Below are 57,671 nucleotides of genomic sequence, written 5' to 3'. Positions count from 1 at the left end.
GGCAGTGGAAAACCACATGCCAGAAGTCATTGTCATTGATGAAATTGGCACGGAACTGGAAGCTTTAGCGGCTCGGACTATTGCTGAACGGGGCGTACAGTTGGTAGGTACTGCCCACGGTAATCAGATCGAAAATCTGATTAAAAACCCTACCTTGGCTGATTTAGTTGGGGGTATCCAAGCGGTGACACTGGGAGACGATGAAGCCAGACGGCGAGGCTCTCAAAAGACTGTTTTGGAGCGGAAAGCCCCTCCTACCTTTGAAATTGCTGTGGAAATGTTGGAACGCCAACGCTGGGTAGTACACGAAAGCGTTGCTGACACAGTAGATAATCTGCTGCGAGGTCGTCAGGCTACCCCACAAACGAGAACCGTTGATGACCAGGGCAAAGTTGCGGTTTCAAGGCAGTTAGCTGTTGTCAACGGTCGCGGTGGACAATTAGGGACAGTGGAAGAATCTTTCCCACCGGCGCGACAGGCTAATGGCTGGCGTTCTTCGGGACAAATGGTTGCACTGCCGCAATTGCCTGTAGAACGGGTGACTGGACGTAGTGAGTTTGATCGATTGCTGGATGAATCCTTCAATTATTCTGAGAGCATTGATTTAGATGCTGCTACAAGAGTGCCAGGGCCAAATGGTGAAGATTTGCCACTGCACGTTTACCCTTATGGCGTTAGCCGCCATCAACTAGAACAGGTAATTAGCGTGCTAACTTTACCCGTGGTGTTGACAAAAGATATAGATAGTGCTGATGCGATTTTAGCACTGCGATCGCACGTCAAGAACCACGCCAAATTACGCCAAATGGCGAAAGCCCGTCATGTCCCCATCCACATGATTAAATCCAGCACCATTCCGCAAATTACCCGTGGCTTGCGGCGGTTGCTGAACATGGATGACCCAGAAATGACCGATGATCTTGAACTGCAACTGTTTTTGCACAGTGGTAGCGATGATGAGATGGATGCCTTGGAAGAAGCTAGACTTGCTGTTGAGCAAATTGTGATTCCGAAAGGACAGCCAGTGGAGTTATTACCGCGTTCTCCGCAAGTTCGCAAAATGCAACATGAGTTGGTAGAACATTATCGCCTCAAGTCGCATAGTTTTGGCGAAGAACCAAATAGAAGATTGCGGATTTATCCGGCGTAACTTCACCCCCAACCCCTCTTCGCACTGGGAAGAGGGGTAAAGGAACGAACCGCATTCGCGTTAGCGTCTCCCCTTGGGAGAAGGACGCAAAGAGCGCATACCCCTCCGGGGAAGCAAGCTACGCGCAGCGTCTCGCAGAGAAGGAAGAAGGAAAAGAGAGAAATAAAATATCTGTGTTACCAAGCATTGTTGGCTTGATGGAGTATTAGGAGACACTTGATGTCCTATAGAGAGTTTTCTTTAAGAAAAGTAAAACAAGACTTTAATCTCACCTTAGTAGAAGGTGGGCGATTTTTACCTCCTATAGAACCAATTTCACCTAGTCCCCTATTAGCTGAATTTTTAGCAGAAAGTATCCAGCTAGCAATTGCAATGGGTTCTGAGAAAGCTAGATCAGAATTGATTATCAGCCCAATCTTGTTTGAAGTCAGGAAAATTCTCAACAGACAAATCAGTTTCTTTTCGGGAGAAGAATTTAATGTTGAACCAGAAGTTGGACTGGCTGGATTCTGCGACTTTATGATTAGCATTTCCCCAGAACAATTATTTATTGAAGCTCCAGCAGTAGTAATTGTAGAAGCTAAAAAGGAAAATCTTAAAGGTGGTTTGGGGCAGTGTATCGCAGAAATGATCGCCGCCCAAAGGTTTAATACCAAATACGAAAAACCTATTGCTACTATCTACGGTAGTGTTACTAGTGGCAATCTGTGGACATTCATCAAGCTGGAGGACAGCACAGTTACTATTGATTTAACTGAATATTTAATTCCGCCAGTAGAGCAAATATTAGGTATCTTGGTGTGGATGATTCGGTCACAGCCACCTTCTGAGTGTTGTTAATTTATCTAGTACAAAGTCATAACCAATGAGCTTTTTAATTAGCATATCCTGAAAGCGATCGCATTACTGATATTCTGACAAGTAAGAGGTGATTCTTGTTTATCCTCATTATCCGATTTGGTAGAGGTTAAGATATATTTAATTCGGAAACCGGGGCTTTTTCTGCTGAAGCTTCTTGATCCTAGAACGCATTTCTTTAACTTTATCTTTTACTCCTTGTTTTTTGTATAGAGTCTCTGCCTTTTGATAATCTTTAATTGCTTGTTGTTTATTTGGTAAGTTCTTATCATAAACAAAACCACGATTATTATAGGCATCAGCTAAGTCAGGAGAAAGGCGAATAGCTGTGGTATAGTCGTCAATTGCTGCCTGGTATTTTTGTATATAATATTGAGCATAACCACGTTGTATATATGCGTTAACATTTTTAGGCGCAATTTCAATAGCTTGGGTATAATCCTTAATTGCTGCCTGATAATTTTTTTGCGAATAGTGGCCATTACCACGTTTTATATAATCAATATTTTTAGCAGCAATCTTAAGCTTATTTTGTCCTTGATTTTCTAAATTAGTTAGTTGTGTCTCTGGAGAAGATTTACAAAATCCTAAAAGCGCAGCAACTACAACAATCACAATAGCAGTAATAACGACGCTTGGATTAGCTTGATTATCATAGCCTATAAGTCGCCGAAAAGGTTGAAGAGAAATATTTTCAGTAACTTCATTCTCGATTCTAGTTACAACTTCATCTTTAAGACTTAAGTCATTTTGTAGAGTTTTCAATCTATCACGATCTTGCTCACTGAGACTATTACCTCGCCGAATTCTCTGAAAAAATTCTTGTTTATACCGTTGTAATTTTTGATTGTGTTCTTGCTTTACTTGGGTAGTTATTTCTTGCTCTATTAATTCTATATCTTTATTTTTTAATTCCCAATTTTGCTTGAATTTGATTAAGGAATTTAGTGTTTGAGTACTAAGAGGATACTCATCCTGAATTGCAGTATAAAAAATCTGCCTATATTCCTGTAAATTTTGATGGTATTGTTTAATTTTTTCGATTATTTCTTCCAGACCTTTAGCTATATTAGCAAAAGCTCCATCAGTGTCTGATGATTTCTTTACGGCTATTCTAGATTTCGGCAATGGATTTAAATCACCGAATACTTTCTCCCAGCCATGAACTTCGCGGATGAGCAAAGGTACAACAATAATTTCTTCCTGTTTACCTCGCTGTAATATATGCTGAATTTCAGTAGAAAATGAAGTTGTATTTTGAATTAGAGAAATCAATTGTGGGTTAACAAGTAATGCAACCACATCAGATGTGTTTAAAATATTAAAATTACGATTGTTTGTGTCATGAGAAAAATGTGATACGTCAACAGGGTATTTACACCATTCTATAAACACACCTGAGTCTTTCAATGTACTCAGGTGCTTCTTTAACTCTTGTCGAAGGTTTTCATCTTGACGACCAGATGATGAGTATATAAAGACTATTTGAATATTTTTGGTAGAGCCTGGAGACAAAGACATAAGTGTCAGTAAATAAAAATTGTTATCTTATGTTTTTTCTACTATTTTTGTCTTTACTTTTTCAAGACGTTCAGCAACAACATAAAAAGCATCATTGTTAGTTTTCCACACTCTCCTATCAGTGATGAATTTGTCTTTTTGAGGTAAAGGCTCAAGATCACCAAGCTTAAAATTAGCAAAAGTAAATCGCTCCCAACCAAAAATCTTGGTGAGAAGTACAGGAATAACAGTAGCTTGTATGGCTTTTTCTCTAGCTTTCGCTAGGTTTATCTCAAATTTATTATTATAGTCTTTGAGATAATTAGGACTAATCAATAGCAGAATTATATGAGATGAATTCAGGTGTTTCTCAATCTCAACTTTATTGTCTTGTCCTCCTATAGTTTTACCTTCATGCCAAATTTTAATCTCCTCCAAATTATTGAGATGTTTATCTACTAACTCTTTTAACAATTTTTCATCATCTTTTTGATAAGATATAAAAACTTCGATAATTCCAGTGTTTGATAGGAGTTCAGGAGTTTGATGTACTTTTACCTTGGATATAGTATTTGGGATTATTGTTGTATGAGAAAGCAATTGCAATTGTGCTTCAATATCATTTAACTGCCGAGCGATATCGTTCAGTTTAGCCTCTTCATCTTGAATCTGTTTTTCTAATTGAAATTTTACTGCGCTACCTGCCTCAATAGCGCAATCTATTCGCAACCGCTTTAATTTTTCACTTCGCTGTTCCCACTCAGCCTGAAGTATCTGCGTCCGTTGCTGTAATCGCTGCTGTTCAGTACTTAAGCTTTTAGCCATTTTGAATATTATATTGTAGATTATGTATAGATTTAGACTTAAAAATATAGCAGTATAAATACTGCCCTAAATAATTATATAAAATTACTTGCAAAGTTATAAGGTGAATTTGAGTAATAAAAGCAGACATCTACATTTGATCACTAATGTCTGCTATTAGCTTGATATCAGTACGTAAGCGTAGCCCATCGTAGGCATCGCTCCCTACTGATTGAAACTGAGATCACAACGTCGGTCTGAGAACTTTGCTATTATTTGCTACTTTAAAATATATGCAAATAATTGAAATTTCTCCATTCCAAGCATTTCGCCGGAGTGTGACGACGGTGATGCAAGTAGTTCCAAAGGAGCTACGATATGTGGCAATTTTGACATTACTGGGTGGTGCAGGCCCAGCGATCGCTATTTGGCTCAACAAGACGATCATTGATGAAATAACCCGCTTATTGAGTACGGGAACAACGCAGAATGCGATCGCCTTGATACTTTCCCAACCTCTGCTACTCTCTAGTCTTGCAGGTTCATTGCTGGTGAATTTGGTAAGTGATGCGATCGCTAACATCAATAGCTTTGTATATACTTCCCTGCGCGATCGGATTACAGGCTTTATCCAAGGGCAAGTGATTGAGAAGGTTGCCATTTTTGAAGATATTGCCCTGTTTGAAACACCTGATTTGCTCAATTTGTTGCAATTGACCGAAAAGGGAATGCAACGACTTCCAGAGCTTTGTGTCAGGCTGGTGATGATGTTGGAGGGAATTTTTATCTTCATTCCAGCCATACTACTTTCGGTGTCCCTTGCTTGGTGGATACCCCTAATTTTGTTTAGCTGCGTTACTCCTGCTATGTATGTAGAAAGGAAATATCGTAAGCAAGTTTGGAGGGTAGAAAAAACCCAAGCGAGTGTTCTTCGGGAAATGAACTTATATAAAACGGTTTTAACTGGGGAAATATACGCCAAAGAAATACGCTTGTTTAGCTTGCAACCCTTACTACTAGAACGTTGGCACGGACTTTACCGCACCATTTTTAGAGCAATGGAACAGATTCGCCGTCGGGGGACAACGGCGGTTATTAGTTGGTCTTTACTCAGTGGCTTAGGTTTTGCCTTACCTTATCTGTACGTAGTTCAGGGAGTGCTAGGTGGAACCCATACTTTAGGAGATTTGGCGCTTTACACTGGGGTAATTTTAGAAGTGCGTCGAAGTTTGGATAATTTGATGTCTGGTGGGTCAGAGCTATATGATATTGCACTGGCAACAACGCCCATTTTCCAACTTTTGGAATTAGAACCGCAATTATCCGGTTCTCAGTCAAAGGCATGGGGAAAAGTCAAGGAATCGGCTGTTAACAATCAGAACTTTCAAAAAAATGGGAATCGGCAAGCTTTATCAAGTGAAGCATTGCAGACAGGTATTTGCATTGAAAATCTATCCTTTACCTATCCCAATAGCAATCACCCCATCCTAAAAAATATCAATCTGAAAATTCACCCCAACGAGATGATTGTATTGGTAGGTGAAAATGGTGCTGGTAAGACCACTTTAGCCAAGCTATTGTGTCGCCTTTATGACCCTAGCCAAGGTGCGATTATTTGGAATGGACAAGATTTGCGATCGCTCCCGTTAGAAGATTTGCGATCGCGGATTGATGTAGTTATGCAAGATTACGCTCGTTTTCCGACTACCGTGCGGGAAAATGTTGCCTTTGGGAATTTACCTAAAATGCAGGATGATGAGGCGATTAAGGAAGCGATCGCTGAAGCTGGTTTAACTAGAGTAATGGAGAAGCTAGATCAAGGTTTGGAAACCCTATTAGGCAAACAGCTAGAGGGTGGTATTGATTTATCAGGAGGACAATGGCAGAGATTAGCGATCGCTCGTGCTTTGTTGCGACTGTCTCCAGCCGAACTACTAATACTTGATGAGCCAACAGCAAATCTTGACCCTAAAACAGAACATGAGATTTACAATCTTTTGCGTACCTTAGCGAAGGGGAGAATAGCCGTTGTAGTCAGCCATCGCCTTGCCTTAGCAAAACTAGCAGACCGAGTGGTAGTACTAGAACATGGTCAAATTATCGAGGTAGGTACTCATGATGAACTCATGGAACTAGGCGGACAGTATCACCTAATGTTTACTCGTCAAGCCAGTAGTTATAACTAAGTGGGGAATGGGAAATGGGGAATAAGCAATGCCCAATTTCCAATTCCCAATTCCCAATTTTTATTCTGGTAACTTATATTGATCAACAATACGCTTGGCAAACTCTGGAACGTGCGCCTCTAATTTCTCTGGATGATTTCGCTTTACATATAAATAATTCCGAGTAAAGTGAGAATCAATCGAAAACCGCGCATATTCCAAACCCTTAGGGCCGATTTTTTCGATGACTACACCCATAAGTTTCGCCGCCCACATCGGGAGAGTCACGCCTTTATCGTAAGCAGGAATACTTTGCTGTACAGCTTCCTTGCGATCGCCTTTAGACGTAACTGGTTGGGTGTCTAACTGGTCTTGCACCAAATCCAGCATTTCCTTACCAGTGTCATTTCTAACTACAATCCATTGCCAACCGAAGGGTGCGCCCATGTAGCCAACAACTAAATCGGCTAGGGAATTGACGTAATCAAAGCAACTCATGCAGGATGGGGCAAAGACATCTTTGAGTTTGTTGGTCTTCAAGCCAAAGAAAGGCACTGTTTCTGATGAGCCATCCTCATGTTTGAAGTGAACCCGGAAGTCTTGCATGAATTCGTAATGTACAACTGTATCTGGCGATCGGCTAGTTGTTTCTAAGAACTTTTGCAGTCCGGCGCGGTTAACATTATCTACGCAGGGTGTACCCAAAACATACAGCTTTTCTAAGCCCAGTTGTTTTTCTACGGCTCGTAGCGCCTGGATTTGGCAACCAACACCAATTACCAATAGCCGCTTCATCCCCGATTTTTCTATCTGTTCCAATACGGAAAGGTTAGGGGAAAGCGTTGGTTTATTTACTCGCGCTGCTAGTATTTCTTCTGGAGTTCGGGCGATGATGGGCATGGGTTGAAAGCGGTCTTCTTTGGTGTTTTGCACACAGACGACACCTTCAACTAAGCCACGATTGAGCATTTCAATCGCAATGCTGCTAACAATACCCGTCCATTGTGCGCCTTCGATGGGCTGCTGTTTTCGCGCCGCCATCATGTCTTGGTGGACACCAAAGTATAGCTCATCAGGGTTGTCGAGATGGCGCGATCGCATGTGTGTTTCTGCTTCAAGTTCACCTATTTGCTGATTAATAAAAGCGCAGGCTTCCTTGACATAGTGAATATAGTATGTATCGCATAGTCCGCACTCGCTACAAAGTTCTTTAGCAGGGCGGCGGCTGGTAGGTTTTAAGGCTTTGGCTTTTTTGTGAGGAGAAACTGAGGTCATATAAATTTTTTGTTTTATCCAGTAATCGCTTTTATTACAATACCTTTACTGGCTATGAATTCTTTCAACTCTCCTCCTCAAAAAGAAAGCACTCAGAAAGGGAAGAACTGAAGCAAGACTGAGCCAAGGCTTCCCAAAAAGTCAACGAAACTGGGTTTACCAGGGCTTACCTTATCATTTACAGGTGTTTGCAGTTCTTTAATAAAGGCTTGGGCTGTTTGTGTTCCAGGGCCATTATTTTGGGATGTAAACAATTTTTCAGCAACTTGGGCATCTTGGAATGCACCTTGTCTATCTAGTATTTGGTAACGGGCGACACCACGAGCTAAATAAGCACCAGCATATTCTGGTTTAATAGCGATCGCTTGATTAAAATAACTGATTGCTTGCTGTTGATTGCCTTTTTGACCTTCCGCTAAACCCAAAGCATAAAATTCTTCTGGTGAAGCAATTTGTGATGGTATACCAACTGCACCTTGGAAGTTAGCACCATTCAAGTAAGCACCCTTCATTTCTGCATTTGTTAGATAAGTATTTCTCAAATCAGCACCCGCCAAATTTGCCCCACTAAATTTAGCTTCGCTCAGGTTAACACCAAATAAACTAGCGCCACTCAAGTTTGCACCCCGCAAATCTGCGCCGCTCAAGTTTGCACGGCTAAGGTTAGCACCTGTGAGATTAGCCCCGCTCAAATTAGCTCCAGATAAGTCAGCCATTACTAAACCTGCATTAGTCAAATCACAGTTTTGACATTGCTTGGTTGCCAATAATTGGCTAATATGTTCAGAATTTGCTGCTTGTACGCTTGTTGTCAAACTAATCGTGGTTAAAAATGCGGCTACACCTAGAATTCGGTTCTTCATATTCGCGTAATATTTCTTACTCAATATTTAACCTTGACTGAGATGGATTTATACCTCAGCATTATGATATGAGCAATCTTTACAATTTGACCTCTGTAGTTACCTATATCACTTGTAAATTTGGGTATAAGGGTTATAAGTTAGGTTTAATACACCGTGTTTGCCGGGGTATACCTTCTGTTGCGTTTGGCATCCGATCGCATTTCTCTATTTTATAAATAAGCGATCGCATTGTAGAAAAATAATCAAGCTATGACTATCAAGCAAAATGATGTACCTTCACAATAGTCAAAAATGAGGTAACAACCCTAAACTCAGTGCAAAACATCTCTTTAAATCAAGCATCTGTGACATCCAAATAGTTAGGATTTTCTTCAAGAAAGTCAATCAGTGGAGGCGTATACAAGTCAAGGTGCAAAAAGAAAGATTTGCTTTTGTATTCCCCGATTTTAAATAAATATGAGACTATAGAAACATTAAAGCAGTCAGAAAAACGTGAGTCAGCAAGACAAACTCTTAGACAAAATTCTCTCTGGGACTTCTGATACAGACATCCCTTTTGCCCAACTGTGGCAACTCTTATATACACTAGGCTTTGAAGAACGTATTCGTGGCGATAATCGTATTTTTGTCAAAGCCGATGTTGAAGAAATATTGAACCTGCAACAGAAAAAAGGCAAAGCTAAAAGCTATCAAATTAAACAAGTTCGGGCAGTGATTGTCAAGTATAAGCTAGGAAGTAAAAATGATGTTTCGGTATGAAATTATTCTCTACTGGAGTGAATTAGATCAAGCCTTTATTGCTGAAGTACCAGAATTATCAGGCTGTGCTGCTGACGGTAATACTTATCAAGAAGCCCTACATAATGTAGAATTAGTTATGCAGCAATGGATAGAAACGGCTAAAGAGTTAGGGCGTTCAGTTCCTCAACCTAGACCACGTTTAATGTATATTTAATTGATACAAAAACCAAGTCAAACTGATTTTTTAGTGTCATCAGAAATATTTGACTCCATCTACCATAATTAATGAAAATTTAGATCCCCCACTTCTTCGAGAAGTCGGGGATCTAGACACCGCTAAGTGTAATTGAAAAAGTTAGTTACTGACAACCTTACAAATTACCATGATATGTGATTTGTATTTGTCAGTACTATATTGAATAAGTTGCAGTCCAGAACGTTCTAATTCTTGCAAAAGCTTAGGCATTTCATGTTTATGATGTCGCCAAATAGTAATTTCTTCCCCTTCAGAAATTTTAATATTTTTATCTATCCCCATCCGGCTGAAATTTATAGTGTAATCATGATTAAATTTCATATTAGCAACTATACTATCGGTTTTTAAATCATACTTTCTCACTAATTCGCAATCTTCAGATTCAATCCCAAACTTATTTTTAACCCATCCATATATTTCTTCTACATGATACTTACAGCCACCTCTGACGTTTCCATCCCATTTTGAGTTAGAGCCAATTTCATTAGTGAACACTAAGAAATCATTTTTGCCCATGCTCTCTCTAAAATTTTTGAATACATCATCTCTATTTTGATGGTTTCCAATAGTAACACCTAAGTGTAAAAATATTTTTGCTGTATTGTCAATTTCAAGATCATCTTTATTTTTAAATAAGGTTTTTGGTACACAATTATTTTCTATGTCAATTGTAGAACTGATAAATTCAACCTTGGGAAACCATTTTTTAAAATTATTCTTTGATAAATTCAGTAATTCTTCACTAATATCTAAGGCAACATATTTATTGACTTTATCTAATTTATTAAGTCTTTGAACAAAGTTTTTAACTGGATAGGAATTTCCTGCACCAACATCTACTATATTGATTTTATTGCCACTTTTAATATTGTCATTAAAATATTTAAAATTATTTTTTAAAAGTTCAATTTCTACATTAGATGTTCGATACCATCTAGGAATGATATATTTTTGATAAAAATCATCCCAAATTTTTGCACCTCTCCCTTTATAAGAATACTTTAATGGGATTTCTCGTCTGATTTCTAAAGCAAAAATGATTCCTAAAATTTCTTCTTCCGAAAAAATAGAGTAGAACTCAGAACTTGGCTTTGCTGTGCGACTGATAGCAGTTGACATCTCTGAGGAAACTTGGGAATTGTCATGAAAATTTTGAGCCATTATTCTTGTTCTTTGGTTTTCTTCGGTATTTGCTTGCCAAAGATGTATCTTCCCATGCCGTTGTCCCCAAATTTGAACCGAAATTTAAACTTTTCATCATAAATAGATCCCATATTTCCCATTGACCAGTTGTTTTTTTACAATCAAAGTGCGAGATAATTTTCCAAAGATAGAGGGGTGAATTCTAGTGGTTCAGCAACCAAAACTCCAGGAAACTTCGTCGATACAACCAATGCAGCGTGTGCTTAAAAGTTTAAGCACTTACCGATGGACTTCGTTAGGAGCATTGATCAGCCTGTTGCTATTGACGATCGCAAATGCCGTTACCCCACAACTATTTAGATGGGGAATCGATCAGGGTATTATCCAAAAAAACCTCCAAGTTGTACTATACAGCGCCGCCTGGATGGTACTCGCCGCGATCGCTCGTGGTGTATTTAACTTTGGGCAAAGCTATTTAGCAGAAGCCGCGTCTCAGGGTGTAGCTTATGACCTGCGGAACAAGATTTTCAGCAAAATTCAAAATCTCAGTTTCAGCTATCATGACCAGGCACAGACTTCCCAACTCTTAACCCGTGTCACCAGCGATATTGAGCAGATTCGTACCTTTGTTGGTACTAGCTTAATTCAGGTCATTGGTGGAATTGTCACACTGGTAACTATTGCAGTAATTTTGCTGGTGATGAACTGGGAACTAGCACTGATTACCCTAACAGCAGTGCCCATATCAGCATGGTTGATGGCAAGATTTGTTGGTCGGAATAACAAACTTTTTCGACAAGTACAAGAGCAATTAAGCAACCTCAATGCTGTATTGCAAGAGAACTTGCTAGGAATACGGGTAGTGAAAGCCTTTGTCCGGGAATCAGCCGAAAGGTCGCGTTACACAACCCTAAATGATGGTCTAGTGAAGGCAAATATGAAGACCATTAGTGCCATCCATAATACCTTCCCCTTTATCTTTTTGTTGAGTAACTTTGTCACACTGGCAGTTTTCGGCTACGGGGGAGCGCAGGTAATTGGGCGTAGATTTTCCATTGGCGAACTGGTGGCGTTTAACTCCTACCTGGCGTTGATTCTTCAACCAATTTTGTTGATTGGATTTGCTGCACCTGCGATCGCTCAATCAGCCGCTTCTGCTGAACGAGTCTATGAAGTTGTCGATGCAGAAGTAGAAATCCGCGATCGCCCCGGTGCTGTTCCATTCGACACCTGCGTTGGTAGAATCACCTTTGAAAATGTTTCCTTTCGCTATCCGGGAGCCACCACTGAAACTCTCAAAGAAGTTTCCTTTGAAACAAGACCCAAAGAGCTAATCGCCGTTCTCGGAATGACTGGTTCCGGGAAAAGCACAATTATGAACCTGCTTGCCCGTTTTTATGATGTCACAGGGGGAGCAGTTCGCATTGACGGACGAGATGTCAAAGATTTCACACTTAAAAGCCTGCGATCGCGAATTGGCATTGTATTTCAAGAAACCACCCTTTTCTCTGGCACAATCCGCGAAAATATTGCCTACGCTAAACCCGATGCAACCCTAGAGCAAGTGATTGAGGTTGCAAAAACCGCACAGATGCACGATTTTATTATCAGTTTACCCGATGGCTACGAGACGATTGTGGGTGAACGGGGCGTAGGCTTATCTGGTGGACAAAAACAAAGAATTGCGATCGCTAGAACCTTACTAACCGATTACAGTATTCTGATTTTGGATGATAGTACCTCAGCCGTGGATGCCGCCACTGCTGCCCATATTCAAGCCGAACTAGATGGCTTAATGCGCCAAAAAGCTTGTACAACTTTTGTTGTAGCTCAACGTATTAGCACCGTTAAGAATGCCGATCGCATTTTTCTCATGGATAAAGGTCGATTAGTCGCCCAAGGCACTCACGAAGAACTGATGGAAACCAGCCCCCTCTACGGTGCAATTTTGGAATCTCAGGTAAAGGCAAAAGAAAAAAATGATCCAAAACTAACATAAATAACTAATCCACTTCAGTTAAGTATTTCTTCCTTCTTTTACTTAGCGTCCTTTGCGGTTCGTTAAAAAAATTGACTTTGACAAAGAGTTAAGCCTTAACTGAACCGTATTAATAAATAGTCTTGTTCGAGACTTTTATAACAACTAATTGAAAGCAAAGACCTTGTAATCCAAAATCGTTCGACTGAGCGAAGTCGAAGTCCAAAATCTAAAATCTAAAATTGCTATGAGAGGCACTATTCCCGTTGTTGCATCTGAGCAGGCGAGTAAGCAACTTTCTACCCTGCGGCGTTTTTTGCAATACCTGCTACTTTATCGCAAAGAAATTCCCATCGCCCTGACATTAGTATTTATTGGTGCTGTAACCCAGGCAATTGGGCCGTTTTTCCTGGGTTGGTCAATCGATCGCTTAATTGCCCAAGGTAATTTACAGGGACTCCTACTGTTATTAGGTCTACTAGCCCTAAACTACGGACTTGGCATTTTAGCAATCCGGGGTCAAATTATTCGAGTCGGCTGGATTATGCAGCGATTGCTGGCTCAACTGAGGCAAGATATTTTTCTCAAAATCCAAAGTCTCCCCCTCAGCTTTTTTGATCGCAGCGAAGCGGGCGATTTAATGAGCCGTCTGCTGAATGATGTCAATACTGTGAATCAGGCATTTGGATTGACGATCGCCCAAATGCTGGGCAACATTTTCAGTTTGGTCGGTATAGTCATTGCTATGCTCTCAATCAACCTGCAACTCGGCTTATTGAGCAACCTGGTTGTGCCACTGATGATTTTGACCACAAGTTTGTTTGCACGTTGGGCAAGAGCCAGGTTTCGTGTTACTCGACAAACCATCGGGGAGCTTTCCGCCAAGTTGGAAGAAGATATTGGCAGTGTCAGAGAAGCACAGGCATTTAATCGGGTACAGACAAACATCGCCCAATTTGACGTTCTTAACGCTGCCAATCGTGATGCCAACGTCGAAGCTGTAGCAATTACTTCGGCCTTTTTGCCCTCCATCGATTTTCTCAACACACTCGCAACCGCGGGTGTGCTGGCTTATGGTGGCTATCTTGCCGTCACTGGGGCTGTAACAGTGGGTGTGGTGACATCCTTTTTACTTTACGTCCAGCAGTTCTTCCGCCCTATCCAGATTCTCAGCCAGTTTTACACCCAAGCTCAATCTGCCTTCGCCGGATTAGAACGAATCTTTCTATTACTAGATGAACCGTCAGAACTCAAAGATGCACCTGATGCGACAGAAATGCCGCCCATTCAGGGGGAAGTGAGATTTGAGAATGTCAAGTTTGGCTATAACCCAGATCAATTGGTTCTCAAAGGGGTGAATTTGCACGCCTATCCAGGGCAGATGATTGCATTAGTCGGGCCGACCGGTTCGGGTAAAAGTACAATTATTAACTTGATTTTGCGCTTCTACGATGTATCAGGTGGTGCAGTAAAAATTGATGACATTGATGTGCGTAGTGTTACTCAAGCAAGTCTGCGCCGTCAAATTGGCATCGTTTTACAAGATAATATTCTGTTCACTGGTACTGTCGCCGAAAACATTGCTTTTGGCGCTCCTCATACTACCCAAGCTGACATCGAAGCGGCTGCACAACTAGCAAATGTACATGAGTTCATTACCTCACTACCACAAGGCTATACAACCCAATTGGGCGAACGAGGAGCGCCCCTGAGCCAGGGACAAAGACAACTGATCAGTATTGCTCGTGCGGTATTAATTAACCCGCGTATTCTGATTCTTGATGAAGCCACCAGCAGCATTGACACGCGCACAGAAGCGCTAGTACAAAGTGCGATCGCTCGTTTGCTACAAGGTCGTACCAGTTTTGTAATTGCCCATCGCCTCAGTACAGTTACTCAGGCAGATCAGGTATTAGTAATTCAGCAGGGACAAATTGTAGAGCAAGGTACTCACGCCGAACTCATTGATCGGCAAGGTGTATACGCCAACCTCTATGGTCTACAATTGGGTGCAGCAGACACAACGGTTCTTCAAGAGGAAAAGTAAAATAAAAATATATAGTATATAGCTCGAATTTATCAATTGTCAGAAAGAAATGAAGCTACCTAACCTCGATTCAGAAAGCATTGATCGCATCATTGAGATGGCATGGGAAGATAGAACATCTTTTGATGCGATTGAGGCTCAGTTTGGACTGCTGGAAAAACAGGTAATTGCCTTAATGAGGCGCGAAATGAAAGAGTCTAGTTTCCAGATGTGGCGAGAGCGAGTTACCAAACGCAGTACAAAGCATTTATCTAAGCGAGAATTTATTGCAGGTCGGTTTAAGTCTCACAATCAAAAAACGTAACTAATTGAAAGTAAAATGGCGAAAGTTACACTTTACATTGCAGCTAGTTTGGATGGTTATATTGCTCGCAGCGATGGCGGAATTGATTGGCTATCAATCCTTGATATAGAGGGCGAAGACTACGGTTATGGTGCTTTCTACGAATCCATTGATTCTATTGTTTTAGGCAGCAATACTTATGAAGTAGGGCTGGGTTTTAATGAATGGCCTTATCCTGGGAAGAAATCATTTGTTTTCACCAAACGCCATCTCCAATCTGACCGCGAGGATGTTGTGTTTGTTTCTGATACAGTCAAGAACGCCTTGGCAAATATAGAGGCTCAAGGTTTTGAAAATATCTGGCTAGTTGGTGGCGGAGCATTAATCAATTCATTTCTTCAGCACAGCTTGATTGATGAATATATTATTTCAACTATTCCAACTATTTTAGGTAGCGGTATACAGCTTTTCCCACCGCCTACCCCTGAAGAAAAATTGGAACTGATTAACTCAAAACAATATTCTAATGGTTTACTGCAATCACATTATAGGCGAAAAGGGAATCTTTAAAAATGTACAATTCATAATTATGCTTCAAGTGGTGATAAGTCCGATACTCGAAACTTCGGGAAATTTAAACACCACCTGAAACGTCAATGCCGTTATTAGATATCCGGTAAAAAGCCTTGTTAATTACGAATTGAGTTTAAACAACCTCAAGAAGCTTCTGAACAGCTTCGCTAAACTGCTCGTAAGGAGAAACCCCCACAATGGTTTCTGCTAAAATGCCATCTTTGAAAATTAAAACTGCTGGAATACTGCGAAGACCGAATTTTTTGAAAATCGGCTTATTCCTATCAACGTCTACCTTAACGACTTTAGCGCGGCCTTTGTATTCTTCAGCAAGTTGCTCCATCAAAGGGCTTACCAGCCGACAGGGGCCACACCAAGTAGCAGTAAAATCAACAACAACAACTTTCTCTTCACTTCCATTTAAAACAACATCAAATTCACTTTCTTCAAGATAAGCAACTATTTGAGTATCAGCAGACATTTTTTAATTCCTTAGTATTAAACTAAAATTGCAGCAAAAATCTCACTATACAAACTATACCTTCTTCTGTCCGTCAGGTTCACCTGCTGCGTAGGCGTAGCCCGTCGTAGACATCGCACCTACCAACCTAATTCAAAAACTTCACGCCTTCAGGATGTAGAAGATGTAGGAGCATCATCTCGATCAAACAGTTCTAACAACCCAATGGTGCCTACAAAAAAAGTATAAGTGGCATATTGTATTGGCATCTTTTTTCTTGAAGGTGCATAAAAAGCTGCTATAATAGCTTCGATAAAATGGCAGGTCATGGCAAAACGCTCAATCCAAAAAATTGGATTAAGGCTGCTGGGAATATTACTATTATTTAGTAATGCATAAATATTCCATGATTCTAATCCAATTGCGCTGGATATAAGAACTGTAGATATAATTTTTACCATTGTAAAAATTTTTCCTTTTATAAGTTTTAAGTTCATGCCATTCACAAAACAATCGTTAAAAATTCTTTACAAGACTCGATGAAGTAACAGATAAGTTTATCTGTGATAACCTACGCAACAAATATCTCAAACTTAGTCAACCAATCTTATATCATGATTTACATTTTTGTAAAAGCCCCAAAAATAATGGACATGATGTATTAAGTCTGCCATACCCGTAAAAAGTATGAGTAATGAAAATTAATTCACTAGATATTAAAAAAATGATCAAAGTGTGGAATAATACATTGGTAATAAATTTAGTCGAAATAAGAGTCATAAGTCAGGAGGCAGAATGGGCTAAATGTCCTCTTAGAGAGTGTCTTAGTTCAGACTGGAGCTAACTGAAACGTCTCCGGCTTGATTTCTGAATTCTTCTTCAATTCCCTCTAAATATTGATAACAAATGTAAACCTATGATTGCTCAACATTCCAACTCAATTCACATTGAAAACGACTTGCTTCAACAAATCCAAATTAAAGAAAATCAGTTAAGAATTGCCCAAGAATCTAATATGATCCATGTAGCAGAAACACTACAAAGTCAGTTATTAAAGTTGCAGTGTCAATTATCAGAGCCGCAAGACGTTGAAGTTCAAGCATTGATGAGTTTGTTAGACGAGTAAAATTGTACCTTTTTGTTACAAAATTTATTTAAAATACAAAAACTCTGTTTATGGAAAGCAGACCTAGTTATTGTAATGCCTGAAAGTGCGATTTCCGTGCTATAGCTCAAAGCTATTCAAGGTATAAGTATCATAAAATCACAATACTTCCAACAGAAACCTCATCTATGTTGTAATTTAGAGTTTTTTAAAAGATATATTTATGTAGGTTAGGTGGAGTGAAACGCAACCCAACATTACCACCAAATTTTATCTTGGGTTACGCTAACGCTGCACCCAACCTACAAAACTACGGTTCCCAAGGTAGACGATGTCTAGATAACATACAGAACTCAGATTTGATTTTTACGAAGCTAAGTACAACTCAAAGAAGCTTTTTTCCTGTTGCCTCTTGCCTACCCACGCCGCGCGAATAGAAATCAAAGCTGACTGCTATATTAGGGTTTTTGCTGCGTAGGTGGTCTTTTAATCTGCTGTACTGGCTCAATCTTAAGAACAGGTTTTATTGAGCGCAGTTGCCTTTGCCTAAGAATTTGAATTTCTCTCTCAATCGAATTTTTTCCTTGTCTAAAAAAGTCTTGAGAATTATATGGAACTAAGTCACGGGATAAACTTTGAGCTTGTGCAGGAGTCAAACTAGGAAGGGGTTGTTCAGCATTGGCAGAAGTTTGTACAGCCACCAAAAAAGCTGTTGAAACCAGCAAGAGTTGGATTCTTATACATTTGGTTAATATCAGATTTAACATGATTGATACTGTTGTGTAACTGCTGCTTCAAACCATCTTCTGTTGGTCTTACTATAAGCAAGGTACACTTATTGGCTTGTTAATTACCTCCCGCAAATGGGTGAATTAATCAGTTAAACTACCTTACTAAATATTTTGAACTGGTTGGTATAGGAATATGCTTTGATTTTTGTATCCCTCACAGTAGCGTAGCTATACTTACTTACGTGGGTAGGTAAGGGGCAAGGGAAAGAAGGCAAAAGGCAATAGAAAGAAGGCTTTTTGAGTTGTACGGAGTTTTTTCAAAAATCAAATATGAGTCTCATATTATCCAAGGTGCTAAATAGGAAACAGTTCTGTTAGTTAGGGTCGTACTCTTGGGAATAATACTACTTGGGCGATAGCCACGATCTATCTCAGTGAGAATGCTGTATTATATGCTTCTTGTCTGTAACAGCTAATACTAAATCGTGAAATTATATTTTATACAGGTATTTTTGGACAAAATTAGCCAATATCTCAGTTAGTATTGGCTAAAACATACTTATTTTAGGTTTTGTGCTTGCTAATCGTTAAAATATATAAATACAATTTACACTAAAGCATATCAGTATTTTAACTGTTGTCTTACCTGTTAATACTTACTTAATATGTAGCACAATCTTTATCTTTATCTTAGTCATTGTGAAATCTCTTCTACAGACTTACTTAGAACAAGAAATTTGGATATTAGTACGAGAAAAGTGGTATTTTGCCACAATTATTGGAGTTTGGGATGATTTGTTGTGGTTTAAACATAGAACTTACAACAAAGACACAGAAGAGGATACTCTCTGGGAAATGGTTGTAAAAATCAGTGAAGTAGTTGCTATTGATAAAGTTAGGTCTGTTATTAGTAGAAAACCAGACGTGCTGATTTCGCGGCTACTAGAAACTGAGCAAAGCACAAACGATCATCACCAAGATCATGAACATTAATTAGCTTAATAGTAGAAATACTTGCTTGTCTCTTAACATTAACTGATAAAAGTTGAGACAAGCGGTATAAATCAGTAAGCTAAGAGAATAAAGATATCCGCACAACGGAGGTTTAATAATAATCTGATAGACTATCTTAAATTTGAAATTATAAAAGCTGGTAGCCCAGGGCTGATAACTAAATATGAGTGAAGCCTTATTCTGTATCCAAAATCTGCGAGTTGCCTATCCTCAACGGAGTGGAGAAGAGGCAAGCTGGGCGGTTGATGATGTATCTTTCACCTTGCAACCAGGTGAAAGAATGGGATTGGTGGGAGAGTCAGGTTGTGGTAAGTCAACTATCGGGCGGGCAGTAATGCGTTTACTACCAGCCTCTAGTTGTGTTGAGGGAAAGGTGACATTTCAAGGACAGTCGGTGCTTGACTTGATGCCTAACCAGTTGCGGAAATTTCGAGGAGAGGCGATCGCACTAATTTTTCAAGATCCCATGACACGCCTCGATCCGTTGATGACGATTGGTAAGCATTGTATCGAAACCCTTCAGGCGCACTCACCAGAATTATCAACGCGGGAAGCCAAAGAAAAAGCCCTTGCTACTTTGGCGAAGGTGAATATCCCCGCTAGTCGCTGGAATCAGTATCCCCACGAATTTAGCGGGGGAATGCGCCAACGGGTTGCGATCGCTTTAGCTTTACTCCTCAACCCCAAGTTAATTGTTGCCGATGAACCCACCACCAGTTTAGATGTCACCGTTTCCGCGCAGATATTAAAAGAATTAACTCGCCTGTGCGGTGAAGAAAACATGGGATTGTTGCTGATTTCTCACGATTTAGCAATGGTGGCTGAGTATTGCGATCGCATTGGCGTGATGTACCAGGGCAAAATGGTCGAAATGGGTTCTACAGAAACCGTATTTAGGCAGCCTCAACATGAATACACGCGATCGCTCTTAAAAGCAGCTTTACACATTCAAGCAGTAAACGATGATGGAGAATTGATAATTACCAACGACTCAGAAAAGCAATTACCGATTATTAATAAGCAATCTCCAATTTTGAGTATTACAGAACTCAAGCAATACTACACCATAGAACCTAACTTTATCGAACGGCTGTTTAACACACAAGCGCAGACAATTAAAGCAGTAGATGATATCAATCTAGATATTTATCCAGGAGAAATTCTCGGCTTAGTCGGTGAATCAGGCTGCGGTAAAAGCACACTATCACGAACAATCCTGCAACTAATTCGTCCCACCAGTGGCAAAGTTAAATTTTTAGGACAAGATTTAACTACACTGTCGCCTCAAGAAATTCGCGCTTCACGGCGACAAATCCAAATGGTTTTTCAAGATCCCCATGCTTGTCTCAATCCAGCGATGACTGTGGGACAAAGTATCGCCGATCCTTTATTTATCCACAATTTAGCCGCCCCTGTTAAGGCAAAAGAACAGGTTTTGTGGATGCTAGAGAAAGTTGGGTTAACACCCCCAGAAGTATATTATGAGCGTTATCCATCAGATTTATCTGGAGGACAACAGCAAAGAGTTGCGATCGCTCGTGCTTTGATTACTCACCCTAAACTTTTGATTTGCGATGAACCTGTGAGTATGTTAGACGCTAGCGTGCAGTCGCAAGTGCTAGATTTGATGTTGCAATTAAAGGAAGAATTTGAGTTAACTTATCTGTTCATAACTCACGATCTCTGGTTAGCTAGATTTTTGTGCGATCGTATTGCCGTGATGAATGGTGGCAAAATTGTCGAACTCGGTCTGACAAAAACTATTTTTAACAATCCTCAGCACCCTTACACCAAAACACTACTAGCTGCTGCCCCCTTACTAGCACGCGCTTAACTCCTGTACAGACGCGATTAATCGCGTCTCTCCTAATTTTCTTCCCTCGCCTTAAGTAATTTAGTTGCTTCTCCAGTCGAACCATATAGTTCAACGAATCTTTTAAATAGCAATGCAGTCTCGTGATTTGAAGCCTTACTTAAATTAAATAAACGCCCTATATTTTTATCCGCTAAAGCTCTTAAATAGGGCAAATCTTCAAATAGTGTCAAACAAGAAGCAAAATGCAATATTATTTGTAATAATGGCTTTGGCCACTCTAGGTCACTATATATATCTATAAAGAACTGATGTTCTGAGTCATTTAACGGAAAAGCATTAAATAAAACAATTATCCTTTTGTGATTGTAAACTGGAATACTCAATTCAACAGTATAGGGAGTATGTAATATTAAATCTACCTCCACAATCGGTTGCCGCCAAATTCTCAAAGGATTAGCTGGCGAGTCTAATATTGTTTTGAATTTGATTATTCCACCAGTGCTGGTGGGCTGAAAGTGGCTAATTTGGAAAATTTTCAGCTTATTAAGGCTAAAATTATGAACTGTTTCTAAATGCTTTAAGTTCAATAGATGATAAATTTGGCAAAGATAAGGAAACGGTAAAAGATACTCCTGACTAATCATGTGGAGCTTTTTTATTTGAAGTTTATTAGCTTGAGTACGAGCGATATATTCTTGATATTGGCTGGGCCCTAAATCATTGCTGTTGAAGCTTTCGTTAGGTTTGAGATATAGCCAACTCACAAAAAAGAAAGAAGCTGTAAATAACTGAAATATTTCTATATAAGATAAATAACCATCAGCAAATGCAGCTATACTTCTATCCGTTATTCCAAAAATCCAAGATGGAATACCAAATATCCAGATATTACTTTTGATTTGATCTATAAAAAGTGCTATTTCAATATTTGAGACATTCCTATCTTGATTTACACTTAATTTGTCATTATTTTTTAGAAAATTAGTAAACATAATATTTCTAATTCACGTAATCCTAGTAATTCATAAAATCTATTTACGTTAATCTTAAATACCAATCCACAGCCATAACCTCTATCTTTGGCTGTATATACAAGTTGTATTTATTTCTATCTATTTAAAAGAAGTTATTATGAATATGGCTAAAAATTCAACCCTTGATTAGATGTAATACTAAATTATACGCATCTCCAAATTCTTTGTAAGTCTTGCCCTTAAAGGATTTAATGTTGTATTCTCTGATTTAGGTATAAATAAATTAAAAGGAACGAATTTGCTAAAATATTTCTACTAGCTGAGTACAAAAAATTAAATTATCTCACTTTTACAAAAGTGGTATACAGATAGATAAAAAATTTCTTTTTCCTGACATAAAAAACTTATCTAAGTAGTGTAGTGTGAAAAACATCAACCTATTTAAATATAAATAAATAGGATTGATCTATCTATTGAGGTAACAAAGATACAGGTACTTGTATATCAAAAGAGTATTTCTAACTAGTCAGAAAGACAAAATTATGTAAAAGCCCTGAACTGGGGATGCAAGACACAAAGTTGATAAATCGGATTAGGAATAAGAATTTATTCTGTGTTAGTTGGAACCAGTTTCGTCTGAAAATCTTTAATGCTCAGTATCTGAAAAATAAAATAACTTATCTATTTGATGCCAAGCTATCTGGGGGAATATAACGTAACTCCAGTGAGGTTAAGCAATGGTTAATCAGACATACACAGTTGATGTCTTAGTTGTCGGTGGAGGAACCGGAGGCACTGCGGCTGCTATCCAAGCGGCGCGACGGGGAGCCAAAACGATTCTGGTGAGTGAATTTCCTTGGTTGGGGGGAATGCTAACTTCGGCTGGAGTGTCTGTACCCGATGGCAACGAATTAGAAACCTTTCAAACGGGTTTATGGGGTTCGTTTTTGCAGGAATTGCGGCAACGACAGCCCGGAGGATTAGATAACAGCTGGGTAAGCTTTTTTAGTTACGATCCTCAAATTGGGGCAGAAATTTTTGCAGATTGGGTGCAGGAATTACCAAATCTGCATTGGATTTCTGGACAAGTACCAATAGAGGTATTTCGCCAAGGTGATTCTATTACTGGTGTGCGCTTTGCTGATTTTGCTGTCACAGCCAAAATTATTCTCGACGGTACAGAATTAGGAGATTTATTAGCTTTAGCTGAGATACCTTACCGTTGGGGCTGGGAATTGCAATCTGAGTGGGGAGAACCAAGCGCCCCAGTGAGTTTTAACTCTTTCACCCAAAAATATCCTGTGCAAGCGCCCACTTATGTAGTTATTATGCAAGACTTTGGTGATGCAATTGCACCAGAAATTCCGGCTGCCCCTAACTATAATCCATCACAGTTTACAGGCGCTTGGGATGGCTATGGAGCAGAGACATTTTTGAATTATGGACGTTTGCCTGGTAATCGATTCATGATTAATTGGCCAATCTGTGGCAATGACTACGGCCAACGAGTAGGGCGGCTGATAGAGTCAGATGTGTCCAGAGGTGAATTCATCCAAGAATCTCGCTGGCATAGCCAAAATTTTGCCCATTTTATCCAAGATCAGCTTGGTCGTCGCTATGGTTTAGCAGAAAAGGTATTTCCTCACGCCCCTACAGCTTTTGCACTGCATCCCTATTATCGAGAAAGCCGCCGCTTATTGGGACTAACTACTGTCCGAGAACAGGATATTTTGCCGATTGCCGGGGGAAGAGTTGCATCTATATTTAATGATGCAATCGCAGTTGGTAACTACGCCAATGACCATCATTATCCTGGTGTTCAATTCTCACTGCAACCAAAATCTATCCGTTGGGGCGGGCGTTGGACTGGAACACCCTTTACAATTCCCTACAGTTCCCTAATTCCAGCCACAACAGATGGTTTATTGGTTTGTGAAAAGAATATTTCTGTCTCTCACATTGCTAATGGCGCTACCAGATTACAACCTGTAGTTATGGGCATCGGTCAAGCAGCAGGTATGGCGGCGGCGATATGTGTTGAGTTAAACTGTCAGCCGAGGCATTTACCTGTTAGATCACTCCAAACAGCTTTATTAGAGGATAATCGTTCAAAAACAGCAATTATTCCTTTATTTAATCTTCCACCCAATCGTTCGGATTGGCTGCACTGGCAACTGTATTACTTAAATAACCCACAAGCCTATCCAGATAGTGGTTATTGCCCTTGCCCATCGGAGAATGAGTACCCTGACTCTGCTTTTGATAAGGCATTAATTCGGGAAAGTAACTGTTTCAAAGGCATTTTATCCCGCTTGGAACAGCAGGAATACAGATTTGCTGTCACAGCGCCAGCCGCATATCAAGGGCAAGATTGGCAGCTTGTGACTTTGCGATCGCATATCGACGAGCAATTACGCGCTTACCCCCACGAACGATTAGTTACATTGTGGGGTCGTCAGAACCACTCTGGTAATTGGTTATTAGTCGAACATTTAAACGGAGGATAAGAAGAGTTTATTTTCAGTAAAACAGAATACTTTTTGATTAATTGTCCGGATATTAATCAAAAAGCTAAGTATCAGTGAAGTGGAGAGTTCCAAAATAGACATTTGCTATGCGTGCTGCCATTTCACTTTTAGTATCGAGTCTGGTGTTCGGCCCCTTAGCTTCTAACTGCCAAGCAATGGTCAATCACTTATCAACTGGGCTACTTTCCACGCCTACTTCGGAACAGTGGCTCTCGGCAGCATCTGAACAAAATCCAGATGATGCGCCACGTCATCGCGGTAGTGGGCGTAGGGAAGTGACACAAAAATTCGGAAATATCTATGTTGTGGTTTAACCACCGTAGGATAATGCCTGTTCTTCAAAAAGAACCAAAACTAAAGTTCCAGAAAACACGATGTTGTGCCAACATATTTGACACAGCTTTTGTGACAGAGATATATACAGTTGACACACGAAAATCTTCAGCGATCGCTTAGTATTTCAACTGCAAGCTTTGTATATCATTAGTTGGTCTTTTAATCCTGGCGATCAAAACGCAAATAAAATTAAGTGTCTTGATCAGCAGCATTAACAACTCCCAAAAGCTACATAACTGTTGCTTATATTCGGTGGGAAGCTCTGCACCTCAATCCTCAACGGCTCTAGAAATAGATGTTATTTAGACTATCAGTTAATCTAAAGCATGTCTAATTCAAACATTCTGCTGGTTAAGGAAATAGTCTTAAGGCAACTTCACTCACTTTATTCCCCAATATCTTTTCTTCTCATACATTAAGTAGCTGGTTCCTATATGAGCAACTAATGGATCTTCACTTCGACGCGTGTTTAGCGTCCTTTACCTAAGCATAAAATCCTTTTCGTTCCATTCGAGCTTATCTAGGACATGGATTAGCATAAGTAGTATAGATTTATTGCACTTGGCAACAAATATTACTATTTATGAGCTACTCTTACACCCTGGTTCGTCCTTCTAGTAGATGGTGTTCAACGAAATAAATATTAAGAAGAATTTGCTAGATAATCTCACTCATCTTAATTATTCTACACCCAATGACAGATGCAAAATTTTGCATCTGTCTTTTTTAGGTAAAGTTTCCTTAAAGAAAAAGCAATGAAAAGGTATAGTTTCAAGCTGGCTTATGAGCAATCAAATACTTACTCATAAAATGGGTTTGGATCTCAATATTCTCAAAGCCTACTCTCTGTAAACGTTCTAGCAAGTTATCGGTGGTGTAATGCTTGTAATAGGGTTCATGGAAAGTTTCGGGGAAAGAATCCATTATATGTTCCAACTCAGGTGAATCACTCAACTGAATGGAGTCACAGATAATAAAGACTCCGCCTGGTTTTATTACCCGGAAGCATTGCTCAATAACTGTCTGACGTACAGATGCTGGTAACTCATGGAAGAGAAAAACAGAAGTTACAGCATGAAAATAATCATCTACATAAGGTAACTCTTCGGCATTCCCTTGCAAAAGTTGCGGCAGTTCTCCTGGGATTTGCGATAGTAGTTCATTTGCTTTCCGCAAATAAGCTGGTGACAAATCTGTGCCAAACAGAGATGCTTGAGGCAAGGCTGCCCGAATTAACTTTAAAGTCCGCCCAGTTCCACAAGCTACATCCAAAATACGGACTTGCTTTGGTGCAACCGAATCAAAAGCTTTCAGCCCTTGCTTGAGAGGAGCGAGAATTCGCCGCCGCATCACATCAGCTGCCCCACCAAAAAGAATTTCTACTTGTAAGTCATATAAATTGGCTGACAAGTCACTTAAATAGCCATCGCTTTGGTGATGGAAGTTCTGCACGTAGTAGCTGGGATAACCATCCGTGTCGATTTCGGGCGAAAAATATTGATAATTCTGTTGTTGAATCCGTTCCCAGATTTGAGGAGAATCTAGCCACACCAGAGGATAGTAGGAAAAAAAGTCTTGCCAGGGGTTATCAAACAATAGACTTTCGGGGTAGACACCTTTTTGGGCATCTTGCCAGTCTGTTTCGAGCAGCTGGTTCAATCTCTGTTGAAGCTTGACTAAAAGCTCATTTGGGATAGGTTTGGTCTTTTGTTCAAGTGTCGGATACACCAGGTTCCTCAACTGTGAACTTAATATCTTGTGAGCCAGACCAAAGTAATTTTTACCCTGCTGAAAGGTCTGATAAGTCAGCTTAGTTAAACTCTCAGGCATAAAAATAGCTTAAGTTTTGATTACTTCTATGTAAATAATTGTAACGAAAAAATTATTTACTGTTGGAAAAGTAAAACCTCCCAGGGAAGACAAATTTGAAGCCAGATGATTTTAGCCATCAAAGGTAGATTGAGGAAGATTTTTCGAGCTTTGGGGACAAATGGCTAATATTGTCAGCAAAAGGAAATATAAAGTTATGTGAAAAGTAGCTTATGTTACAGAATTTTTGTTATATTAGTCTTGCGAGCAAAGAAAAATTATATATTCACAAAATAAACAGGAGTATGGTTATGTCTATCGCAGATAAATCTCGTGCGTTGATGGTGCGTGAACATCAGCAAGTCAAGAATCGCCAACAATCAATGCTGATGAGGGCTGCACAAGAACTTGGTCTTCCTGAAGAAGTATCTCACTACTGGAACCCAATTCAAGGGAAGGTAGATGCTAGTAGTCGGATGATTTATGGCCCCAGCCACGCTTCCATGAGCTAAGTTTCAAGAGTTTGAAGCTAGATTTTTTGAGTGAATATCTCAACTGACAACTCTGGAAAAAAAGCCACCCTGTACTCTAGGGTGGCTAAACTTATTAATTTAGTTAAATACGATTCTTAATTTAATTAATTAAGCATCGTAGTAGAGGTAAAACTCATAGGGATGAGGACGTAGCTGTAACTGCTTGGCTTCGTTAAGCTTGTAGTCAATCCAATTTTCGATAAAGTCTTCCGTGAATACGCCTGATTCTGTCAAGAAAGCGTGATCGTTTTCTAGTGCTTGCAATGCCAGTTCTAAAGAACTTGGAGTTGAGGGAACCTTTGCAAGCTCTTCTGGAGAGAGTTCATAGATATTTTTATCTAAGGGTTCACCAGGATGTATTTTGTTCTTGATGCCATCGATACCAGCACAAAGCATTGCAGCAAATGCCAAATAGGGGTTAGATGTAGCATCTGGACAACGGAATTCTAAACGCTTGGCTTTGGGGTTTTTACCAGATAGAGGAATACGGATAGAAGCAGAACGGTTCCCTTCGGAATAAGCCAAGTTTACAGGAGCTTCATAACCAGGTACTAGGCGCTTGTATGAGTTGGTGCTGGGGTTGGTAATTGCTAACAGCGCTGGTGCGTGTTTGAGAAGACCACCAATGTAGTACAACGCCATATCACTCAAACCAGCATACTTATCACCTGCAAACAGAGGTTGTCCGTCCCTCCAGATGGACTGGTGACAGTGCATTCCCGAACCGTTATCGCCAAAAATTGGTTTTGGCATGAAGGTGACAGTTTTACCATATTTATTGGCAACGTTCTTGATGACATATTTGTAAGTCATCAACCAGTCAGCCGCTTCGATCAACTTCCCAAACTTGAAACCTAGTTCGCACTGACCACCAGTAGCAACTTCGTGGTGATGCTTTTCAATGGGCACACCTAATTCCGCCATTGTCAACAGCATCTCTGTACGGATGTCTTGGAAAGAATCCGTCGGTGCGACTGGGAAGTAACCTTCTTTGAAGCGTGGTTTGTAACCCAAGTTGGGTTTTTCATCTGTACCGGCTTTACCAGAATTCCAAGCACCTTCTTCGGAGTCTAAGAAGTAATAGCCTTCGTTAGCAGTTTGGGCAAACCTAGCACTATCAAAGATAAAGAACTCAGCTTCAGGGCCAAAGAAAGCTGTATCACCAAGACCACTGGAAACTAGGTAATCTATTGCTTTTTGGGCAATAACCCGTGGGCAACGGTTGTATGGTTCACCCGTGCGGGGGTCTTTAATACTACAAATTATACTTAGTGTTGGCACTTCCATGAATGGGTCGATCCAAGCTGTGTTGGGGTCGAGTACCATCGTCATGTCTGATTCGTTGATCGCTTTCCAACCCCGAATGCTGGAACCGTCAAAAGCTACGCCATCAGTGAACGCAGTCTCATCGATTTGGTTTTGGTACAGTGTGAGGTGCTGCCAAGTCCCTACTGTGTCGATGAATTTGAGATCAATCAGTTGAATTTTTTCATCTTGAATTCTCTTCAAGAGTTCTTGTGGTGTAGTCATTTTTACTCCTTCTCTACCAATTTCCTAAAGTCAACCAGAATCTTACATTGCATCCTAACCCTGCTGATCTCAATCAGACCGTGACACACCAGAAATATCTTAAATAGTAGACATTAGCTGATTTTGTAGTTTATGTTACAGATATCTGGATTATCAGGTTATATTAACCTTTCAGCGCTCATCTGTACAAAACTGGAAAGTTCATCATATAGGGGTCAACTTTGGCATAGAATCCTTAAATAGTGGATAGATTGTTTTTGTGCCGAATCTATTTTAAATAGCACAAAAATTTACTGGTGCGTGAGTGCAGCCAAATAAATATCAAACCATAAATAGCAAGGATTGGGAGAAAAAAGAATGCGCGATGCGGTAACAAGTTTAATTAAGAATTATGACTTAGCTGGTCGGTATTTTGACCGGAATGCGATCGATAGCCTGAAATCTTACTTTGACAGTGGTACAGTCCGAGTCCAAGCGGCGGCGGCGATAAATTCTAATGCGGCTGCACTTGTCAAGCAAGCTGGTTTGAAGTTATATGAAGAACTGCCAGAATTGATTCGTCCTGGTGGAAATTCCTATACAACTCGTCGTTATGCAGCTTGTCTGCGCGATATGGACTACTACCTGCGCTATGCCACCTATGCGCTAGTTGCTGGAAACACCAATGTATTGGATGAACGAGTGCTACAAGGGCTACGGGAAACTTACAATTCTTTAGGAGTACCTATTGGGCCTACGGTTCGTGGTATCCAGATTCTCAAGGATCTGATTAAGGAACAAGTGGCAGCCGCAGGTGTGGTTAATACTGCTTTTGTGGATGAACCGTTTGATCACATCACACGCGAGTTGAGCGAACAGGATATTTAGCATCTAGTCTTGGTGACTAAAAATCGCGGAACTATACAAACAAAGTTCGCGTAAGCATACTTTACAGACATCGCACTTTGGCTTGATTGGCAAGGTGCGTTTACTTTTCTTAAAGCAAACTAAAGAAAAATATCCCGATGTGCCAACGTTAATTATTTGCTATCAAAAAGGTAAAAAAAGCAAGACAATAAATGGGATGGTCATCCTATATATCTACCCATGTTAGTTTTACCTAAACAAAAATTTGTTTTAATGTTTAATTATGATGAGGATGAATAGGTGATATTTTGAATTTGCGATCGCACGTCTGTAAAATAGTTTTGCTAGATTAAAGCTGTATTTTTGGAACTATCTTCCGACTAATGCAGCCAGAGACATCTACCACGCCGCAGTCATTAAAGCACTTATAGCAGATGGTTGGACAATAACTAACGATCCCTTATATAGGACTCATATTTGAGTTTTGTTCCAAAATCAAATATGAGTCCTATAAACCTAATTATCTTTGACGAGCAACTAGAAAGGATTATCAGATGGATAAGCTAGTTCAGTATCGTGAAATTATTCGTCAGTTGATATTTGACTATGCTAGTCACAAGCCTGCCAATGGTCAAATAGAGACAGAACCAGTCATTGACTCGGAGCGAGACCACTACGAAGTATTACATGTCGGTTGGGATGGAGTACGCCGCGTACATGGTTCGGTGGTACATATAGATATTATTAATGATAAAGTGTGGATTCAATATGATGGTACTTCTCAGCCAGTGGCAGAGGCATTATTAGAAGCGGGTATTTTGCGCGAAGATATTGTCTTGGGTTTCCATCCGGCTGAACTACGGCAATACACGGATTTTGCTGTATATTAATTACCCACATTTATTTATGGAGATTTCTCCTGTATACTTACCACCGCTCCTGGACTCGTTACCGATGCGCTATATTGCATCCTTCAATGAAACGCGATCGCTAGAATAGACCATCTTCAAAAATTAGCTATTCTATAGCAAATTGCTTGATACATTGCTTGGCTGAGGTATCAAGCAATTTGATACTTGAAAATAAAAGTATTGTAATTCCTTACATAATTGGTAGAATCACCATATTCTTGATGAAGAATGTGAGGTTTATTGGTGTTTGCAACTAGTTAGATGTAATCATCCGGTATGATAAACACTATATAACTGTATTCCCATCAGTTATCTGTAGATTTAGTGGAGGAAATGGAATGAGTTTGTGGCAACGCCCACTGAAAAGATTACAAGCGATCGCTGAACATGGAACACATCGGTTCAGACTAAATTCGCTTAAAGGTTTTGTATCACTCTTTTTAGTAGGGACTGTACTGAGTGTGGCGCTTGCCGCCTGCTCCGGCGGAACAGCGAGTAATTCTTCCTCTGAAACCCCTAGTGCTACTCCTGTGGCTGCAAGCAAAGATAGTGTTGAACTAACTCTAGTTTCCTTTGCTGTCACCAAAGCGGCTCACGAAGCAATTATTCCTAAATTTGTAGAACAGTGGAAGAAAGATCATAACCAAACTGTCGTCTTCAAACAAAGCTATGGCGGCTCTGGTTCTCAAACTCGCGCTGTTATCGATGGCTTGGAAGCAGATGTCGTCCACTTGGCACTAGCTGGGGACACCTCAAAGATTGAGAAGGCTGGATTGATTCAGCCAGGGTGGGAGAAAGAAGTTCCCAACAATGGTATTGTCTCCAAATCAGTTGCAGCATTAGTAACTCGTTCCGGTAATCCTAAAGGCATCAAAAACTGGCAAGATTTAGCTAAAGACGGTGTAAAACTAATTACTGCTAACCCCAAAACTTCAGGTGTCGCTAAGTGGAATTTCTTAGCACTATGGGATTCTGTGATTAAAACAGGTGGCGATGAGGCTAAAGCTACTGAATTTGTGACTAAAGTTTACAAAAATGTGCCAATCTTGCCTAAAGATGCACGGGAAGCTACTGATACATTTGCCAAGCAAGGGCAGGGAGATGTCTTAATCAACTACGAAAACGAAGTTATTTTGGCACAGCAAAAGGGCGAGAAGGTTGAGTATGTCATTCCCGATGTGAATATATCAATCGACAATCCGATCGCAGTGGTAGATAAGAACGTCGATAAGCATGGAACCCGCGAAGTTGCTGAAGGTTTTGTGAAATACCTCTATACTCCAGAAGCACAGCAAGAGTTTGTCAAATTAGGATTCCGTCCTGTGGATGAGACTGTAGCTCAAACTAAAGAAGTCACAGACAAATTTCCCAAGGTGAAAACTTTGGGTACAGTTGCAGACTTGGGCGGTTGGGAAGCAATCGATAAGAAGTTTTTCGCAGATGGGGGCGTGTTTGATAAGATTCAAGCCCAAAAATAAACGGTAATTAAGTAATTCGTAATTCGTAGTGATGACCATGCAACTTTTTTTATCGAAAATTAAAATTTGTTGGAATGTCTTTGAATTACGAATTAACAGTTACGAATACTGGCAAAAAACTTCTTGTGAAATTTAAATTTTGAATTCTTGACTATGACGACTGTATCTTCTTCTTTGGAAGTTGAGCGCAAAACACCATTCTGGAAGAAATTGCGGCGGGTTCCCTGGACTTGGCGAATCACTATAGCATACCTGACAGTGATGTTGTTTATCCCCATAATTGCCATGTTCCTGAAAGCGAGTACGGAACCTCCGGCGAGATTTTGGGCGATCGCAACCAGTGATATCGCATTAGCCACCTATAATGTAACTTTTGTCACAGCAATATTTGCTGCCTTACTCAATGGCGTATTTGGTACTCTAATTGCTTGGGTTCTGGTGCGCTACGACTTTCCCTTCAAACGCTTGATTGATGCCACAGTAGATTTACCATTTGCACTACCAACTTCGGTAGCAGGGCTAACCCTAGCAACTGTTTACAGTGATAATGGCTGGATAGGCTCGCTACTAGCACCACTGGGAATTAAGGTAGCTTTTACTCGCACGGGAGTAGCGGTGGCAATGATATTTATCTCACTACCCTTTATTGTGAGAACTGTGCAACCCGTACTTCAGGAAATGGAACATGAAATTGAAGAAGCTTCTTGGTGTTTGGGCGCTTCTCAATGGCAGACCTTCTGGAAAGTAATTTTGCCACCTTTATTTCCGACGATTTTAACTGGTGTTGCCTTGGGTTTCTCCCGTGCAGTTGGGGAATATGGGTCAACTGTAATTATCTCTTCTAATACGCCCTATCAAGATTTGATCGCACCCGTGCTGATTTTCCAACGATTAGAGCAGTATGACTATTCTGGTGCAACAGTAATTGGCATAGTTTTACTATCAATTTCGTTGGTATTGCTATTAGCAATTAATTTCTTACAAGCATGGGCAAGACGATATGACAGTAGATAAGCCAAGTTTTCACTCATCTGCATCTGATACACATACAGCCAAGCCTAAAGAGCAGAATAGTTGGGTGCCAATAGTTTTAATTGGTATAGCGATCGCTTATTTAGCCTTAGTTCAATACATCCCTGCAATTAACGTTTTTATCCAAGCCTTCAGCAAGGGATTTGGGCCATTTCTATCCAACCTGACGCGACCAGCTTTTCTCCATGCAGCTTGGCTAACACTTTTGCTGGCTGTAATTTCTCTACCCTTGAATACAGTATTTGGGCTATGTGCAGCTTGGGCGATCGCTCGTCATAAATTTCCCGGACGAGCCATAGTTTTGAGCATTATTGACCTGCCCTTTTCCATCTCGCCCGTAGTTGCAGGATTGATGATTGTGCTACTTTACGGACGCAATGGGTGGTTTGGCCCTTGGCTCCAGGCACATGATGTCAAAATAATCTTTGCCTTTCCAGGTATGGTGCTGGCTACAGCCTTCGTGAGTATGCCCTTTGTGGCGCGGGAAGTGATTCCTGTTTTAGAGGAATTTGGTAAGGATCAAGAAGAAGCTGCTAGAACTCTCGGTGCGAAAGATTGGCAGATATTTTGGCGTGTCACCTTACCTAGCATCCGTTGGGGCTTGCTCTATGGTTTAATTTTGACCAATGCCAGGGCAATGGGTGAATTCGGGGCGGTTTCGGTGGTATCTGGCAACATTGCTGACCAAACCCAGAGCTTACCACTGTTTGTAGAAGATGCTTACAAACAGTATGAAACCGAAGCTGCTTTCTCTGCGGCTGTATTGTTAGCATTGCTAGCAGTAGTAACTTTGGTGCTGAAAGAGATTTTAGAACGGAAAACCAGCATCAAAGATGTTGAATAGTTAGGTTTTGGGCATGGGGCATTGGGCATTGGTTATTCATCCTTATTTCCCTCCACCCCTTTGCCCCCACTCCCCTCTACGGCTATTAACTAATTATGTCTAATAACACACCTACCAATAAACGGATTCGACTCAGAATTCCTAAAGACTATCACCAGGAACCTGTGATTTCTCGCTTAGTGTCTGACTACAATCTGACTGTGAATATTACAGCAGCCATTCTGGGAGCCAATGCTGTCGGGGATGGTTGGTTTGACCTTGAATTACAAGGAACAGATGCACAAATTCAGAGCGGACTAACTTATCTGCATGATTTGGAATTAGAAGTCTGGGATGATACTAAAGCAACCGATTGGTAAAGTAGTTTGATTGCTATTCCCTAATTTTTCAACCTATAACCTAGAGTTGGCAATATCTCTGGAGTTGGGTGGCAGACATCCACATAAGCGATCGCTCTAAAAAATCACCTCTGAAAAAGTGCGATCGCATTTTCAATTACTAGGTTCTGGTGCAGTGACATTCAGAATATTAACCAGCAGGTCAAAAATAGTTTCCTTGGTAGCTAATAACAGAGGGGAATCTGGCGAAATGAGGGGCAATTTCATTAGCACTCTGTTTCAGGATTTTAGGGAACGGCACTACAGATAGAAACCTCCTATATTTGAATTTACTCACCAGCCAAAGAGAGATTTAACTCTATTAAAACCATTAGACATAGTATTTGTAATATTATTGACTGATTCGGCAATTGACCATTAACGACATTTATTAAGGCGATCACTCGCGCCGTCATCTCGACATTTTAGAGCAATTCCAGATTCGGGCGTATGCGATCGCACCGATGTTCATTGAGCCAAAACTAGCAGATGCGATCGCCAGACAACGCGCTTAACACCACTTCAGCATATTTTACGTGAATTTACCCATTGCTTTTTTGCATTCTTCGTGGGATTCTCCTTTACATAACAAAAATACGTTAAATCGATAGAACTGCCGTAGTTTAATAAGAGCCAAAAAGATGAAAATTTCTATAAGGCTGACATCCAAACAGGCAAGGTTGAGTTTTAGGGGCGCGGCATCAGCAAGACTCTCTGTCGAACCAAAAAATTGCCTAGGCATCGTTATTGGGAATTAATCTGATGTCTCAGAGTAAATCTGTAGAACCTGCTTCAGTCCACAGCCGCATTCTCGTACCTCAGAGGTATCACAGACAACCTGTAATTTCGCGGCTGGTGTCTCGTTATGGTTTAACCGTCAATATCAAAGCAGCATTACTGACATCCGATAGTGACAGCGATGGCTGGTTTGATTTGGAACTTTCGGGAAATCCCCAAAAACTGACAAATAGCCTATCTTACCTGCAAGGATTGGGAGTGAATTTGCTGGAATTAGCGATCGCTAACCACATTCAATTTAACCAGCACTCTTTACCTTTCCCAAGTCTAGCTAGCAAACTGAGTTCCAAAGAATCTGCATTCCTGACAAATCAATGGCAAGAACAATTCCAGCAATGGATTTCTCTCGGTCAAACTAATCGATTGCGCTTGCAACTGTGTGTCTTAAAATCTTATTACAAAGAGCCGGTGATTTCTGAGTTAGTTTCTCGTTATGGATTAACTGTAAATATTACCAGTGCTACGCTTCAACCCGATACGGAAGATGACGGCTGGTTTGACTTGGATTTGTGGGGGAGAAGCAAACAACTTTACTCTAGCCTGAGTTATTTAGAAAAACTGGGGCTACCGATTTGGCTGGATTTATCTAGCGTTTATAGCGATGTCTACGACGGGCTACGCCTACGCTAAGTAATATAAATCTCACTATCCAATGGCAGCATTAAATAAACGTCAAACCAATTCCCAAACCAGATTATCACTGGTTTCTTCAGTCTCTAACAAAAGCCAAGTCACTCAGATTCGCCTGCGGATATATATTCCCAAATGCTATCTGCAAGCGCCTGTGATTTCACAGTTAATTTCTGCTTACGGCTTGGTAGTTAATATTACGAAGGCTATGCTACAACCAAATACAGATGAAGAAGGGTGCTTTGATATTGAACTACGGGGAACAGTACCACAAATCTCTAATGGTTTGGCTTATCTGGAATCTCTGAATCTTAGAATTGTGGGCAAGCCGAATGCAGACGGCGATAGCTGGTTTTGTTGAAATAATCTAAATTTCAATCTAAATTTCGTAGTACCAAATCTCTTCTTCTCGCACCACAATTCGATGCAGAGAAAGACGATCAATCAAGCCCTCATGCTCAAACTGTCCAAGAACACGAGTGATAGTCACACGAGTTGAACCTAGCATTTCCGCCAAGTCTTCGTGAGTCAGACGCATATCTATTAAACGTCCCTTCTCAACTTCCGAACCAAACTTTTTAGATAACCATGCCAGCAGCTTGATTAGCATGGTATCAACTTTTTTATGGCTACGAATAACCATCAATTCTTGAGCCTGTTGGATATGGGCAAGTAGAGTTTCTGTTAGTTGAGTCCACTCCTCTACAGGTAATACTGTCGCCTCTACTTTAGTTAAGCATTCCATCTGATAAGGTTCTAATTTTGACAAAGACTTACCAACAATATCTCCAGGGCCCCACAATCCCAGAGCGACGGTTGTACCATCTTCCAAATAGGTAAAAGTCCTGACAAAACCCGTTTCAATCTTCCAAAGTCCGTTTGGATGCTCTGGTAAAAATGACCTCCGGGCAAAAATTTCTTTAGTATTATTACTGTTTAAGCTAGTTAAATTTGCATATAAAGATACCATAGCTATATCACTATTCTCCGATAAATTAACCGTAGTATTATATTTATATCAGGTTCTAAGAGCATCTGGGCATTTATAAAAAAGTCGGAAGCAGGGGGCAAGGGGAGCAAGGAGGACAAGGGGACAAGAGGTGAGAACTTGAAACAAGTCTTTCCCCTTGTCTCCAATTCTCCTTGTCCCCAAGTCCTCTTCCCAATTCCCAATTCCCAATTCCCAATGCCCAAAATTAAATTCCCGCACCATCAAGAAAATCTTCAATCATCCCATCAGACTTATTGCTCTTAGGGTTGTATGTTTGTTCGTCGCCAAGCTCAGTTGGGGACAAACTTGATTGATCTTGCAACTCCTCGAACTGTTTTTCTAGTGCCTTGACACGTTCAAATAAAGCGCGGATAACTTCAGCTTCTACGTCGCGGACTTTATCATGATCCAAAACATTGGTAGACAAGTTGTTCTGACGAGTCACGCGCCCTGGAATCCCGACGACGGTTGTGTTACTGGGTACATCTCGCAGCACCACAGAACCGGCTCCAATACGGACGCGATCGCCAATTAGAATATTTCCCAATACCTTTGCACCCGCTCCCACAACCACATGAGAGCCTAAAGTTGGATGGCGTTTGCCGCTCTCTTTCCCAGTCCCGCCTAAAGTCACACCTTGATAAATCAGGGCATAGTCGCCTACGATCGCAGTTTCACCAATCACAACTCCCATACCGTGGTCAATAAACACTCCCTGTCCAATTAATGCCCCAGGATGGATTTCAATCCCGGTTAAAAACCGACTAATATGAGAGATAAACCGAGGTATGAAGGGAATTCCAATTTTATAGAGCCAGTGTGCCAATCGATGGAATATTAGGGCTTGGAGTCCAGGATAACAGAACAATACTTCTAGCCAGTTACGGGCTGCTGGGTCACGCTCAAAAATGGTTCGCAAATCAGTTATTAGCATACTCTGTTGAGATTTTCGTTGGTAAGTGAGGCTCTGAAAACAGAAACTCAGGATAATTCCCACAAAAAGATCGAGTCATTTATGGGAATTATGTTAGATAATAATCTACGGTAAGTCGATAGAATATAGTGTTTTTGTGGTTAGTAAGTGGGATGCTATCACATTCCACACTTTGAAAAAATTAATTTCGGATAAACTGCGACAAGTCCCCCAATTCACCGTAGTATGTTGAGTACAGTCTTGAATAGCCAAAACTACGCTCTCTTGGATCTGTCTTCCAAAGTGGAATATGCATTGCTAGCACTCTTAGAACTGGCAAGCCACCACGGAAAAAAACTTCCTCTAACCATGAGCGAGATCACTACCAAACAACCCATACCTGAACGCTATTTGGAACAAATTTTGACCAACCTCCGGCGTTCTGGTGTGGTGCAGAGTCAACGCGGCTCTAAAGGAGGTTTTGTTTTAGCTCGTGAACCTTGGCAGATTACACTGCTGGAAATTGTGACTTTAGTCGAAGGTGAGCGGAAAGAGAAAGATACATCTGACTCTCCGACTCTAGAAAAGACTCTGGTTTATGAAGTTTGGGAGCAAGCTAACGCTGCTTCAATTGAAGTATTGGGTCGCTATACACTCCAAGACTTGTGCGAGGAAAGAGAGACTCGCGCCCAGCAAAGCCCGATGTATTATATTTAGACACGACGGAGTATTCACATGCGGATAGCGAAAGATATCACAGAGTTAATCGGACGAACTCCTCTAGTTCAATTAAACAAAATTCCCCAAGCTTCAGGAGCGGTTGCTCGGATTGTGGTGAAGCTAGAAAGCATGAATCCAGCATCTTCTGTGAAAGATCGGATTGGCGCGAGTATGGTGGAAACGGCGGAAGAAGCAGGCTTGATTCACCCCGGAAAAACTATTTTAGTAGAGCCGACTTCTGGGAATACAGGAATTGCGCTAGCGATGGTGGCGGCCGCTAAGGGGTACCATCTTATTCTAACGATGCCCGACACAATGAGCCACGAAAGACGATCGATGCTCAAAGCTTATGGCGCTCAATTAGAGTTAACGCCAGGTGTAGAAGGGATGCGAGGAGCGATCGGTCGTGCAGAGCAGATTTTAGCTCAAACGCCCAATGCTTATATGTTGCAGCAGTTCCGCAACCCTGCCAACCCGAAAGTTCACGCCGAAACCACAGCAGAAGAAATCTGGAATGATACCGATGGAGAGGTGGATATTCTAGTGGCGGGAGTGGGTACTGGTGGGACGATTACAGGAGTTGCAGAAGTTATTAAAGGACGGAAGCCAAGTTTTCAAGCGATCGCAGTTGAACCAAGCAGCAGTCCGGTATTAACGGGTGGGAAATCAGGGCCTCACAAAATCCAGGGTATCGGCGCGGGATTTGTCCCAGCAATTTACCGTCCAGAATTAGTGGATGAAGTGATTCAGGTAGCAGATGAGCAAGCGATCGCTTACAGCCGTCGCCTAGCAAAAGAAGAAGGATTGTTATCGGGCATTTCTACTGGCGCTGCTTTATATGCGGCTATTCAAGTAGCACAACGTCCAGAAAATGCAGGTCGCCTAATCGTCATGATCCAGCCTAGCTTCGGCGAACGCTACCTCAGCACCTCACTATTCAAAGATCCAGAAGAGAATGAGTGGTTGAGTAAAGTTTGATTCTGCATAACAATTTTAAGTAAGTAGGAAAGAATACATGAAACTATGTTACATCGCATAACATAGTTAAACTGGCTTGTAGTAAGGGCTAGAGCCGCTTACTACAAACCTTGCGTATTAGGTTATAAGCCCTGATTGCACCCAACTGAGAATCGCTATAGTACTGTTGTTACAACTAAAACTCAGTCCTTAATATTCCAGAATTAAGTCAAGTTAAAAATTAAAAATTTATCATTTGTAACAGACACTGATTAGATTATTTTCTCAGTGTATGATGTGTATTCAAAAGTCAGTCGCAGCTATAATCAAAAATTTTTCATTGTCAAAATTATTTGAATATTAGGATGAAATTCCCAAAAGTTCACTTATCCACTATCTCCAATCCCCAAAATATAGAAAAAAGCTCTGTGTCCGCACCTCGACCTTTTAGTAGTCCCGCCAAAAATGTGACGGCAAGACATAAGTCAGTTAAGGAAATCGAAAATAATACTTTTGCAGAGCAAAAGATGGAGGCAACTAGACTTGAGCTACAAGCGAAGTATGGCACGATTACAGCAGAGGGGCAGGAACGCTTAACTGTATTGCAAACCAAGATGGATGAAATATTGTATTCGAGCCTGGATAGAGCATCTCAATTTGGTCATAATTTTGCCAATATTCCAGTAAGAAGACCAGATATAGCAACACCAATTCAGGCAAAGCTAACAATTGGGGAACCTGGAGATAAGTACGAACAGCAAGCAGACGAGACAGCACGTCAGGTAGTACAACGTATTGATCTACCACAGAGCGATAAACTTCAGCGAGAAACTTTGCTTGGTGAAGACAATGAACTACAAATGCAACCAGGGGGCAGTGTCCAACGCAAGTCGTTACCTCAAGAGGAAGACAAATCACAAATCAAGCCGATGGTGCAACGTGTGTCAGACAGTGGCATGGTAACTGGAGATGTGATTCAACGGGTTAGTGTTAAGGATGCAATTAAAATATTTGAAAATATCGCAACAAAAGAAGGCGCAGACATAAAACAGCAAGCAGATATCAAAAAACGGCAAGCGGATATCAAAAGTGCAGGACTGAAGAAAGCTAGTACCTCTAAATTAGAAGAAAAACCATCACAACAACAGCCTGAGACAGAAGCTACTGATTCACAATTAGCCGAATCTAAGCCTCCAACAGTAGAAGGAGAGCCACAAGAGCTAAAATCTCAACTTCCATCGAATACTTCTTCTAATTCTGAGCCAACCTCTGCTAACCCGAACAAAGAGGCTAACGATCTAAACATAAACAAACAGGTTGAGGCGAATTTGAATGTACTTGCAGACGGATTTTTCGCAATGTATAAGCCTGAGGACTTTGGAGGAAAAGATGGTTTCAAGAAGGAATACGATGAAACAATGCAATCAGTAAAAAAATTCTTGCCTGATTTGATTTTAAAAAGAAAGCAAGAAAATCCTGATGCAAGTGGCCTACTTAGCTTTGATGAGATAGGAGAAGAATATCAAAAGCATGAGGAGACACTTAAGGGTAAAAAAGTAGAGGAGCAAATCAAACCAAGAACAACCGGGAAAGACCGCTGGAATAAACTAAAGAAAATAGTCATAACCGATCCATCCTTGCCTCAGATCAAGGGTAAGTCAAAACCCCTAACCCACAAAGATATAGTTAGCCAAGTTAGGGCTGAGGCAAAGACGAGGGCGGCAGAACTTGGCGACACAAATCATGAGAGTTATTGGCTTGAAGCATGGGATGCATTGCATCGACCAGCCTTTATGTTGGCAGGTAAGGATCTAGAAGAGGGACATTTTGAAAATTGGATGAAAGAGACAGCAATCCTAGAATGGCTGAATGAACAGGAAAATAGAGATAAAGAAATGATGGCTGCTTTTAATGACCAGAAACAGCAAGAAAGCGGCGAAGCTAATTTCTGGACATGGAAAGCAAAATCAAAATACGCTAATACATCTCCACCGCCTCCTACAATTTCTTTCTGGGATTGGCTTAAGCAAAAAAATATATCTATTGAGGGAGTTCAATACTTGGAGTCTGAGGCAGAACGCAGACCAAGAGGAGTTACGGTGAGTGGTGGTAAATGGCAAGATGCTTTTGGGGATAGCCTTAGCTCACTAGGGATGGAAGCTATTGGTGCGCCGAATGATGGGCAAGATTGGATGATCTTTGTGCTTAGTCCAGATGGGAAATTCTACGCTGATGCTCATAAACAAGGAAAATATCATCACTCCAGTGCTTTAGCGGGCATTCCAGTCAAGGGTGCAGGTGCAATTCGGGTGGATGGTGGCAAACTTGAAGCAATTTGCGATAAGAGTGGACACTATAAACCAAATCCCGATCAAATGTATGCGACCCTACGGCATTTACAGAAAAATGGTGGTGTAGATCCTAAAACCTACAAAGTATCTACAAGGGATTTGGGAGATATGCAAGGTGACAAGTGGATCGAGAAATATCTTAAAACCCAAGTGTCTAATAAAAGATCCAACAGATCCAATAAAGACAAAAATTCTTAAAGAAAAAGCTGATTATGTATGTGGAATTTTCCAGCATGATAGTACCGATAAATAGTATTTTACTATGTTTTCAACAACAAATTTAAACACTTGTAATTAAAAAAATAGAGGTTAAATTCAAGTGAGTAAGTCATATTTGTTAACAGAGTATCTACCATAAGCTCACTGGCGATCGCAAGCAATCATAATCAAGAAACTCGTCGCACCTGCGGAATGTGGGAAATAAAAATCAAAACCTAAAATTGGCTTGATTATCTAATAGAATTTTCGCCAATTTCATCGGCACTTTCATTATTTTTCACCAAAATCATTAAACAGAAAGAACTAGCAGCTAGCTTTATTAAGCTCAAAGCTTCACTTTTTAATACAATAAAAGCGCCCAATCCTATAAGAACAAAAGGCACAAGATTATTAACGTAGCGCGTCAATATATCAGCTATTACTCTGTAATGAGTTAATTTGTATGCTGCATAACACCAAATTACTAACAATATAAAAAATAATCCGATAATTACCACAAAAGTCTCTAAGTTGCTGCTCGCAAACAAAGGTACGTAGATACTAATATTATCGCTACCATTGGCAATTGTAACGGCTGCTACACTATAAGTCTGGGGAGAAAAAAAACTCTTAATTGTTGATGTTTCAGTTTCTTCTGTTACATCGAAAAATTCTTTTGATGAATTTTCTTCCCGATTCACCAAACTACTGATACCTATGGACATTGGTAGTAAACCAAGTAATCCAATCCAGTTTTTGGATAAAACTAACCCACCAAATAAGCCAGGAAGACTAAGGATTAACAGAACGGTAAAACCTAGAAACTGACCAGCAACTATATGCCGAGGACGAAGGCTAGTATTTATTTGAGAAAAAAATAACAATAGAATGACAATATCATCTATGTTAGTGGCAATGAACGCAATTGCCCCTGTAGTAATTGCAGTAACTAATTCGTTCATATTTTACAGCAGTTTTCAGGTCTTTAGGCCGATAAGATAGGGAATGGGTATTAAAAAGTAGTGTAGTTCAATTACTTGAAAGGTTAATTTGGTATGGTGAGAAATCGTAGGTTCTGAAAATCCAGCATGAGTAAGTTAGGGACAGTCTTCAGTGAAGGGATAATTGCCTTCATCGCCACTAACATAGATGACATCATTATCTTGTTAATATTTTTTTCACAGATAGATGTTAATTTTCGGCGGCGGCATATCTTACTCGGTCAATATCTGGGTTTTTCAGCCATTATCATCGCTAGCTTACCAGGATTTTTTGGTGGATTGGTCGTACAGCGAGAATGGATCGGATTGCTAGGACTCCTACCAATAGCAATTGGTATTCAACAATTAATATATAGAAAAGAAGAAACTATAACAGTTCAGGCAGTCAGTAGTGATTTTAATCAGCCTACGCCTACTAACCCGGTATTGTCTTTTATTTTGAGTATTTTGCACCCCCAAACCTATAAAGTGGCAGCAGTAACGATCGCTAATGGTGGTGACAATATTAGTATATATATCCCTTTGTTCGCTGGTCAGAATCTTGCCAGTTTGGGAATAATTTTAAGTATATTTTTTATCATGGTAGGGGTTTGGTGTGCGATCGCTTATTTTTTAAGTCGTCAACCTACCATTGCTTATATTTTAAGTCGCTACGGTAAAGCTGCTGTACCTTTTGTGTTAATCGGCTTGGGTCTGTTCATTATGTATGAGCGAGGTACATTCACTCTACTACCTTGGGTGAGAAGTTAATCAATGTTGGATGTTGAATGCTGGATTTGGAATCTAAAATCTCAATTTGGTTACACTTGATGAACTAATTTCCAACTCACCATCATCAAAATGGCGTAAATAATAAACCGTAGTGGGCGCTGGGGAGCTACTTGGCAGATTTTAGCACCTAGCAGAACTCCTGGTACAGAGCCTAGCCAGATAGGTATTACCAAATTCCAATCAACTGTTCCCAGGCTGAGATGGCCAAGGGCTGTAAACAGCAGTAAAATTGCTGCGTGTGAAATATCAGTACCCACTAACTTCCGTGCATCCAAACGGAAAAACCCAATCAGCACTAGGGCAAACATTGAACCTGATGAGACGCTAGTTAGACCAACTAAACAGCCTAAAATGGCCCCCAAAGTGATTGTTATAAAGCGGCCAAAGTTAGTTTCTAAGTCTAACTTTGGTAGTTCGGGTAAATTGAATTTGGGTAAAAAAGTCAATAACAACAATTGCACTAGTGCTAATGCTGTGACTAGTAAAATCATCACACCAAGCAAACGGAGCAAGATATTATCCAGATTATAATCACCTGTACGTTTAAGAACGTGCAAAATTCCTACTCCAAACAGTGAGCCTGGAACACTCCCGAATGCCAGCCATTTGACAACTTCTGTATCCAGGGTTTTCTGTTCCCAATGCTTGACGCTACCAACAATCTTCATCAATGTGGCAGCTACAACATCAGAACTCACTGCGATGGAAGGCGGAACCTGAAAAACAAAAATCAACATTGGAGTAATGAGAGAGGCTCCGCCAATTCCCGTCAAACCAACTATGATGCCAACGAAGAAGCTTAAGAATGGTAGTGATAAATAGTGCATACTCTTTGGGGGTTTGAGAAAGTCAGCTAGAACTTCACTACTAGAGAGCAATAACTCAGCCGAATTACAGCCCAGTGGTAGATAGGGCTAGTCATGGCAAATTATTGTGTTTCTCAAAGGATGAGTGACACAAAGAAAGGTTTATCTAGCTAAAAATTAGGACAGAGGATTACTGGACAACTTAAAACCTGCCTGAAAGTTTTTGGAAGTATGGCAACTGACATTTAGCTGAAACAGACTTTTATAAATGCTTATGGGTCAGTTGTTTTACTAAATCAACTTCTTACTGGTTTTTCTGCGGTTTTACGTGTAAAAGCCGGTAAAGCTATGTACTTACCGTATTTTACTTGTAAACACGATCAAACGTCCAGCGTATTCGTTTTGTATATCGCTATATTTTCTGGATAATACACCGCAAGTCTAATGACTCATGAAAATTTTGTTTTTTACAACCCCGTCAAAATCCTGTTTGGCAAAGCTCAAATCACCAATATTATTGCTGAAACTTCTGTTGATAACGCCGTGTGCAATTTTCTCTCAGACCTAACCCCCAACCCCTTCCCTACAAGGGAAGGGGAGCAATAATCAAAGCCTATCGACCTTTCGGGGAGAGGAATGGAAGTGGGGTTTTAAGAATAAGTATCGCGTGTTGATACCAAAACATCTCATTACCTAGAGTGGAGGTAGCATCAAAACTAACGGCGTTTATAACCGGGTGAAGTCTGCGTTATCTGGACGACAAAAAACACTTGACTCACAAGGATGTATAATGATAAAAATAAACAGACCGATCAGTCTGTAACTTTTAATTCAATAAACTACATGACTCCCTACTCTAATAAATCGCTGTAATGTCCAAAGGCGAAGAAACAAAAAGTAGAATTCTACATCAAGCAGCCGAACTGTTTAACCAACAGGGGTATGCAGGCTCATCAATGTCAGACATCATGCGTGTTACTGGATTGCAGAAAGGAGGAATTTACAATCACTTTCAAAGCAAAGACGATCTCGCATTACAGGCTTTTGATTTTGCGATCGCTCGCATTAAACAGCATACTAGATTTGCATTGCGAAGCAAACGCCATGCAGTAGAACGCCTGCAAGCAATCATTGGGATATTTAGTAGCTTCGCAGAAAATCCACCTATCAAAGGAGGGTGTCCACTGCTGAATACTGCTGTGGAAAGCGATGATGCTCATCCGGCGTTGCGGGAACGCGCTCAACAGGCGATGAACTCTTGGCTACATCTAATTCGTCGAATTATTGAAACGGGAATTGCCAAGGGTGAAATTCGCTCTGAAGTAAGTGCTGATGAAATTGCCACCATCATAATTGCAACGCTGGAAGGGGCCATAATGATGAGTAAGCTTTATGGAGATTCAATTCACATGCACAGGGTAATTAATCACCTGAATCAATACTTGGAAACTCACCTTTAAATGTATGGTACAAATCAAAGTATATTCTTTAGCAGACAAATTAAATCCTATTAAAGCGGAGCTATCAAATGTAATCCATACTTCCCTCATAGAGGTTTTACAGCTTACCCCTGAAAAAAGATTTCACCGTTTTTTCCCACTGGATAAATCAGATTTTTGCTATCCATCTGATAGAACAAACAATTATCTGGTTATCGAAATTAGTATGTTTGAGGGGCGCTCAGTGGAAACAAAAAAAGAGTTGCTTCGCCTACTGATTAAAAATATTAATGAAAAATTCAATATTCCTATATACGATATTGAAATCACAATTTTTGAAACGCCAAAATCTAACTGGGGTATTAGAGGTTTACCTGGCGATGAGTTAACCTTAAACTACAAAGTAGAAGGTTGAAATTATTGTGGGTAATGGGTTATTAGGCACTTAATAATTACCCATTTTTGAAAAGAGTAAAATTTTTTCTAATTTTACAGACCGATCGGTTTTAAAATATCAAGAGAAATCATGCTAGTAAATAACAGTTTGCACAGACCATTAGAAGTAGTATTAGAAATTCCTGTAAGAACATACGACATTGATTTTATGGGAATCGTAAGCAATATTGTATATGTCAGATGGTTAGAGGATTTACGTTTAAAGTTTTTAGATGAACATTGGCACCTCAATCAACAAATTAATCAAGGATATGCACCTGTTCTAGCTGGAACTGAAATTGAATATAAACGCCCGATCAAAATTATTGACCAAGTAATTGGACGTTTATGGCTAAGTAATTTAGGACGATTGAAGTGGACTGTACAAGCTGAAATTTTATCTAATAATGAGTTAGCAGCAGTAGCGAGTCAAAAGGGTGCTTTTGTCAGTTTACAAAATAGTCGTCCTATTCCTATTCCAGAGGAATTAAAGAATAAATATTTAGAACATCAAAAAGGAAACCTGAAAGACTATTCATAAAGTCATATCCTTGGGTTAACAGGATGTTTGAAAAGTCCTCTTCTTGGTAGCAAAACATTCTAGATCCCCCTAAATCCCCCTTTTTAAGGGGGACTTTGACTCCGATTCCCCCTTTTTTAAGGGGGGTTAGGGGGGATCTAAAAGTGTCTAAAGTCACAGCGAAATACTTTTCAAACAACCTCTAAGGCTTTATCCTCCCTAACCTTCCTTGAAAAGAGGAGAACTAGAGGAAGCCTTTTTAAAATGAGTCAGGCGCAGCAGCTTTTTTGACTTGCCTAATTTTAAAGGAAGCTTTAAGTTACCATATCTTTAAGAACATGAGGAGTGAAGAAAATTTCTTCTCAGCACTCCTCATCAGCTACTCCTTACACTTGCCTCAAGTACATCACTAAACTGTTGTATGAAACCTCTAACTAAAGATGCACATTATTGTTAAATAAAAAAGTATCTATCTAAACAAATACTATGGAGATACAATCCTTACACAGTATATACTGATCAAGCTTATTGCTAGTTATCAGACATCATTATAAAAAAATGTTAGCTAGGTATAATTAAAAATATAATAAAATCCTAGTTTGTAGTAGGCAATGAATCGTTCATGGAAAGGTTTATCAAGACTAAAATCATTACTACAAACTTGAACTTATTTGCACCTAGTTACTTAAACAATGACAGGTTAGTTTCAAACACACTCATTTACTTAGCAGCAGTCAATATATTTTCGATATCTGCTAGCTGTGGAACTCCTGAAAAAGTTGGACTATTAATAATAAAGAAAGGTGTGCCAGAAACACCCAACTTCTCTGCTAATTGGATATCTTTTGTAATTGCGGGAGTAGCAAGAGGAAGATCGCGTTTAAATTTACCTAAATCTAGATTCAGTTTTTTAGCAATATCTAAATATAACGCTTCACCTAGTTGCTTTTGATTAGTAAATAGCGCATCATGATATTCCCAAAATTTGCCCTGTTGATATGCTGCCCAAGCTGCCGTCGCAGATGGTAATGCTTCCGCATGAATTGAAATTAGGGGTAAATTTTTGTAAACTAACTTTACTTTATCTGGATACTTTGCTAACAATTGTTTCAATGTTTTATGCGCCTCAGCACAGTAGGGACATTGAAAATCGGAAAATTCTATCAGCACAGTTTTTGATTGAGTTGAACCTGTGGTGGGAGACTCACCAATCACTGTTTGAGGATTCGTCTTTAAATCTTGTAAAAATGCTTGCTGTGCTTGCTTGAGTTTTTGTTGTTGCTGCTGCTGATAAACTTGAACAGATTCAATAATTGCCTGTGGATGTTCGCGGATAATTTGTAAGACTTGCTGTTCTAATTGCGGATCAATCCGGCTAGCAGCTTGTGCAGGAAATGACCAAGCGACAACTAAACATAGCAGACTTATTGCTGCCCAAGTACGCATATACTGAATTAATGGGCTAAACGAATCAAAGAATTTACTCATAGAAAAACTCATAAATATTTTTTGTCTAACTTTATAGATGCGCAGTTGCTTCAACTTCAAAGTAAGCTTCAAGGAAAAATCCCATAATCAAAGTTATGAAAATTCCCTTTTAATGATTAAACAGATCCAGCGATCATCCCAGCAAGCAAAATAAAACCAATCCATACGTTTTGCCGGAACATCTTACCATAAACAGAATTAGGTAAATCTCGCTGTGTTAATCGCAGAAATTGCCAAACCCATCCCATAGTAGCAACTGCAAGGCTAATCCAGAAGGCTAAGTGCAGATTTATGAGCAAACCTAGCCAAGCCAATAACAAGATTGTGCCAGCAAAGAAAATTCCGATCGCTACAGGGGCATAATTCCCAAAAAATAGAGCGCTTGAATTAACACCAATGCGGCGATCGTCTTCCTTGTCGCTCATGGCATAAACTGTATCAAATCCTAATGTCCACAGTACAGTTGCGCCCCAAAGTAACCAAGTTGGTTGAGTGATGCTTTGAGTAACTGCACTCCAGCTAATCAACACTCCAAAACCCCAAGCGATGGAAAGTACCAGTTGCGGTACAGGAAACACTCGCTTTGCGCCTGGATAAAGGACAATTACGGGTACTGCTGCCACACATAACCAGAAACTTAGGGGGTTTAGGTAAAGGGCCAGGATAGCTGCACATACTAATGATACGATCGCAACTACAATCCCAACTTTCACAGACAAAGCGCGAGAAGCGAGGGGGCGATCGCGTGTTCTCTCCACTTCTGGATCGATATCCCGATCCCATAAATCATTGACAACACATCCCGCCGCACTTGTGGCCAGAGTACCCAATATAATTACACCAACCAGAGGTAAAGGCGGTTTCCCAGAAGCTGCTAAAAACACTGCCCAAAGAGCAGGAATCATTAAAATTAACCGTCCTTCTGGTTTATGCCAGCGTAAAAGCCGGATAATTACAAGCCAAACTGGTAACTGGGGGCGTTCTGGCATCGTTAACATAGAAATCAACAAATAACTTTAGATAGATGAATTCACACAACTTTACATCTATAGAATAACGTTATTTGTTATTTGTAAAAACATCACCCAAAATGGCAACTTTAAATATCTTTTAATAGTCGCTAGCGTTAAACGCATTAGGGTGAATATACTTAGCTCAGTTGCCCTCGACAAAACTGAGTTGCGAGTGCTGAGTATTTTTTAATTTACTCAGCATTCAGTTTGAGTAAGTGCGTTGCAATAAATATCAGTGCCAGCTACCCCGACATACCACCGTTCGCCATCATTTCTTATAAAGAGAGAAAAGTAGATGCAGAATTTAGTTTCGGCTAGCTGGGAGAGTTCTGCAACTCAACCACCTAACCAACATCGGATTATTGCTGCCATTGACCTGGGAACAAATTCTCTACACATGGTAGTAGTCAAAATTGACCCGACGCTACCAGCCTTTAGCATTATCGCCAGAGAAAAAGAAACTGTGAGACTTGGCGATCGCAATCTTACCACTGGCGAACTCAAACCAGAGATCATTAAAAAGGCGATCGCTGCTTTAGGACGCTTTCAAGAAGTTGCCAAAACCACCAATGCTGAAACAATCATTGCTGTGGCAACTAGTGCCGTGCGCGAAGCCCCCAATGGTAAAGATTTTTTGTACAGGGTAGAAACGGAATTGGGTTTAACCGTTGACTTAATTTCTGGTCAAGAAGAAGCGCGACGAATCTACCTTGGCGTGCTGTCGGGGATGGAATTTCACAACCAACCCCATACTATTATTGATATTGGCGGTGGTTCCACAGAAATAGTTTTGGGCGATAGTCACCAAGCGCGGACTCTCACCAGTACCAAAGTCGGTGCAGTGCGACTCACTAGCGAGTTAATCACTACCGATCCCATCAGCAACGCGGAGTTTCTGTATCTGCAATCCTATACACGCGGTATGTTAGAACGTTCCGTGGATGAGGTATTAGCAAATTTCCAACTTGGAGAATCTCCCCGTTTAGTGGGTACATCTGGAACAATTGAAACCCTGGCGATGATTCATGCACGAGAAAAATCGGGTGTTATTCCTTCTACTCTTAATGGCTACCAGTTTAGTCTTAAAGACTTGCGAGAATTGGTAAATCGCTTGCGGAAACTGAGTAATTCCGAAAAGGCTGCGATTCCTGGTATGCCAGATAAACGGTCTGAAGTTATACTGGCTGGCGCAGTAATATTACAGGAAGCGATGACCCTTTTAGGCAGTGAATCGATCACTGTTTGCGAACGCTCTTTAAGGGAAGGTGTAATCGTAGACTGGATGTTAAGCCACGGTTTAATTGAAGATAAGCTGCGCTACCAAAGTTCAGTTCGAGAACGGAATGTTTTAAAACTCGCTAATAAATACCACGTAAACTTAGAATATAGCGATCGCGTCGCCAAATTTGCCAAGAGTTTATTTGATCAAACTCAAGGTACGTTACATCACTGGGGATCTGACGAACGACAACTGCTATGGGCCGCTGCAATATTACACAACTGCGGTCATTATGTCAGTCATTCGTCTCACCACAAGCACTCTTACTATCTAATTCGCAATGGTGAATTACTTGGTTATACAGAAACCGAGATTGAAATCATAGCCAACTTAGCGCGTTATCATCGCAAATCGCCGCCCAAGAAAAAACATGAAATTTACCAGAGTCTGCTGACTAAAGAGCAGTGCCAAATGGTTAGTCAATTGAGTGCAATTCTAAGATTAGCGGTGGCATTAGATAGACGACAAATTGGTGCGGTATCTCAAGTGCAATGTGAATATTATCAACAACTTCGACAGGTAAACCTACTGATTTTTCCATCGCAAGCTGATGATGACTGTGCTTTAGAACTTTGGAGTTTAGATTATAAAAAAGGAGTGTTTGAGGAAGAATTTGGAGTTAAATTAGTAGCAAGTTTAGAAAAACCTTTTAGAAAAATCTAAGGTTGTTAAATTGTTTTAGAAAGTAGGGTGCGTTACACTGCGTTAACGCACCTGTTACAAAACAAGATTTGGCAGTTAAAGAAGAATTCAGCAGTCATACCAATTTTTTATGAAGCTGCATATAATTCGATCCCCCCTAGCCCCCCTTAATAAGGGGGGAACCGGAAAAACATCTCTCAAAGTCCCCCTTTTTAAGGGGGATTTAGGGGGATCAAGATATGTGCAACTTCACATTAAATTGGTATCAGAATCAATATACTCTCGACAGGATGCTCCGCGTAGTTTGCTTCTTTGCAGGCTTTACTCAACGCTATCCGCTTTTCGGTTAAGATCCTGAATTAACACTGACTCCTAACTCCTGAATTCTGTTTTGATAAAGATGATTTCAGAATTAAACTAAACCTTATTTCTAATTTTGGCATCCTACTTAAGGAGCAATTTATAAAGTGTCCTAAGAAGTATTTAAAAATTAAAATTAGTAATTAGAATATAGTTAACAATCTATTTAATAGGTTATGTTGCTATCGGATACCTAAGCCGGGAAAACTTAGGTATCCTTCTATAATATAAAATCTCAATAAACCAGTTGAGATTGCTTGTTTCTCTGCATTGAATCGCTCCAAATGCAGAGAAGAAAGTGCCTTATTCATTTGACCAAAGTTTGAGGAACTGGCTCGACACAGATATAAAAAGAAGGGAAAATGCTGAACTTTTGGCAAAAGTGCCTAAGAGGTTGTTTGGAAAGCCAATAATTGATGTATCAAATATTTTTTTACCCCACCCTAACCCTGCCCTTATAAAGGGGAGAGAACCGGATTTTCTTATTTTCCCCCAATATATCGGGGGAATTAAGGGGGATAATAATTCGATGTTATACATATCAAGGCTGCTATCTGCTTGATTTTAAGCATTTGAATTTGGTAACTGATAAAGCTTTTTCAAACTATCCGTCTACTGAAAAACATATTCAACCACCTGTAACCTAAGCTACACCTGATTATTCTTCCCTGATCGTTGAGACGCTACACGATGTTGTAAAGCACCCGCCAGAAGCGATCGCAAAACTACATAATTCGGTAAAATTGGGTAAAGCAATTTTTGCGCTTGTTAAACAAAGGCATCAGCAAACCCATGCAACTGAAACTCAGTGCATCTCGACTTCCCTTCGCCCCTCTCTTGTTAATTGCGCCCTTTTTCCTATGGGGGACGGCAATGGTAGCCATGAAAGGAGTGATACCCCATACCACACCGCTATTCATGGCGGGAGTGCGCCTGATACCAGCAGGGATGTTAATTTTGATTGCAGCAGCATTCATGGGTAAACCCCAGCCCAAGGGTTGGGCTGCATGGCTTTGGATTTCCTTATTCGCCCTGATAGATGGGACTTTATTTCAAGGCTTTTTGGCTGAGGGATTAGTTAGAACTAGTGCTGGGTTAGGGTCTGTGATGATTGACTCGCAACCCCTAGCAGTAGCATTGCTGTCGTTGTGGCTATTCCAAGAACACATTGGTTTTTGGGGATGGCTGGGGTTAGGTTTGGGAGTCACAGGCATTAGTTTAATTGGCTTACCTGATGAGTGGATTTTACATATTCTCGACTCAGGCGCAAATATCACAATTGGCAACTGGCAAGACTTGTTTGCTAGCGGTGAGTGGTTGATGCTATTGGCAGCCTTATCAATGGCTGTGGGAACAGTGTTGATTCGGTTTGTTTGTCGGTATGCTGACCCAGTAACCGCTACGGGATGGCACATGATTTTGGGGGGATTACCATTATGGGGAATTTCGTCAGTTGTGGAATCTCAGCAGTGGGAGAATCTGGGAGGATATGATTTAGTGGCTTTGAGTTATGCTACTGTCTTTGGCAGTGCGATCGCCTACGGGTTATTCTTCTACTTTGCCTCTAGTGGCAGTCTCACTAGTCTTAGTTCTCTTACCTTCCTTACACCCGTCTTCGCCCTACTATTCGGCAATCTATTTCTCTCAGAAGTCCTCAGTCCAGTACAGTGGGTAGGTGTTTTCCTCACTTTAATTAGCATCTATCTCATTAACCAACGTGATGCTTTAGGAGCGCAAAACGACACACTTACTGTCGGCGAAATAGCTAATATACAGCAACCAGTTTTAGATTCATCTGTTAAAAAATTGAACCCTGTAAGCCTAGCAGTTAGAGAATCTGAACCAGAAATTTAGCCCTAACTCGTTAAATATAGGTGAGGGTGATTAGAAACAAGACCCAATACCCAATGACAGTTAACATTTTGTCATCTAAAAGGTATTGTGGTATCGAAGACTTCAAAAGCACGTTCAGGCTGAAACTTTCAATATGAGGCTATGCCGTTCCTCTATTCTGATATTTACCTGTTTTTCTTGCGTGGGTTTTTACCCAAATCGTGCAAGTACAGCCACACCTAACCTAGCACCTGAAATTTTAGAACTGGCACAAGCTAGTTCGACAGTTACCGCTAGTCCGGCTGTATTGAGATATGGTAGTCAAAAATCAGATGTGCAGAGATTACAAACCCAATTAAAACAGTTGGGATACTACAATGGCGTGGTAGATGGACAGTACAACGCTAGTACAGAAATCGCTGTAGCTAAATTCCAGAAAGCAAAGGGTTTAAAAGTAGACGGACTTGCTGGTCTAACAACTAGGAAGAGGCTGCAAGCAGCTTTAGTTGCAAAGAATCAGATTGTCACCTCTCCAATAGTCACTTTTCCTAATCCAACTCCCAAACCGATTGCAAAACCCCAGCCACCTGAGAAAAATTTCATCTGGTGGTTTATATTTGCCATTGGAGTTCTAGGAAGTATTGGCGCACTTATTTACCTGATGAGGTGGTTTCGTCAGATTAAACAAGTGCAAAAGTCCGAAATATTAGATACTAAAAGATTGAGTGAAGCTAACAAAAAAACGATGATACCACCCCCTCCAGAGATTGTAACTAGTCCAGAAAAAGCTACGCCGCCGCTACCCACACAATTACTACTGCCAGAAAAAACTTCCCGGCTTGCTAAACTCAATATCGTTGACGAATTAATTCAAGATTTACGCAGTTCTGACCCAACGAAGCGACGCAAGGCTATTTGGGATTTGGGTCAGCAGGGAGATTCGCGGGCAATTCAGCCAATGGTTGACCTAATGATTGATGCTGATTCTCAAGAAAGCAGCTTAATTTTGGCAGCTTTGGCAGAAATTGGTATCCGCACACTCAAACCGATGAACCGGGGTTTAGCAATTTCAATGCAAGATGAAAGTCCCCAAGTACGGCAAAATGCGATCCGAGACTTGACGCGCATTTATGACATGATGGGTCAAATGAGTCAGATGTTACGCCATGCCTTAGAAGACCCAGATGCCGAAGTACAAGCAACAGCACGATATGCTTTAACTCAGATGAATCGAATGCGTGGCTTACCAGAACAACAAGGTTTAGCAGAAGATTCACACAACGATGCACGAGAATAAGCCTAAAAATATTTCAACTGAATTTGGATATTAGTGTTTGGGCCTGCCACTAATAATGCTGCTTCGCTAAATTTGGGCGCACCTGTGCGAATTTCTGGATTTCTGGAAAATCCAAAACCTTCTTTTGGGATACCAAAAACATTACTGTTGAGAATGCGGTCATTATTTTGATCGTGGAAGACAGCAACGGCGTAACTACCTGCTTTCAAGTTCTCAAAGGTAATGGGTAAAGGAGTGTCAGTAATCTTAGTACACTGCTTTTGGAAGCCGCGATCGCGATCGCTAGGAAATCCTTCACTGCTAGCAAATACACTGGCACATATTTGTCCTTGTTTATTCTTCAATCCATCAATTTCTACGGTGAGTTTGCCGTTAAAATTTGCTTTGGCACTAAATGACCACACCAGATTTCCCATAATTGCCAATAGCAGCATACTAACTCTCAATCCTCTAACCATAAAATTTTTACAAGGTAAAATAAGTTTTAACTTTGATTCAGATCAGGCAGATTCATCCTGACATTATTCGGTCAATACTCGCAAGCATCCTGCTATATTCTGTCTCTAGATTTGTCTAAAGAGGCAAGGAGACAATGGGAAGGATAGTGGTATTAGTATTTTTGGCTGCGATCGCTAAAATAATAAAATCGGACTAGCCCTTTCAAGGTGCGTAAAAATTTTGGTAAATAGATTCCTCTTTAAGCTCTAGACTCTGTGTCCTCTGCGTCTCTGTGGTTATAAAAAATACTTTTAAACCGCAGAGGCACAGAGAATGCTGAGGAAAATAAGAGATTTTACGAGTTACCTTGAAAGGCTAGTCCTATAAAGCAGCAATCAGGTAAAAATTTGAAAAAGTAGGCGGTATAAAACCTCCTACTTTTCCCCGCTTAGATAGAGAATTTTGCGGAATCAGTTGAATCTACTAATGGTGTCTTGGTAGCTCATATTAGAGTAAACCAAAGAAATATTTACCCTAATATCTACCAATTGAGCTTTCTTCTCCAGAAAATCCAGTTGCATCACCTTCTTTGAGAAATCCACTGTAGGCTTCCATACCGTGTTCACCGATATCCAAACCTTCTAGTTCCTCTTCTTTGGATACTCTGATTCCTAAAGTAGCTTTCAGTGCCAACCAAAAAATACTACTGAGTAAAACAGTGAAACCACCTACTGAGACAACGCCCAGCAACTGAACACCGAACTGTCCAAAGCCACCACCTGCAAATAAACCTTTTGCTGGGCCAAGTGTATCGCCATACCAGGAATAAACACCAGGGCCAACAGACCATAGGCCTACTGCAAGAGTTCCCCAGATGCCACAAACTAGGTGAACTGAGGTAGCTCCCACTGGGTCATCAATGCCAAGTTTATCAAAGAATGTTACAGAGAAAACTACCAGTACCCCAGCAATCAAGCCAATAACTAAAGAAGCAGGAATACTTACGTAAGCACAAGAAGCTGTAATACCAACCAAGCCAGCCAAAATACCATTGATAATCATTGACAGGTCTGGTTTACCTAAGTACAACCAAGCTGTAATGGTGGCGGCAATTCCACCGGCAGCACCAGCCATGTTAGTGGTGACAGCAATATGACTGATCGCACTAGGATCGGCAGCCATCACGGAACCGGGGTTGAAACCAAACCAACCCAACCATAGGATCAGACAGCCCAAAGTGGCAATACTCATGTTGTGACCAGGCATAGCCACAACTTGCTTATCTTGATATCTACCAAGGCGGGGCCCAAGAAATGCTGCTCCCATCAAAGCTGCCCACCCACCTACGGAGTGAACCACCGTAGAACCGGCAAAATCCCAAAAGCCTCTGTCTGCTAACCAACCAGTTCCCCAAATCCAGTGTCCGGTAATGGGGTAGAGAATACCTACGAGTAAGAGGCTAAAAATTAGGAAGTCAACAAACTTAATTCGTTCGGCTACTGCACCAGAAACGATTGTTGCTGCTGTCCCAGCAAACACTAACTGGAATAAAAACTTGGCACTTAGGGGTACACCAGTCCAACTAATGGCACTGAAAACGCCTTTATAGGCTTCTCCTGTGGCGGGGCTGTTATCTGCTCCCCCTAAGAAAAACCCATTCAATCCAATGAAGTCGTTGCCATCACCGAACATTAAGGCAAAACCGATTGCCCAAAAAGCAATGCTGGACAAAGCAAATACAATCAAGTTTTTGGAAAGAACGTTGACAGCGTTTTTCTGACGACAGAAGCCTGTTTCTAACATACAAAAACCAGCATTCATGAAGAACACTAAAAAGGCTGCGATCGCAACCCATAGCGTATCAAGAGCAACTTTAAGTTCTGCTGTCGTTGGCCCTGCGGCTGGAGCTTGGGCAACTGCGGCATAACCCCAAGCCAACACAATCAGACAAGCTATAGGTAAACAAGCTTGCCAACTGGGAGAAAGCCGCTTAATTGCTTGATTAAATAGCTTGACTTTTGAGTTGGATTGTGAATTTACAGCGTAATTTCTTGCAGACAAACGCCTATTTTTTGTTTTCGATTTTTGTTTGTACATAAACTTGAACATCATCCTCCGAACCATCCTTAAAAAATGGAAAAAACAGGTTAAGCAGAAAAAACTACTGTCCGAAGTTCAATCCAGTGGTTTTTGATCTTTTTTCTTTAGACCACTTGTTTAAAAACCAGAAAATAAAATTACCTGAGTAGGGTTTAGGAAACTATATTTATGTAGATATTCTTAAGTAATTATGATGTATTTTCTGAAACAGTCAAGTCTTCTTCACTCAATCTTTAATTTTTCAAAAACAAGTTATGTTGAGGAAATTGCCAGGAATTATCAATATTGTGCCTATAAAAAAGGTGCAGCACAGTTACAGCCGATTTTTACCTACATTAAGATGTAGGAAGTCATTAACTACACCTCTTTGGCAGATAAAACCTGCTTCTAACATGGGAAAGCCGATTTTCATGAAGAATATAAAAAAGCAATGATTAGTTCGGAGCTAGCATCAATGAAAATTTGTAGTTTAGTTGTAGTTTTAAATAAAAACTCAATAGTGGGAGCTTGAGAGAAATTATGAGACTACTTCCTATTTCACCCTTGGTAAAATTTATGCCTAGACGAATAAATTTGATTGATTGTCTATTTACTCAAACCAAAAAACTGTATCGTATAATACATTTTTTTGGTTTTGTGATTGCAAATAGCTAGTAATGCAACAAATCAAGCATCTATATCCTTTATAGGTAGGTAATTTCCGATTTCAGGATCTGACAATTATGAAT

57 protein-coding genes (1 of these 57 running past the window's edge) are annotated in these 57,671 nt (G+C 40.4%); 37 read left to right on the top strand and 20 right to left on the bottom strand.

Annotation, left to right across the window (positions count from 1 at the left end):
* On the top strand, positions 1-1,150 hold the 3' portion of the coding sequence (locus tag GNF10_RS06190; protein WP_185585121.1) for a R3H domain-containing nucleic acid-binding protein. The gene continues 584 nt to the left of window position 1, outside the view; the window shows 1,150 of its 1,734 coding nt (coding positions 585-1,734); the start codon falls outside the window, past its left edge; its stop codon occupies positions 1,148-1,150.
* Between the two features lie 219 nt (positions 1,151-1,369).
* The gene (locus GNF10_RS06185; protein ID WP_185585120.1) at positions 1,370-1,990 is read left to right on the top strand and encodes a hypothetical protein; all 621 of its coding nucleotides are present in this window, start codon (positions 1,370-1,372) and stop codon (positions 1,988-1,990) included.
* Between the two features lie 138 nt (positions 1,991-2,128).
* Here GNF10_RS06185 and GNF10_RS06180 read toward each other — a convergent pair whose 3' ends face one another.
* A complete protein-coding gene (locus GNF10_RS06180) occupies positions 2,129-3,529 on the bottom strand; it encodes a tetratricopeptide repeat protein (protein WP_185592168.1) in 1,401 nt (466 codons plus the stop codon).
* Positions 3,530-3,556: 27 nt separating this feature from the next.
* Positions 3,557-4,237, bottom strand: coding sequence for a toll/interleukin-1 receptor domain-containing protein (locus GNF10_RS06175; RefSeq protein WP_185607130.1), 681 nt, complete (start codon positions 4,235-4,237; stop codon positions 3,557-3,559).
* Positions 4,238-4,605: 368 nt separating this feature from the next.
* Between GNF10_RS06175 and GNF10_RS06170 the strand changes: the two genes are divergently transcribed.
* Positions 4,606-6,498, top strand: coding sequence for an ABC transporter ATP-binding protein (locus GNF10_RS06170; RefSeq protein WP_185586633.1), 1,893 nt, complete (start codon positions 4,606-4,608; stop codon positions 6,496-6,498).
* 60 nt (positions 6,499-6,558) lie between these two features.
* On the opposite strand, the gene GNF10_RS06165 is transcribed toward GNF10_RS06170, so the two are convergent.
* Positions 6,559-7,752 (bottom strand): Coenzyme F420 hydrogenase/dehydrogenase, beta subunit C-terminal domain, encoded by a 1,194-nt coding sequence (locus tag GNF10_RS06165; protein WP_185586632.1) that lies wholly within the window; start codon positions 7,750-7,752, stop codon positions 6,559-6,561.
* 92 nt (positions 7,753-7,844) lie between these two features.
* Positions 7,845-8,615 (bottom strand): pentapeptide repeat-containing protein, encoded by a 771-nt coding sequence (locus GNF10_RS06160; protein ID WP_185586631.1) that lies wholly within the window; start codon positions 8,613-8,615, stop codon positions 7,845-7,847.
* Between the two features lie 495 nt (positions 8,616-9,110).
* On the opposite strand from GNF10_RS06160, the gene GNF10_RS06155 reads away from it, so the two are divergent.
* On the top strand, positions 9,111-9,377 hold the full coding sequence (locus GNF10_RS06155) for a type II toxin-antitoxin system HicA family toxin (RefSeq protein WP_185586630.1): 267 nt from the start codon (positions 9,111-9,113) through the stop codon (positions 9,375-9,377).
* The gene (locus GNF10_RS06150) at positions 9,361-9,573 is read left to right on the top strand and encodes a type II toxin-antitoxin system HicB family antitoxin (RefSeq protein ID WP_185586629.1); all 213 of its coding nucleotides are present in this window, start codon (positions 9,361-9,363) and stop codon (positions 9,571-9,573) included. The genes GNF10_RS06155 and GNF10_RS06150 overlap by 17 nt, the downstream gene beginning before the upstream one ends.
* 141 nt (positions 9,574-9,714) lie before the next feature.
* Here the strand turns inward: GNF10_RS06150 and GNF10_RS06145 are convergent, their stop codons facing one another.
* Positions 9,715-10,776: an L-histidine N(alpha)-methyltransferase gene (locus GNF10_RS06145; RefSeq protein ID WP_185607129.1), complete on the bottom strand. Its 1,062-nt coding sequence runs from the start codon at positions 10,774-10,776 to the stop codon at positions 9,715-9,717.
* Between the two features lie 187 nt (positions 10,777-10,963).
* Between GNF10_RS06145 and GNF10_RS06140 the strand changes: the two genes are divergently transcribed.
* The 4 genes from GNF10_RS06140 to GNF10_RS06125 all read left to right on the top strand — a co-directional run bounded on the left by GNF10_RS06140 (position 10,964) and on the right by GNF10_RS06125 (position 15,636).
* On the top strand, positions 10,964-12,757 hold the full coding sequence (locus tag GNF10_RS06140) for an ABC transporter ATP-binding protein (RefSeq protein ID WP_185586910.1): 1,794 nt from the start codon (positions 10,964-10,966) through the stop codon (positions 12,755-12,757).
* A gap of 226 nt (positions 12,758-12,983) precedes the next feature.
* Entirely contained in the window at positions 12,984-14,783 is a 1,800-nt protein-coding gene (locus GNF10_RS06135) for an ABC transporter ATP-binding protein (protein ID WP_185586908.1), read from the top strand.
* A 49-nt stretch (positions 14,784-14,832) separates the two neighbouring features.
* Positions 14,833-15,087, top strand: a complete 255-nt coding sequence (locus GNF10_RS06130; protein WP_185586906.1) for a TIGR03643 family protein — start codon at positions 14,833-14,835, stop codon at positions 15,085-15,087.
* A gap of 15 nt (positions 15,088-15,102) precedes the next feature.
* Complete coding sequence (locus GNF10_RS06125) at positions 15,103-15,636, top strand: dihydrofolate reductase family protein (RefSeq protein ID WP_185586904.1); 534 nt, start codon at positions 15,103-15,105, stop codon at positions 15,634-15,636.
* A gap of 136 nt (positions 15,637-15,772) precedes the next feature.
* On the opposite strand, the gene trxA is transcribed toward GNF10_RS06125, so the two are convergent.
* Both trxA and GNF10_RS06115 read right to left on the bottom strand, forming a co-directional pair.
* A complete protein-coding gene (gene trxA / locus GNF10_RS06120; RefSeq protein WP_012411639.1) occupies positions 15,773-16,120 on the bottom strand; it encodes a thioredoxin in 348 nt (115 codons plus the stop codon).
* 149 nt (positions 16,121-16,269) lie between these two features.
* Positions 16,270-16,596, bottom strand: a complete 327-nt coding sequence (locus tag GNF10_RS06115) for a hypothetical protein (protein ID WP_185586903.1) — start codon at positions 16,594-16,596, stop codon at positions 16,270-16,272.
* Positions 16,597-17,015: 419 nt separating this feature from the next.
* Between GNF10_RS06115 and GNF10_RS06110 the strand changes: the two genes are divergently transcribed.
* Together GNF10_RS06110 and GNF10_RS06105 are read left to right on the top strand one after the other, a co-directional pair.
* Positions 17,016-17,225, top strand: a complete 210-nt coding sequence (locus GNF10_RS06110) for a hypothetical protein (protein ID WP_185583243.1) — start codon at positions 17,016-17,018, stop codon at positions 17,223-17,225.
* 218 nt (positions 17,226-17,443) lie between these two features.
* Positions 17,444-17,641 (top strand): hypothetical protein, encoded by a 198-nt coding sequence (locus GNF10_RS06105; protein ID WP_185592918.1) that lies wholly within the window; start codon positions 17,444-17,446, stop codon positions 17,639-17,641.
* Between the two features lie 21 nt (positions 17,642-17,662).
* Here GNF10_RS06105 and GNF10_RS06100 read toward each other — a convergent pair whose 3' ends face one another.
* Positions 17,663-17,971, bottom strand: a complete 309-nt coding sequence (locus GNF10_RS06100) for a hypothetical protein (RefSeq protein WP_185583240.1) — start codon at positions 17,969-17,971, stop codon at positions 17,663-17,665.
* 663 nt (positions 17,972-18,634) lie between these two features.
* Between GNF10_RS06100 and GNF10_RS06095 the strand changes: the two genes are divergently transcribed.
* Both GNF10_RS06095 and GNF10_RS06090 read left to right on the top strand, forming a co-directional pair.
* Positions 18,635-18,928: a hypothetical protein gene (locus GNF10_RS06095; protein ID WP_185581540.1), complete on the top strand. Its 294-nt coding sequence runs from the start codon at positions 18,635-18,637 to the stop codon at positions 18,926-18,928.
* Positions 18,929-19,112: 184 nt separating this feature from the next.
* Entirely contained in the window at positions 19,113-20,783 is a 1,671-nt protein-coding gene (locus GNF10_RS06090; RefSeq protein ID WP_185581539.1) for an ABC transporter ATP-binding protein, read from the top strand.
* A 32-nt stretch (positions 20,784-20,815) separates the two neighbouring features.
* On the opposite strand, the gene GNF10_RS06085 is transcribed toward GNF10_RS06090, so the two are convergent.
* Positions 20,816-21,757, bottom strand: a complete 942-nt coding sequence (locus tag GNF10_RS06085; RefSeq protein WP_185607128.1) for a hypothetical protein — start codon at positions 21,755-21,757, stop codon at positions 20,816-20,818.
* A 719-nt stretch (positions 21,758-22,476) separates the two neighbouring features.
* On the opposite strand from GNF10_RS06085, the gene GNF10_RS06080 reads away from it, so the two are divergent.
* Positions 22,477-24,246 (top strand): FAD-dependent oxidoreductase, encoded by a 1,770-nt coding sequence (locus tag GNF10_RS06080; RefSeq protein ID WP_185586512.1) that lies wholly within the window; start codon positions 22,477-22,479, stop codon positions 24,244-24,246.
* A 107-nt stretch (positions 24,247-24,353) separates the two neighbouring features.
* The gene (locus GNF10_RS06075; protein WP_185586511.1) at positions 24,354-24,581 is read left to right on the top strand and encodes a hypothetical protein; all 228 of its coding nucleotides are present in this window, start codon (positions 24,354-24,356) and stop codon (positions 24,579-24,581) included.
* A gap of 793 nt (positions 24,582-25,374) precedes the next feature.
* Here GNF10_RS06075 and GNF10_RS06070 read toward each other — a convergent pair.
* Positions 25,375-26,433 carry a class I SAM-dependent methyltransferase gene (locus GNF10_RS06070; protein ID WP_185586510.1) on the bottom strand — a complete coding sequence of 353 codons (1,059 nt, stop codon included), beginning with the start codon at positions 26,431-26,433 and terminating at the stop codon, positions 25,375-25,377.
* Positions 26,434-26,723: 290 nt separating this feature from the next.
* On the opposite strand from GNF10_RS06070, the gene GNF10_RS06065 reads away from it, so the two are divergent.
* Positions 26,724-26,924 carry a hypothetical protein gene (locus GNF10_RS06065; protein WP_012411649.1) on the top strand — a complete coding sequence of 67 codons (201 nt, stop codon included), beginning with the start codon at positions 26,724-26,726 and terminating at the stop codon, positions 26,922-26,924.
* Positions 26,925-27,053: 129 nt separating this feature from the next.
* Here GNF10_RS06065 and glnA read toward each other — a convergent pair whose 3' ends face one another.
* Complete coding sequence (gene glnA / locus GNF10_RS06060) at positions 27,054-28,475, bottom strand: type I glutamate--ammonia ligase (RefSeq protein WP_185586509.1); 1,422 nt, start codon at positions 28,473-28,475, stop codon at positions 27,054-27,056.
* 357 nt (positions 28,476-28,832) lie between these two features.
* Between glnA and apcB the strand changes: the two genes are divergently transcribed.
* From apcB to GNF10_RS06025, 7 genes are all read left to right on the top strand, one after another.
* Positions 28,833-29,342 (top strand): allophycocyanin subunit beta, encoded by a 510-nt coding sequence (apcB, locus tag GNF10_RS06055; protein ID WP_185586508.1) that lies wholly within the window; start codon positions 28,833-28,835, stop codon positions 29,340-29,342.
* A gap of 334 nt (positions 29,343-29,676) precedes the next feature.
* On the top strand, positions 29,677-29,802 hold the full coding sequence (locus GNF10_RS39465) for an element excision factor XisH family protein (RefSeq protein ID WP_185586514.1): 126 nt from the start codon (positions 29,677-29,679) through the stop codon (positions 29,800-29,802).
* A 73-nt stretch (positions 29,803-29,875) separates the two neighbouring features.
* Positions 29,876-30,211 carry a XisI protein gene (locus GNF10_RS06045; RefSeq protein WP_185586507.1) on the top strand — a complete coding sequence of 112 codons (336 nt, stop codon included), beginning with the start codon at positions 29,876-29,878 and terminating at the stop codon, positions 30,209-30,211.
* A 359-nt stretch (positions 30,212-30,570) separates the two neighbouring features.
* On the top strand, positions 30,571-31,710 hold the full coding sequence (locus tag GNF10_RS06040; protein WP_185586506.1) for a sulfate ABC transporter substrate-binding protein: 1,140 nt from the start codon (positions 30,571-30,573) through the stop codon (positions 31,708-31,710).
* A gap of 153 nt (positions 31,711-31,863) precedes the next feature.
* Positions 31,864-32,724, top strand: a complete 861-nt coding sequence (gene cysT, locus GNF10_RS06035) for a sulfate ABC transporter permease subunit CysT (protein WP_163937186.1) — start codon at positions 31,864-31,866, stop codon at positions 32,722-32,724.
* Positions 32,711-33,586, top strand: a complete 876-nt coding sequence (gene cysW / locus GNF10_RS06030; protein ID WP_185586505.1) for a sulfate ABC transporter permease subunit CysW — start codon at positions 32,711-32,713, stop codon at positions 33,584-33,586. Before cysT ends, cysW begins: the two co-directional genes overlap by 14 nt.
* 92 nt (positions 33,587-33,678) lie before the next feature.
* A complete protein-coding gene (locus tag GNF10_RS06025) occupies positions 33,679-33,945 on the top strand; it encodes an NIL domain-containing protein (protein WP_185586513.1) in 267 nt (88 codons plus the stop codon).
* A 550-nt stretch (positions 33,946-34,495) separates the two neighbouring features.
* On the opposite strand, the gene GNF10_RS06020 is transcribed toward GNF10_RS06025, so the two are convergent.
* The gene (locus GNF10_RS06020; RefSeq protein WP_185592345.1) at positions 34,496-34,705 is read right to left on the bottom strand and encodes a hypothetical protein; all 210 of its coding nucleotides are present in this window, start codon (positions 34,703-34,705) and stop codon (positions 34,496-34,498) included.
* Positions 34,706-34,725: 20 nt separating this feature from the next.
* Here GNF10_RS06020 and GNF10_RS06015 point away from each other — a divergent pair, with 20 nt between their 5' ends.
* Both GNF10_RS06015 and GNF10_RS06010 read left to right on the top strand, forming a co-directional pair.
* Complete coding sequence (locus GNF10_RS06015; RefSeq protein WP_185586504.1) at positions 34,726-35,391, top strand: NIL domain-containing protein; 666 nt, start codon at positions 34,726-34,728, stop codon at positions 35,389-35,391.
* Between the two features lie 22 nt (positions 35,392-35,413).
* Positions 35,414-35,752, top strand: coding sequence for an NIL domain-containing protein (locus GNF10_RS06010; RefSeq protein WP_185586503.1), 339 nt, complete (start codon positions 35,414-35,416; stop codon positions 35,750-35,752).
* Positions 35,753-35,770: 18 nt separating this feature from the next.
* On the opposite strand, the gene GNF10_RS06005 is transcribed toward GNF10_RS06010, so the two are convergent.
* Both GNF10_RS06005 and cysE read right to left on the bottom strand, forming a co-directional pair.
* Positions 35,771-36,361, bottom strand: coding sequence for a Crp/Fnr family transcriptional regulator (locus tag GNF10_RS06005; RefSeq protein ID WP_185586502.1), 591 nt, complete (start codon positions 36,359-36,361; stop codon positions 35,771-35,773).
* 226 nt (positions 36,362-36,587) lie between these two features.
* Complete coding sequence (gene cysE, locus GNF10_RS06000; RefSeq protein WP_221643540.1) at positions 36,588-37,316, bottom strand: serine O-acetyltransferase; 729 nt, start codon at positions 37,314-37,316, stop codon at positions 36,588-36,590.
* Between the two features lie 225 nt (positions 37,317-37,541).
* Here cysE and GNF10_RS05995 point away from each other — a divergent pair, with 225 nt between their 5' ends.
* The 3 genes from GNF10_RS05995 to GNF10_RS05985 all read left to right on the top strand — a co-directional run bounded on the left by GNF10_RS05995 (position 37,542) and on the right by GNF10_RS05985 (position 41,521).
* Entirely contained in the window at positions 37,542-38,012 is a 471-nt protein-coding gene (locus GNF10_RS05995) for an Rrf2 family transcriptional regulator (protein WP_174713315.1), read from the top strand.
* An 18-nt stretch (positions 38,013-38,030) separates the two neighbouring features.
* Entirely contained in the window at positions 38,031-38,993 is a 963-nt protein-coding gene (cysK, locus tag GNF10_RS05990; RefSeq protein WP_114080548.1) for a cysteine synthase A, read from the top strand.
* A gap of 407 nt (positions 38,994-39,400) precedes the next feature.
* The gene (locus tag GNF10_RS05985; RefSeq protein WP_185592347.1) at positions 39,401-41,521 is read left to right on the top strand and encodes a hypothetical protein; all 2,121 of its coding nucleotides are present in this window, start codon (positions 39,401-39,403) and stop codon (positions 41,519-41,521) included.
* A gap of 251 nt (positions 41,522-41,772) precedes the next feature.
* Here the strand turns inward: GNF10_RS05985 and GNF10_RS05980 are convergent, their stop codons facing one another.
* Positions 41,773-42,483 (bottom strand): cadmium resistance transporter, encoded by a 711-nt coding sequence (locus GNF10_RS05980; protein ID WP_185586328.1) that lies wholly within the window; start codon positions 42,481-42,483, stop codon positions 41,773-41,775.
* 126 nt (positions 42,484-42,609) lie between these two features.
* Here GNF10_RS05980 and GNF10_RS05975 point away from each other — a divergent pair, with 126 nt between their 5' ends.
* Entirely contained in the window at positions 42,610-43,272 is a 663-nt protein-coding gene (locus tag GNF10_RS05975) for a cadmium resistance transporter (protein ID WP_185586329.1), read from the top strand.
* A 50-nt stretch (positions 43,273-43,322) separates the two neighbouring features.
* Here GNF10_RS05975 and GNF10_RS05970 read toward each other — a convergent pair whose 3' ends face one another.
* Positions 43,323-44,120 (bottom strand): sulfite exporter TauE/SafE family protein, encoded by a 798-nt coding sequence (locus tag GNF10_RS05970; RefSeq protein WP_185586330.1) that lies wholly within the window; start codon positions 44,118-44,120, stop codon positions 43,323-43,325.
* A 423-nt stretch (positions 44,121-44,543) separates the two neighbouring features.
* On the opposite strand from GNF10_RS05970, the gene GNF10_RS37800 reads away from it, so the two are divergent.
* The 4 genes from GNF10_RS37800 to GNF10_RS05955 all read left to right on the top strand — a co-directional run bounded on the left by GNF10_RS37800 (position 44,544) and on the right by GNF10_RS05955 (position 46,514).
* Positions 44,544-44,705 (top strand): hypothetical protein, encoded by a 162-nt coding sequence (locus tag GNF10_RS37800; protein ID WP_185592349.1) that lies wholly within the window; start codon positions 44,544-44,546, stop codon positions 44,703-44,705.
* Positions 44,706-44,971: 266 nt separating this feature from the next.
* Positions 44,972-45,559 carry a TetR/AcrR family transcriptional regulator gene (locus GNF10_RS05965; protein ID WP_185586331.1) on the top strand — a complete coding sequence of 196 codons (588 nt, stop codon included), beginning with the start codon at positions 44,972-44,974 and terminating at the stop codon, positions 45,557-45,559.
* A 4-nt stretch (positions 45,560-45,563) separates the two neighbouring features.
* Entirely contained in the window at positions 45,564-45,953 is a 390-nt protein-coding gene (locus GNF10_RS05960; protein WP_185586332.1) for a tautomerase family protein, read from the top strand.
* A 111-nt stretch (positions 45,954-46,064) separates the two neighbouring features.
* On the top strand, positions 46,065-46,514 hold the full coding sequence (locus GNF10_RS05955) for a thioesterase family protein (protein WP_185586333.1): 450 nt from the start codon (positions 46,065-46,067) through the stop codon (positions 46,512-46,514).
* Between the two features lie 699 nt (positions 46,515-47,213).
* Here the strand turns inward: GNF10_RS05955 and GNF10_RS05950 are convergent.
* A complete protein-coding gene (locus GNF10_RS05950; protein ID WP_260446174.1) occupies positions 47,214-47,981 on the bottom strand; it encodes a thioredoxin domain-containing protein in 768 nt (255 codons plus the stop codon).
* A gap of 116 nt (positions 47,982-48,097) precedes the next feature.
* Positions 48,098-48,979: a 4-hydroxybenzoate solanesyltransferase gene (locus GNF10_RS05945; protein ID WP_185581077.1), complete on the bottom strand. Its 882-nt coding sequence runs from the start codon at positions 48,977-48,979 to the stop codon at positions 48,098-48,100.
* A 310-nt stretch (positions 48,980-49,289) separates the two neighbouring features.
* Between GNF10_RS05945 and GNF10_RS05940 the strand changes: the two genes are divergently transcribed.
* The 4 genes from GNF10_RS05940 to GNF10_RS05925 all read left to right on the top strand — a co-directional run bounded on the left by GNF10_RS05940 (position 49,290) and on the right by GNF10_RS05925 (position 54,405).
* The gene (locus GNF10_RS05940; RefSeq protein ID WP_185581078.1) at positions 49,290-50,936 is read left to right on the top strand and encodes a Ppx/GppA phosphatase family protein; all 1,647 of its coding nucleotides are present in this window, start codon (positions 49,290-49,292) and stop codon (positions 50,934-50,936) included.
* A gap of 637 nt (positions 50,937-51,573) precedes the next feature.
* Positions 51,574-51,837: a hypothetical protein gene (locus tag GNF10_RS05935; RefSeq protein WP_185581079.1), complete on the top strand. Its 264-nt coding sequence runs from the start codon at positions 51,574-51,576 to the stop codon at positions 51,835-51,837.
* 230 nt (positions 51,838-52,067) lie between these two features.
* Positions 52,068-53,129: a DMT family transporter gene (locus tag GNF10_RS05930; protein ID WP_185581080.1), complete on the top strand. Its 1,062-nt coding sequence runs from the start codon at positions 52,068-52,070 to the stop codon at positions 53,127-53,129.
* Between the two features lie 133 nt (positions 53,130-53,262).
* Complete coding sequence (locus GNF10_RS05925; protein ID WP_185581081.1) at positions 53,263-54,405, top strand: peptidoglycan-binding protein; 1,143 nt, start codon at positions 53,263-53,265, stop codon at positions 54,403-54,405.
* Positions 54,406-54,407: 2 nt separating this feature from the next.
* Here GNF10_RS05925 and GNF10_RS05920 read toward each other — a convergent pair whose 3' ends face one another.
* The gene (locus GNF10_RS05920; protein WP_185581082.1) at positions 54,408-54,863 is read right to left on the bottom strand and encodes a DUF2141 domain-containing protein; all 456 of its coding nucleotides are present in this window, start codon (positions 54,861-54,863) and stop codon (positions 54,408-54,410) included.
* A 514-nt stretch (positions 54,864-55,377) separates the two neighbouring features.
* Positions 55,378-56,940: an ammonium transporter gene (locus GNF10_RS05915; protein WP_185581083.1), complete on the bottom strand. Its 1,563-nt coding sequence runs from the start codon at positions 56,938-56,940 to the stop codon at positions 55,378-55,380.
* Between the last annotated feature and the right edge of the window lie 731 nt (positions 56,941-57,671).

The sequence above is a fragment of the Nostoc sp. UCD121 genome (assembly GCF_014222285.1).
Taxonomy (GTDB): Bacteria; Cyanobacteriota; Cyanobacteriia; order Cyanobacteriales; family Nostocaceae; genus Nostoc.
This window is presented reverse-complemented; position numbering and strand designations above follow the sequence as displayed.

Bases quoted from the DNA above. Each gene is read 5' to 3' on its own strand.
- GNF10_RS06185 (WP_185585120.1), top strand. From the start codon at position 1,370: ATGTCCTATAGAGAGTTTTCTTTAAGAAAAGTAAAACAAGACTTTAAT.
- GNF10_RS06180 (WP_185592168.1), bottom strand. From the start codon at position 3,529: ATGTCTTTGTCTCCAGGCTCTACCAAAAATATTCAAATAGTCTTTATA.
- GNF10_RS06170 (WP_185586633.1), top strand. From the start codon at position 4,606: ATGCAAATAATTGAAATTTCTCCATTCCAAGCATTTCGCCGGAGTGTG.
- GNF10_RS06165 (WP_185586632.1), bottom strand. From the start codon at position 7,752: ATGACCTCAGTTTCTCCTCACAAAAAAGCCAAAGCCTTAAAACCTACC.
- GNF10_RS06160 (WP_185586631.1), bottom strand. From the start codon at position 8,615: ATGAAGAACCGAATTCTAGGTGTAGCCGCATTTTTAACCACGATTAGT.
- GNF10_RS06150 (WP_185586629.1), top strand. From the start codon at position 9,361: ATGATGTTTCGGTATGAAATTATTCTCTACTGGAGTGAATTAGATCAA.
- GNF10_RS06145 (WP_185607129.1), bottom strand. From the start codon at position 10,776: ATGGCTCAAAATTTTCATGACAATTCCCAAGTTTCCTCAGAGATGTCA.
- GNF10_RS06135 (WP_185586908.1), top strand. From the start codon at position 12,984: ATGAGAGGCACTATTCCCGTTGTTGCATCTGAGCAGGCGAGTAAGCAA.
- GNF10_RS06130 (WP_185586906.1), top strand. From the start codon at position 14,833: ATGAAGCTACCTAACCTCGATTCAGAAAGCATTGATCGCATCATTGAG.
- GNF10_RS06125 (WP_185586904.1), top strand. From the start codon at position 15,103: ATGGCGAAAGTTACACTTTACATTGCAGCTAGTTTGGATGGTTATATT.
- trxA (WP_012411639.1), bottom strand. From the start codon at position 16,120: ATGTCTGCTGATACTCAAATAGTTGCTTATCTTGAAGAAAGTGAATTT.
- GNF10_RS06115 (WP_185586903.1), bottom strand. From the start codon at position 16,596: ATGAACTTAAAACTTATAAAAGGAAAAATTTTTACAATGGTAAAAATT.
- GNF10_RS06110 (WP_185583243.1), top strand. From the start codon at position 17,016: ATGATTGCTCAACATTCCAACTCAATTCACATTGAAAACGACTTGCTT.
- GNF10_RS06100 (WP_185583240.1), bottom strand. From the start codon at position 17,971: ATGTTAAATCTGATATTAACCAAATGTATAAGAATCCAACTCTTGCTG.
- GNF10_RS06090 (WP_185581539.1), top strand. From the start codon at position 19,113: ATGAGTGAAGCCTTATTCTGTATCCAAAATCTGCGAGTTGCCTATCCT.
- GNF10_RS06085 (WP_185607128.1), bottom strand. From the start codon at position 21,757: ATGTTTACTAATTTTCTAAAAAATAATGACAAATTAAGTGTAAATCAA.
- GNF10_RS06080 (WP_185586512.1), top strand. From the start codon at position 22,477: ATGGTTAATCAGACATACACAGTTGATGTCTTAGTTGTCGGTGGAGGA.
- GNF10_RS06075 (WP_185586511.1), top strand. From the start codon at position 24,354: ATGCGTGCTGCCATTTCACTTTTAGTATCGAGTCTGGTGTTCGGCCCC.
- GNF10_RS06070 (WP_185586510.1), bottom strand. From the start codon at position 26,433: ATGCCTGAGAGTTTAACTAAGCTGACTTATCAGACCTTTCAGCAGGGT.
- GNF10_RS06065 (WP_012411649.1), top strand. From the start codon at position 26,724: ATGTCTATCGCAGATAAATCTCGTGCGTTGATGGTGCGTGAACATCAG.
- glnA (WP_185586509.1), bottom strand. From the start codon at position 28,475: ATGACTACACCACAAGAACTCTTGAAGAGAATTCAAGATGAAAAAATT.
- apcB (WP_185586508.1), top strand. From the start codon at position 28,833: ATGCGCGATGCGGTAACAAGTTTAATTAAGAATTATGACTTAGCTGGT.
- GNF10_RS06045 (WP_185586507.1), top strand. From the start codon at position 29,876: ATGGATAAGCTAGTTCAGTATCGTGAAATTATTCGTCAGTTGATATTT.
- GNF10_RS06040 (WP_185586506.1), top strand. From the start codon at position 30,571: ATGAGTTTGTGGCAACGCCCACTGAAAAGATTACAAGCGATCGCTGAA.
- cysT (WP_163937186.1), top strand. From the start codon at position 31,864: ATGACGACTGTATCTTCTTCTTTGGAAGTTGAGCGCAAAACACCATTC.
- cysW (WP_185586505.1), top strand. From the start codon at position 32,711: ATGACAGTAGATAAGCCAAGTTTTCACTCATCTGCATCTGATACACAT.
- GNF10_RS06020 (WP_185592345.1), bottom strand. From the start codon at position 34,705: ATGCCTAGGCAATTTTTTGGTTCGACAGAGAGTCTTGCTGATGCCGCG.
- GNF10_RS06015 (WP_185586504.1), top strand. From the start codon at position 34,726: ATGTCTCAGAGTAAATCTGTAGAACCTGCTTCAGTCCACAGCCGCATT.
- GNF10_RS06010 (WP_185586503.1), top strand. From the start codon at position 35,414: ATGGCAGCATTAAATAAACGTCAAACCAATTCCCAAACCAGATTATCA.
- GNF10_RS06005 (WP_185586502.1), bottom strand. From the start codon at position 36,361: ATGGTATCTTTATATGCAAATTTAACTAGCTTAAACAGTAATAATACT.
- cysE (WP_221643540.1), bottom strand. From the start codon at position 37,316: ATGCTAATAACTGATTTGCGAACCATTTTTGAGCGTGACCCAGCAGCC.
- GNF10_RS05995 (WP_174713315.1), top strand. From the start codon at position 37,542: ATGTTGAGTACAGTCTTGAATAGCCAAAACTACGCTCTCTTGGATCTG.
- cysK (WP_114080548.1), top strand. From the start codon at position 38,031: ATGCGGATAGCGAAAGATATCACAGAGTTAATCGGACGAACTCCTCTA.
- GNF10_RS05980 (WP_185586328.1), bottom strand. From the start codon at position 42,483: ATGAACGAATTAGTTACTGCAATTACTACAGGGGCAATTGCGTTCATT.
- GNF10_RS05975 (WP_185586329.1), top strand. From the start codon at position 42,610: ATGAGTAAGTTAGGGACAGTCTTCAGTGAAGGGATAATTGCCTTCATC.
- GNF10_RS05970 (WP_185586330.1), bottom strand. From the start codon at position 44,120: ATGCACTATTTATCACTACCATTCTTAAGCTTCTTCGTTGGCATCATA.
- GNF10_RS37800 (WP_185592349.1), top strand. From the start codon at position 44,544: ATGACTCATGAAAATTTTGTTTTTTACAACCCCGTCAAAATCCTGTTT.
- GNF10_RS05965 (WP_185586331.1), top strand. From the start codon at position 44,972: ATGTCCAAAGGCGAAGAAACAAAAAGTAGAATTCTACATCAAGCAGCC.
- GNF10_RS05960 (WP_185586332.1), top strand. From the start codon at position 45,564: ATGGTACAAATCAAAGTATATTCTTTAGCAGACAAATTAAATCCTATT.
- GNF10_RS05955 (WP_185586333.1), top strand. From the start codon at position 46,065: ATGCTAGTAAATAACAGTTTGCACAGACCATTAGAAGTAGTATTAGAA.
- GNF10_RS05950 (WP_260446174.1), bottom strand. From the start codon at position 47,981: ATGAGTAAATTCTTTGATTCGTTTAGCCCATTAATTCAGTATATGCGT.
- GNF10_RS05945 (WP_185581077.1), bottom strand. From the start codon at position 48,979: ATGTTAACGATGCCAGAACGCCCCCAGTTACCAGTTTGGCTTGTAATT.
- GNF10_RS05940 (WP_185581078.1), top strand. From the start codon at position 49,290: ATGCAGAATTTAGTTTCGGCTAGCTGGGAGAGTTCTGCAACTCAACCA.
- GNF10_RS05930 (WP_185581080.1), top strand. From the start codon at position 52,068: ATGCAACTGAAACTCAGTGCATCTCGACTTCCCTTCGCCCCTCTCTTG.
- GNF10_RS05925 (WP_185581081.1), top strand. From the start codon at position 53,263: ATGAGGCTATGCCGTTCCTCTATTCTGATATTTACCTGTTTTTCTTGC.
- GNF10_RS05920 (WP_185581082.1), bottom strand. From the start codon at position 54,863: ATGGTTAGAGGATTGAGAGTTAGTATGCTGCTATTGGCAATTATGGGA.
- GNF10_RS05915 (WP_185581083.1), bottom strand. From the start codon at position 56,940: ATGTACAAACAAAAATCGAAAACAAAAAATAGGCGTTTGTCTGCAAGA.